Source organism: Bacillus sp. ISL-75 (assembly GCF_018613095.1).
Map to the genome: position 1 here is coordinate 1 of NZ_JAGGQX010000018.1, position 57671 is coordinate 57671.

Here is a 57671-nt window from a genome sequence, read left to right on the forward strand (position 1 = left end):
ATAGATTTCACCACTTAATTTTTTATTGTTTGGTTGTGTTAAGAGCAGTGCATCATTGATTTTATAGCTCTGTTGATTTCCGCGGAAGGCACGCAGACTCCTGCGGGAGTACGGGGCAGGGGAGACCCCGCAGGAGCATAGCGACGAGGAGGCTCCCCGGCACGCCCGCGGAAAGCGAAGTGCCTAGAGCGGAAATCAACAGGCCCATTAGCAGGTACAATGAATAATTAAATGCTGAGAATAAAAAATTGTTGAGAAAAATACTCTTTCTCGACAATCTGGGTGATCATTTGATCACTCTTTTTTATTATTTAGTCTATTTGTCAAATAAAAGACAAAATACTAAGGAGATTTCGTGACGTAGTCTGCTATTTTAATAGTAAGAACTTTGAGAGTAATTCTAAAAATAATTATTATCATTATTACCACTGTACTTAGAAATTGAATGAATCTACAATTACTGAAAAGTGAAGAATGAAACAGTCGATTAAATAGTCTCGATCATCCTCTATCATAAAATTGGAAAGGAAATTAGTTGATGTGGTGATTATTTATTCTTTACGAACAATGGATTTAATGGGTAAAATGGATTTCGGGATGCTTTGTAAAAAGGGAGCAATCATAATGAAATTAATTATTGCCGAAAAGCCGGATCAAGGGTCAACCTTAGCATCAATCTTTAAACATAAAAAACAAAATGGTTTTATCGAAATTTATCCAAATGATATTTTTCCTAAGGGAGCCTATGTGACTTGGGCAATTGGTCATGTATGCCAATTAGTCTCGCCCGAAAAATATCAGCAAGGCTGGAAAAAATGGTCGTTAGATAATTTACCAATTATCCCTGAACAGTTTGAATACGAAGTAACGAAAGATAAGGCAAAACAATTTGCAGTCATAAAAAAGTTAGTGTCTGATTCTAATGTAACTGAAATTATTCATGCGGGTGATGCGGGGCGCGAAGGTGAACTGATTATCCGCAATATCCTGAGGTTAACAAAATGTCACAAACCCATGAAAAGGCTGTGGATCTCGTCGTTAACAGCTAATAGCATTAGAGAGGGTTTTAAAAAGCTGTTGGACGAGCAAGAAACACGGAGCTTATTTTTTGAAGCCTACACAAGGGCTTGTGCTGACTGGGTGGTTGGTATGAATGCTTCACGTTTGTATAGCTTACTTTTACAAAAACAAGGATTTTCCGATGTCTTTTCAGTTGGTAGAGTACAAACACCAACCTTAGCACTAATTGTTAAAAGAGAAATAGAAATAGAGAACTTTAAGTCTGAACCATTTTGGGAGGTTCTCGCACATTTCTTAATGAATGGAAAAAAATATACTGGAAAATGGCAGAACGATGGGGAAACCCGAGTGAATACAAAAGAGTTAGCCGAAAAAGTTGCGGCTTTTTGCAAGGATAAACCTGCCGAAGTCAGCGAGGTTCTATCAGAAAGGAAAGAGTTCTTTCCTCCACTCTTATATAATCTTTCCGCCCTCCAAGCCGAGGCAAATAAACGCTTTAAATTCTCACCGAAGAAAACTCTCGATGTTATGCAAAAGCTCTATCAAAAGGGAAATGTCTCGTACCCTCGTTCAGATTCACGGTACGTTACAAATGAAGAAGCGAATACTTTCCCGGAAGTCTTAAACAAATTAAGTCATATTAAAGATTACGAAAGCTTCTTCCCGTTACCATTAGCTTCGATTTCAGAAAACAAACGTTATGTGAATGAAAAGAAGGTCACAGACCACTATGCGATTATTCCGACGGAACAAATCCCTAATGTTGAGCGGCTCACTCCAGATGAGAAAAAAATCTACGATTTAGTTGTTACAAGTTTGATCGCCGCACACTACAATAAGGCCATTGCTGAATATACTACTGTGACAACATTGGTGGATGGAAGGGCAGCGTTTATCTCGAAAGGGAAGGTTCAAATTGAAGAAGGCTGGCGTAAAGTACTGAATCCAAAAGATACCGAAGATGAACCCGCACTACCAAAGTTAGCAGAAGGTGAGCAAGGTCGGACGGATAAAGTGGAAGTCAAAGAAAGCAAAACTCAGCCGCCAAAACGCTATACTGAAGGTCAATTGATTACGTTAATGAAAACGGCCGGTAAGCATATAGATGATAAAGAACTCGAAAAAATTCTGACAAAGACCGAGGGCCTTGGAACGGAAGCAACCAGAGCAGGTATCATTACTATGTTAAAAGACCGCCTATATATTGAGGTTACTAAGAATTTAGTTTATGCTACAGCAAAAGCCAAAATCCTGATTGAGGCTATTGGCAAAGAAATTTTAGCTTCACCAGAAATGACCGCAAAGTGGGAGCAAAAACTAAAGGAAATATCAGAGGGGTCTGCTGCACCAAAGCAATTTATGGAGCAAACAAAAAAGATGGTCATTCACTTAATTTCGTCAAGTATTGGTCAAGCTACTAACTGGTCTTTCTCGGAGGAGATTCGCGAAAATTTTGCACCTGGGAAGCAAAAGGGAAGGAAGCAGTCTTATGCCAAGCTGGGTCCTTGTAAAAAATGTGATGGTTCAGTCGTAGATAAGGGCAGCTTTTACGGTTGTTCAAATTACCAAAAAAATCATTGTGATTTCACCATTTCAAAGAAGATATTAGGTAAAAATATTACCCAGAAGAACATTAAACTGCTTTTATCAGAAGGGAAAACCGAGCTGATTGAAGGTTTCACAAATAAAGAAAAAACCTTTAATGCTCGGCTGTTTTTAGACCCAACTGAAAAAAAAGTAAAATTTTTATTCGAAGAAACGGCAGCAAAATAAAGTAATGATATTTTGGATAAGTGATAAAGTGCCTTGTCACTATTTTTTTTCTATAGTAAACTTTTAGTTGAGTAATTTTTTTGGAGGGTATGGGATGCCAACACCAAGTATGGAAGATTATATTGAACAAATATATATATTGATTGAAGAAAAAGGATACGCTCGTGTCTCAGATATTGCCGAAGCTCTGTCAGTACATCCCTCCTCAGTAACAAAAATGGTGCAAAAACTTGATAAAGATGAATATTTAGTCTACGAAAAATATAGAGGACTTGTGTTAACAGCCAAGGGGAAAAAGATTGGCAAACGCCTGGTCTTCAGACATGATTTACTTGAACAGTTCCTCAAAATCATCGGTGTAAAAAATGAAAATATATATAACGATGTCGAAGGGATTGAACACCATTTAAGCTGGGATTCAATTGATCGAATTGGTGACCTGGTTCAGTTTTTTGAAGAAGACCAAAAGCGTATAGAGGCATTAAATGAAATACAAAAACAGAATGAAAGTGATTAATAAAGAAGCACCTAGCAGTAATTGCTAGGTGCTTTTAATACAAATCTGGGTATTGATCAAAAGATTGGTCGCTCTCTGGGATTAATGACATTCTACCATGCTCTTCCTCAATAGCCTGAACCCCTTGAATTAGGCCATTTTCTGCCTCTAATATTGCCTTTCGATAAGAAATGATTCGTCCCTCAGAAGTGACAAAATTGATAATTTCCCCAAAGAAATTACGGTGAAGTGCCACAATTGATTCCATGAAAATTCTCCTCTAAAATTATTATTAAAAGCAATACCTTGCTTTTTTCTATATTCTTTCTATTTTTACAAATAATAAACAAACAATCATATAAAAAAAGCATCGGAATTTACCCGATGCTTTGTGTTAACCCCAAAAAAAAGGGGTTTCCTGGTATACATAATAATTAAGCCAGTTTGAAAAGAATAAATGACCATGAGAACGCCAGCGATTTATTGGCGGCTGGGTTGGATCATTGTTTGGAAAATAGTTCTCTGGTATATGGATTTCAAGGCCTTTATTCAAGTCTCTTTCATACTCTTGGGCCAGTGAATCTGATTCATATTCCAAATGTCCGGTAATCATGACATGCTTTCTATCCCGAGAGGCAATTAATAAGGCACCTGCATCTTCAGAGGCGGCTAATAATTTTAATTCTGGATTCTTTTTAATTGCTTCAATCGATACATCAGTATAGCGAGAATGGGGAGCATAAAACTGGTCGTCAAACCCACGCAGCAAAGTGTCATTTGGTTCGAAAATCCGGTGAGGATAAATACCTGAGCATTTTCGCTGTAACTCAAATTTATCAATCCGATAATGATAGTTAAGAGCAGCCTGCGCACCCCAGCAAATATGTAACGTCGAAGTGACATTTTGATTGGCCCAGTCCATAATCTCAGTTAATTCCGACCAATATTTAACTTGATCAAATTCTAATAGCTCTACAGGAGCACCAGTAATAATCATCCCATCAAATTTTAAGTTTTTCACTTGGGAAAAGGTGGTGTAAAACTGTTCGAGATGCTGTTTACTCGTATGGGTGGATTCATAGGAGTTGGTTTTTAGAAAATTGACATTTACTTGTAAAGGCGAGTTTCCTAATAGTCTTAAAAGCTGTGTTTCTGCTTTTTCTTTTTCAGGCATTAAATTCAGAATGAGGATATTTAATGGTCTGATGTCCTGTGCAATAGCTCGTTCATTATCCATAATGAAAATATTTTCGTGTTCGAGAATTTCCCTCGCTGGAAGGAGTTTTGGAATGTTAATTGGCAAGTGATCAGCCCCTTTTTCAGGTTAATTAGGAGTATTTCTAAATACTACATCCATTTATTTAACTACCTACGATAAGGAGTCAATGAATAATTGAAATATTTGATATTTATATTATAAACATTATTGTAAATTCAGAAAAGTATTAATTAATTTGTCATAATTAATTATCGGATTGAAAGCGCTTATTTGATACAATGAAACCGTAAGTCCAATTCTAAATGCTGAATGCGGGGGATAAAGGTGGTATTGAAAACAGAAGTGAAATCAGACATTGATATTGCACAAGAATCAAAGATGAAGCCAATTGTTGAAATCGCCGAAAAAATTGGTTTGGAAGAGGATGATCTAGAACTTTTTGGTAAATACAAAGCTAAAATCTCAAATGAAGCTCTTGCTAAACTCAAAACGAAGGATAGCGGAAAAATTATCCTTGTCACTTCCATTAATCCAACACCAGCTGGCGAAGGTAAATCGACTGTGACAGTTGGACTGGCAGATGCTTTTAATCGAATAGGTAAAAAAACAATGATCGCAATCAGAGAGCCTTCACTAGGCCCAACTATGGGTATTAAGGGTGGGGCGACTGGCGGTGGATACTCGCAAGTCCTGCCAATGGAAGACATCAACTTACATTTTACTGGAGATTTACATGCGATTACGACTGCAAATAATGCCCTCGCAGCATTAATCGATAATCATCTTCAACAAGGAAATGAACTTAACATAGATCAACGGAGAATAGTCTGGAAACGGTCCCTGGATTTAAATGATCGTGCATTAAGAAAAGTTATTATCGGTCTTGGTGGACCCCTTCAAGGTGTTCCTAGGGAAGATGGCTTTGACATTACGGTCGCATCGGAAATTATGGCGGTTTTATGTTTAGCAACAGATCTAAAGGATTTAAAATTACGATTATCACGGATGGTTGTTGCCTATAATTATCATAAGGAGCCGGTTACGGTCAGTGACTTAGGTGTGGGTGGCGCATTAACGTTATTATTGAAAGATGCGGTCAAACCAAATCTTGTCCAGACGATTGAACATACGCCAGCTCTTATTCACGGCGGTCCGTTTGCAAATATTGCCCATGGGTGTAATAGCGTCATAGCAACTAAAGCTGCGGCTCAGTTAGCGGATTATGTTATCACTGAAGCTGGTTTTGGAGTAGATTTGGGTGCAGAAAAGTTTTTACATATTAAATCAAGAAGTGCGGGGATTCAACCAGAAGCAGTTGTTATTGTTGCGACTATTCGTGCCTTAAAAATGCATGGGGGAGTAGCAAAAAGTGAGTTAGCTAAAGAGAATATTCCATCACTAACACTTGGTTTTGCAAATCTAAAAAAACACATCGAGACAATCAATAGCTTTGGATTACCAGTAGTTGTTGCAGTTAACAAATTCATCACTGATACAGAACTTGAAGTAAAAACATTACTTGGATGGTGTGAAAGAGAGAATGTTCCTGTTGCCTTAACCGAAGTGTGGGAAAAAGGCGGAGCAGGAGGCATCGAGCTAGCTGAAACAGTTTTGGCTGTCATTGACAAGAATGAAAACAATTTTAAGCATTTATACGACCTATCTGATCCGATTGAACAGAAAGTTAGAACAATTGTCCAAAAGGTTTACGGTGGAAAAGATGTAGAATTTTCTTCAAAGGCTAAAAAACAATTGATTGATTTTGAAAAATTCGGCTGGTCTAATTTAGCTGTTTGTATGGCGAAATCTCAATATTCCTTGTCTGATGATCCTGTAAAGTTAGGTAGACCAATGGATTTCAGCGTGACGGTCAGGGAGTTTAAACCTTCGATTGGGGCTGGATTTATCGTTGCGTTAACTGGAGATGTTATGACCATGCCAGGGCTGCCGAAAAAACCTGCTGCCTTAAATATGGATGTGGATGAAAACGGGAATGCAGTTGGGCTTTTCTAAATCAAAAAAGAAAGTAATAAAATTTGAACTTAGATAACTGTCTAGCGCAAGCGGCCGAGCGGGCGCTTGCGCTTTTCTTAAGAGGAGAGTAGATGGGATATGTTTGATCCGACAGCCTTTGATAACATGAAAGTGGTGATTGAAGGTGCACTTTATGATTTAGATATTATCGGCGAGATTGTTATTACGGACCGAAACGATCTAATCAACATGGCTAAGATGTCTCGGAAATTTAATGTATCTTTCCGTTTACCTAAAAGCAGTGTAATAGCGAAAATTGAAATGTCATCAAACCTGGTTAACCTAGCAGCAGAGCTTTTACCGGCCTTACAATCAGAACAGAAGGCAGGGTGTCATTTAAGGCTCCAATTTTTAATTGAACATAAAGACATGGAAATAGACTTTCAAGCGGTTGAAAACATCCTACTAAACGTATGGGGGACCACGAGAAAGATAACTCAAATTGTTCAGTATCAACCACTTGAAATCGTACGAAAGAAGACTCATGTGATTAATGTTGATTTTGAACGATTGATTCGGGAAGATCAAGTAGATGATTTGGTTGAAATGACTGAGTTTATCATGACAACTCTTAAGCAACTGAACAGGAAATTTTAGCAATATGAAGCGAAACCAGCTTATCATTCAAAGCTGGTTTTAATTAGGCTTTTAAAATATTTACAATATTCAAATTTTTATGTACGATTAATTTACATATCTGTTCATTTTTTTATAAAAAAGGGGAGATGACGTTGGTCAAAACGGCTTGGGTCACAGATAGTACAGCCTATTTGGACGAAGAATTAAAAAATCATCCGGATTTATATACCATTCCACTAACGATTTTACTTGATGGTGAGGAATTTTCTGATGGGATTGACTTAACCCCTGCTCAATTATTCGAGAGATTAAAGCATCTTAAAAATCCACCTAAAACATCACAACCTTCCATTGGAGCTTTTCAAGCATTATATGAACAACTGTCTAAGGATTACGACCAAGTCGTCGCCGTTCTTTTATCAGGAAAATTAAGTGGTACGGTATCCTCGAGTGAGCAAGCTGCAATGCTTGTTGAGATTCCGGTAACCACCTTTGATTCCAATATCCTAACCTATCCAATGACGGCTTTACTTAAAGAAGGAATAAGGCTGCTCGAAGCAGGCGCTAGTCTTGAATCAGTAATCAGTCAACTCGAAAGAATTAAGAAAACCAACGAGACCTATGTTCTTGTTGGCAGTTTAGAACAGCTCCACCGAAGCGGCAGAATGTCAGGCTTGAAATTTTTTCTCGGCAGCATGCTTAACGTTAAACCAATTATTTCGATTGAAGATGGTGCGCTGAGTGTGAAAGAAAAAGCAAGAAGTGAGAAAAAGGCAAAGGAAAAAATATTGGATTACTTAAGGTCATCCTACGAGCAGCATCATTTTAAAGAGGTATATATTTTATATGGTTTGCACGAGGGTCACGCAGCTAATTGGAAGGATGAATTAAGAAAGGAATTTCCTCAACTAGAAATCAACTGTTGTCCATTAGGCGCGGTAATCGGCGTGCATGCAGGTGAAAATACCCTTGGCATTAGCTGGCATAATGAGTTGAAATAACTTACTCCCAAACTGAGCATACTAAAATTGCATTAAATCTTAAATGAGAGGGAGATGTGCCATTAGTAAGCAAGGGAGACAAAATCCGAACCAAACAAGAGAACAAATTGAAAAGCAAGACAAACGAAATGATATTGAACTTGGAAGCGAGTTTCAAATTGGTAATAGCAAGTCGCAAAGTCAGAAAAAAAGCGGACGCCAAGCAAACAAAAAATAATCCCGAACATTCGGGGTTATTTTTTGTTTGTTTTTCATGTTAAAATAGCAAGGATAAAGGTAGGTGCTTTCAAGCAATGAAGAATCCAATAATTGTGCTAACAGAAGAATTTGTCCGTAATGAATTAGCTGAAGATGCGACAGGCCATGATTGGTTCCATGTCGACCGCGTTCGACGGAATGCCTTACATATTTGCAGGGAAGAAAAGATAGGAGAGGCGTTCATTATTGAAATGGCTGCATTACTCCATGACATCCCTGATGAAAAGTTGAATGAAAGTATCGAAAAAGGTGAAGAAAAACTGGAAACCTTTTTGCAAACAATTCCGCTAACAGATAATGAAAAAAAACATATAAAACAAATTATCGCAACGATTTCCTATAAAGGCGGTATAAACAGTGAGCTCTCAACGATTGAAGCCAAAATCGTCCAGGATGCAGACCGATTAGATGCGATTGGAGCGATCGGGATTGCGAGGGCGTTTGCATATGGCGGTAAAAAAGGACAACCAATTTATAACCCTGGCATTAAGGTTCGAAACGAAATGAGCTTAGAAGAGTATCGAAAAGGTAAATCAACAAGTATTCACCATTTTTATGAAAAGTTGCTTAAATTAAAAGACTTACTAAATACAGAGTCTGCCCGAGAAATGGCAGAAAGCCGTCAACAAATGATGGAAACCTTTTTAGAACAATTTTACCAGGAATGGGATGGACAAGAATGAAAATGCTCACAGGAGAAAATATTTCAAAAACGTATGGGGAAAAACAGCTCTTTAACAATATCTCGTTCACGATTAAAGAAAAAGAGCATGTGGGATTAATCGGGATCAACGGGACCGGTAAATCATCATTATTAAAAATTATTGCAGGACTGGATACTCCTGACGAAGGAAAAATCATCACAAGTAAAGACTATTCCATTACATTTTTAGACCAACAGCCGGAGTTAGATGGTGACAAAACGGTCCTTGAACAAGTCTTCCATGGCGATGCTCCCATCCTAAAACTAATGCGTGCTTATGAAAAAACTTTATTAGAACTGAATCTTTCTCCAAATGACACGAAGGTCCAAGAAGACCTTTTTGAATTACAAAAGCAAATGGATGCTCTAAATGCTTGGGATGCCAGTACCAATGCAAAGTCGATTTTAATGAAATTAGGGATTGAGGAATTTACAAAAAGAATTAGTGAACTTTCGGGCGGACAGAAAAAGCGCGTCGCATTAGCTCAAGTATTAATTGCCGAGCCGGATTTACTTATTTTAGACGAACCTACGAACCATCTCGATTTTGATTCGGTAAAATGGTTAGAGGATTATTTAAGTAGATACAATGGCTCGATCTTGCTTGTCACACATGATCGCTACTTTTTAGATCGGGTTGCGAATCGGATGTTTGAGCTCGATAGTGGTCAATTATACAGTTATAAAGGGAACTATGCCGCCTTTTTAGAAGCAAAAGCGATTCGTGAAGAAAATGAGGCGGCTACCTTTGAAAAAAGTAAGAATCTGTTCCGCAGGGAGCTCGAATGGATTAGGCGTGGTGCAAAAGCCAGGTCTACAAAACAAAAGGCGAGGATTCAACGTTTTGATGAGCTCGATGAAAAGGTTTCGAGTGGGAAGTCATCTTCTGAAAAGATGGATATCTCGTTAAATGGCAGTCGGCTTGGCAAGCAGGTATTTGAACTGAAGGATGCTTCCAAGCGATACGGAGCAAAAACGATTTTATATCATTTTGATTTACTTGTGAAGCCGGGGGATCGGATTGGCATTATCGGGAAAAACGGAACCGGGAAATCAACCTTATTAAATATCCTCGCAAAACATATCCCCCTTGATGAGGGTGAGTTCATTATGGGGCAAACGGTGAAAATCGCTTATTACACACAGGAAAGCGAAGATATGGATGAAAATAAGCGGATGATTGAATACATTAAAGAGACGGCCGAGATTGTCGAAACATCGGACGGGAAAACGATCTCTGCTGCTCAAATGCTTGAACGCTTTCTATTTCCTCCATTTTCGCACGGTACCCCGATTCGAAAGCTATCGGGCGGAGAAAAGCGACGTTTATATTTGTTGAAAATATTGATGACTGCACCAAATGTGTTATTGTTGGACGAACCAACCAATGACCTCGATACCCAGACACTGACGGTTCTTGAAGATTATTTGGAAGATTTCCCGGGAGTGGTTATCACTGTTTCTCATGACCGCTATTTCTTAGATAAGGTGGCTGAACAGCTTCTCGTCCTGCAAGGGGAAGGTACAATAGATTCATTCTTTGGGAATTATACAGAGTATCTTGAGAAGGAATCAGCGCTTGAAGCACAAAAAACAGTTGCGGTTTCGGCCAAGCCATCTAAACCGGTTGAGAAAGAAAAAAAGAAAAAAATGACCTATTTAGAGAAAAAAGAATGGGAATCAATTGATGAGGACATTGCGAAAACAGAGACCCGCATTGAAGAAATAGGTGTTGAAATGGCGAAAACAGGCAGTGATTTTACGAAAGCACAGGATTTGATGAAGCAGGAAACCGAATTAAACGAAAAGCTTGAGTACTTAATCGAACGCTGGTCATATCTGGCAGAGCTGGCTGAAAAGGAATAAGAGTGCGTCCATGGACGTACTCTATTTTTCTTCAAGCATATCCAGTGATTGAAACTTATCCAATATGATAAACTAGAAAATGAAATCATAAGAATTAGGTGATCTTGTTGAAAATTAAGGCGATTGAACCAACGCCAAGTCCGAATACAATGAAAATTAATTTAGATGAAGAACTTCCTATGGGGAAAAGCCATAATTATAAAAAAGAAACAGCAACAGATGCGCCAGCCGTTATTCAATCCATTCTTCAAATCGAAGGCATCAAAGGCGTGTACCATGTCGCAGACTTTCTTGCTGTCGAGCGCAATGCAAGATATGATTGGAAGGAATTATTACCTCAAGTTCGCCAGGCATTTGGAGAAAAAGCGAATGAAACTGCAAACACCGCAAAAATAGATGAACATTTTGGGGAAATTAAGGTTGAAATCCAAATGTTTAAGGATATTCCACTCCAAGTAAAGCTTACCGATGGCGCTACTGAAAGACGGTTTGGATTGGCGGAACACTTTTTAAAAGCAAGAGAAAGGGCACAGCTTCCTGAAGATAACTATATCTTCTTGCGAAAGTGGCAAAATCAGGGCGTCCGTTATGGAGATTTTGACCAAATTGGCAAGGAGGTAGTCGATGAACTCATTGCCGCGTATCCACTGGAACGATTAGAAGAATTAGTTACAAATGCTCAATCAGCAGAATCTACTTCAGAACCAAAAATTAATCTGTCTCGCAAAAAGGTAACATTGGAGGATTTACAGAATCCCGATTGGCAGATTCGCTATCAACTCCTCGAGCAAATGGATGATCCGGAACTAGAGGATTTACCCGTGCTTGAAAAAGCATTATCTGATGAAAAGGCTTCGATTCGAAGGCTTGCAACAGTGTACCTAGGCATGATCAAAGAGAAAGAGGTACTTCCGCTTTTATACCAGGCACTGAAAGATAAAACTGTGACCGTTCGAAGAACCGCGGGAGATTGTCTATCAGATTTAGGGTTTCCAGAAGCAGCCGACGAGATGATGGAAGCATTGCAGGATAAGAGCAAGTTAGTTCGCTGGCGGGCAGCAATGTTTTTATATGAAGCAGGCGATGAAAAGGCCCTTCCAGCGTTAAAAGCTGCCGAAAATGATTCAGAATTTGAAGTCAGTTTGCAAATAAAAATGGCAATTGAAAGAATTGAAGGCGGTGAAGCAGCTAAAGGTTCTGTTTGGAAGCAAATGACCGAAGCAAGGAAAGCGACCGAATAAAATTGCAAAGAGCTAATAGATTAGGTATTCTAAAGTGGATGAATCGAAACGGAGTGATATAAAATGTCAAATGCTTATGATGAATATATGAAACAAATGGTTTTACCGATGCGCGAAGAATTAACTAGAGCTGGCTTCGAAGAGCTACCTACTCCACAAGATGTAGAACAATTTTTGGAAAATGTCAGCGGAACCACGCTGGTTGTCGTAAATTCTGTTTGCGGATGTGCTGCTGGATTGGCTCGTCCTGCTGCAACGCAAGCGGTGCTAAATAGCGAGAAAAAGCCAAACCACCTAGTAACAGTTTTTGCTGGACAGGATAAAGAAGCCACAGCGAAAATGCGTGAGTATTTCGAAGGAATTGAACCATCATCACCATCAATGGCATTATTAAAAGATAAAAAAGTCGTTCATTTCATTCCTAGACATGATATTGAAGGAATGCCGATGGAAACAGTTATGCATAATTTACTTGGGGCATTTGAAGCCCACTGCTAATTAGGATGTCAGCCGACATCCTTTTTCTATGATTAAATTGTGATATTTAAACTGTTTTTTTCCATTTACAAGAAAAAAGAAGTATAATATTTTGTATAATAACTAATTTTTTAAAAAAATAGATTATACATAATCTTGCTAAGAATAAGGTGAAATGAAAAATGAACAATTGGCTTCGTAAAACGTTATTTGTATTAGTATCTGTTTTAACTTTTGGACTTGTTACCCCCACACAATTAATCAATACGGTAAATGCAGAGAATCTAGCCGATCGTGATGCCTTCGAAGCGCCATCGACCGAAAGTCACTTTGGACAAACAAACACGTTTATTGAAGAATCAGATTTTGATAAAGAAAAGTTTATTGAAGAATTAATAAAACAAGCAGAATTCCAGTCATATCAAAAATTTGGTCCAAGGATTAAACCAGTCATCGAAAATGAATTTCGGGAAATTATTTTACCAAATATCGAAACAGCACTTGAAGAAATTGCTGTCCAATTTCCTGAAGAAGATTTGAAAAATCTCACCATAACCGAACAACCTGGTGCCGGCCTTTCTGAAAAAATCTTTAATATTAACAATAGCGCTATCGGTAAAGATATACTTCGTTTTCATGTAAGACGAGATAATCCACCGCAAGCAGGCTACTGGTTCAATTTTCATTACCACACCTACCATGATAATTTCCAGAGCCATCATGAGTTAGGGTCTATTTTTTGGGCTAAAAATACACCACCTAAATGGATGAGTTAATGTGAATTTGCTTATTGGCAGGAAAAAATTTTATTATAATAAATGAAACCTTTTTATGACAAACTCGTAAATAGACTATTACCTAAATTGGAGGAATGAAAAATGGCAGTAAGTTTATCAAAAGGTCAAAAAGTTGATTTAACAAAAACCAATCCTGGTTTAACAAACGTTGTGGTTGGATTAGGATGGGACACAAACAAATATGATGGTGGAAATGACTTTGATTTAGATTCATCAGTTTTCCTATTAGGAGAAAATGGAAAAGTTACGAATGAAAGTGACTTTATTTTCTATAATAATCCACAAGGAGCAAATGGAGCTGTGGTACATACTGGAGATAATCGCACAGGTGCTGGTGATGGTGATGATGAAGGCATTAAAGTAAGCCTTACAACTATTCCAGCCAATATTCAGCGGATTGCGTTTACAATTACAATTCATGATGCAGAAAGCAGAAATCAAAACTTTGGACAGGTTTCAAATGCCTATGCCCGCATTTACAATGAGGCAAACGGTGAAGAATTGATTCGCTATGATTTAGGTGAGGACTTCTCGATTGAAACAGCAATTGTTGTTGGTGAATTGTATCGCCACAATGGTGAATGGAAATTTAGTGCCATCGGCAGTGGTTATCAAGGCGGATTAGCTGCACTTGCAACTGACTTTGGACTATCTATAGGTTAATATTTCAAAATGAAGAGACCCAATCAATAATGGGTCTTTTTACAAAAGCTTTGTTAACAATATGTCTAGCTGCTGCGCCTAGTGGCTCTATGCTCTACAGCCAATCCGTCATGAAGGTTAAAGAACAACCTTCACGTCGGCTCGACTTATGCTTGTCGCCCCTTGGAAAAAATGAACTACTTTTTTCCCTGAAAAAGGCGCATCCGCTTTTCTATTCTAGGAGGAATTACTTTAATGTCAGTTTTGAATCATATCTTGGACACCTATGCGCAATTTTTTGATTTGAATATGTGGGGTAAAATATTAGCCGATCCAGTCAGCTGGGGACTTATTGGGACACTTATTATTTTAGAAGGATTACTATCTGCTGATAATGCGCTTGTTTTAGCCGTTATGGTTAAACATTTGGAACCTAAAAAGCGTAAGAGAGCCTTGTTCTATGGTTTATTAGGAGCATATATATTCCGATTTATTGCGATTGGAATCGGAGTATACTTAATCAAGTTTTGGGTCATTAAAGCCCTTGGTGCCGCGTATCTTGCTTGGTTAGCGATTAAGTATTTCATCGATAAACGTAAAGGTGATGCTGGTCACGATGAAGAGGAAGCAGAAGGAATTAACCAAGGAGGCTTGCTAATACGCTTATTTGGTACCTTTTGGGGAACGGTAGCTGCCGTTGAATTAATGGATATTGCATTCTCAGTTGACAGCGTTCTTGCTGCATTTGGGGTCAGCAATCAGGTATGGATTTTATTTGTAGGCGGGATCCTTGGCGTGTTAATGATGCGTGGCGTTGCTGGAGTTTTTCTTACACTAATTGACAGGATTCCTGAACTAGAAACCACCGCTTATATCTTAATCCTAATCATTTCTATTAAGATGGCACTAACCTTACCGTTATTCAACATCCATATTGAATCATTACATTTCTTTATTATTCTAGCCGTAACATTTGGAGCTACCTTTATTGTTCACTTTATGAATAAGAAAAAGGAAACTAGCAAAGAAAACTAAAAATTGTTGACTAAAAAGGGGAGCTGACGAGAGTCCGTCTCCTCTATTTTTTACCTTTAAAGAGGAGAAAGTGTTATGGAATTTTTTACATACTTTTACGAAAATGAAATTAAACGATTCTTCTTTCAAAAACCGCAGGCTTATACTAAATATTCTCACCGTGAACTACTGTCCTATGGTTTAGGCGCCACGCTTTATATGCCTGCCACACGCCCTAATATTCATCAAGAAATCCTCTCTAAGAAGCATGAAGGATTAACCTCCCTTGTCATCGACTTAGAAGATGCTGTTGGTGATAACGAGGTAACTGATGCTGAGGCAATGCTTATCAGTGAATTATTAAAGTTATTTTTTGAATTAAATAAAGGCTTTTTGAGCTATACAGATCTACCGCTTATGTTTATCCGAATCCGAAACCTAGAGCAGTTAAAACGGATTACCGAACAATTAGGGGATGCAATAAGTCTGCTTACTGGGGTCGTGCTTCCAAAATTCAGCGCTGAAATTGGAGAAGAATTATTAATGGAAGTACACCGATTACATACAAAGGAGCACCCATTTTATGCTATGCCGATCTTGGAGACAGCAAAGGTCATTCAAAAAGAAACGAGAATGGAAGAATTAATGAGTATAAAGAATCTTCTTGATCGCTACAAGGACATTATTCTTAATGTTCGGATTGGGGCTACTGATTTTTGTGGATTATATGGAATTCGCCGTAGTGCGGATACTACCGTTTATGATATCGCTGTCTTAAGAGATTGCATTTCAGATATTATCAATGTCTTTCAACGCTTTGATAGTTCCTACGTTGTATCTGGTCCAGTTTGGGAGTATTTTTCTGCGAAAAAGAGAATGTTAAAGCCGCAGCTTAGGCAAACACCGTTCCGCGAACGGTACGGGGATGAAGGGTTGAAATGGAGAGCAAAATTAATCAATGAACATATGGATGGTTTAATCCAGGAAATCTTAATGGATATTGCAAACGGAATAACAGGAAAAACGATTATTCATCCTTCACATATCAAAGTAGTGCAAGCCCTAAATGTCGTTTCCTACGAGGAATTCATTGATGCTAGCAATATCATAAATTCGGCAAATGGGGATATTGGCGTTTTGAAAAGTAATTTTGCTAATAAAATGAATGAGATAAAACCTCATTATTATTGGGCAAAGAAAACCATCTTAAAATCACAGCTGTACGGGGTGTTACATGAAGAATTCACAACCATTGACCTTATCAAAAAAGAAGTATATGTATAATATCCTAGACTCCATTGAAACAGAGATAGAAGTTTCTGAAAATCCGTATGATTTACCACTAGAAGAATTATTTACAATGGCAGCCAGAATAAATAAGAAACGGTCGTTTTTGTTTGTAAGTAAAGTGCTCGGTAAACACTTACCAATTGATCCCAATAAGGGATTGCAAACTGGAGCACTTCTTGGTGCGAGATTCCTTGAAACGGTAAAGGAGATAAAATGTTTAGAAACTGAGAGTCTATTAATCTCATTTAAAAATGGAGAATCATATCAGAGTAAGGCCTTTATCCCTGACAATATCCGTCCTGTAGTGATAGGATTTGCTGAAACCGCCACCTCACTTGGGCATGCTTTCTTTGATTGCTTTAAATCGGCTGAATACTTTCATACCACTAGAGAAGAACTCGAACAGGAAAAACCAAAAATTACCTTTGAAGAAGAGCATTCCCATGCGACATCACATCGTTGTTTTATTCCGTTAGAAATGATACAAAATGAACGAGAAATCATCCTCGTTGATGATGAACTGACAACGGGTAAAACCGCTTTAAATATTATCCAATCGATCCATGCTAAATTCCCAAGACATGTTTATACCGTTGTTTCCATTTTGGATTGGCGTTCAGAAGAAAATCGATATGGTTTTATCCGTCTTGAACAGGACCTGGGGATAAAAATCAATGTGGTAAGCCTTTTGGCTGGTACAGTACAGGTTAAACAGCATAATGAAATGAATAATTGGTCAATAAAAGAGGAATCGAACAAGCGCTTGGAGTCCTCTGTCGAACAAATAGACCTATCCCCTTTTTTTACCATGACCCTCTATTCAGCCAATAACCCGATGAATAAGGCAGCATTTATTAAAGAGACAGGTCGATTCGGCCTAAGCAGTACGGAAAATAGGAGTCTACAACAGAAAACCTCTGCAGCTGCGGCCGTTTTAAACAAAAAAAGGATTGGAAAAAGGACGCTTTGCCTAGGCACTGGAGAGTTTATGTATCTTCCGATGAAATTAGCTGCCGAAATGGGTAAAGGTGTTTATTATCAATCAACAACCCGAAGCCCGATTTTTATCGAAGACAAAGTAGGATACGGAGCGAGGTATGGTGCGTCTTTTCCTAATCCTGAAGACCAAGATATTACTCACTTTTTTTACAATATTCCACCAGGATTCTACGATGAAATATTTATCTTTTTTGAAAGAACAGTAAAGTTAGAGAATCTTCAACCATTACTGAAAGAACTAAATAAATTACAAATAAAGATGATAAGACTTGTCTTTTTTTCTGAATATCGAGGTGAACAAGTTGAAAACCACAATCAATAAACCGGCAAAGATAGGAAGCTATAATGCGGAGGATGTTCAATTTCTATTAAAGGATTTAAGTGATATAAAGCTAGAGGATTCGACTGAAAATCGGGAATTGATGGTTCAGTCAGGTGTTCACTACAGCGAATCACTGCCAATTGAGTACCAGCCGCCAAAGGCGTATGTGAATTTATTTTGGGAAACCTTACACGAATACAAACAAAAAGTTGCCCTATGTATTGGTGTTGTGGCTGAACAAATCTATCAATCTAAGGGTGATAGGGCCGTACTTGTTTCTCTGGCTCGAGCAGGAACGCCTGTGGGGATATTAATAAAAAGGTATATTCACATGCATTACCATGTATTATTGCCGCATTACAGTGTTTCAATTATCCGCGACAGAGGGATTGACGAAAATGCACTTCAATATATACTTGGCCAACATCCAGAGGCTGATATTCAATTTGTTGATGGGTGGACAGGTAAAGGGGCAATTTCGCTTGAATTGACCAAAGCCTGTCATGATTATCAACAAAAATATGGGATAAACCTCGACGACACATTAGCAGTCATCGCAGATCCAGGTTATTGTACCACTTTGTTCGGAACTCGCGAGGATTTTTTAATTCCTAGTGCATGTCTAAACTCAACTGTATCTGGGTTGGTGAGCAGGACAGTTTTAAATGATCAATATATCGGGAAGGATGAATTCCATGGAGCTAAGTATTATCAGGAATTGATTCCTGCTGATGTTTCCAATGAATATATTGATTTGATTAGCAATGAATTTTTAAACATTGCAAGCGAAGCGGCTGAGATGGCTACACATAAGGAAAATGAGAAAATAGAAACTGGATTCTTAGGGATGGAGGACGTCAAGCGAATTCAATCTGAGTTTGAAATTGAAAGTACCCATTATATTAAACCAGGAGTTGGAGAAACAACGAGAGTTCTGCTTCGCAGGGTTCCTTGGAAGATACTAATGCGCGATCCGTCAAGTCCCTTTGTCAAACATATTCTCATGCTTGCAGAAGAAAAGGGTGTAGAGGTCGTACCTTATCCAAATTTAAAGTATTTATGCTGCGGCTTAATCAAGTCGGTTAAGGGGATTAAAAAATGATCTTTGCATCTGACCTTGATCGTACATTGGTTTATTCGAAACGGGCCATCGAAGAACTTGGAGAAATAGATAAAACAGTCATAAAACCCGTTGAAAAAAAAGATAATAATTGGGTTGCCTATATGACAGAACGATCCTTTTTTGCTTTAAAAGAGCTCTCTCTAACTAGTCTTTTTATTCCGGTTACAACGAGGACAACAGAGCAATTTAACCGTTTCTACATTTTTAAGGAGGACATTCCACTAAAATATGCCATTACTTCAAATGGGGCCAATATTATTAATAAAGGTGAAATAATGAAAGATTGGTCAGCGCATATTTTTCAGCGTATGAACGCGGAATCGGTTCCCCAAGACGAGTTGCTTGCGTTTTTAAAGAGAGATGGCTTTCAATTTGATGGGCAAATAAAGCAGGCGGAGAATTTATTTTTCTATTTCATCTTAAATAGTCTTCCACCTGCTTCAGATCGAAAAGCGATTAATGACTTGGCTGTATCCTATGGTTGGAGGATCTCCATTCAGGGGAGAAAGCTCTACTTTATCCCTCTTGCGATCAGTAAAGGGGATGCACTTGAATTTATCTCTATGCGAGAAGGTATGGAAGTCATTGCGGGTGCGGGGGACTCCGTACTAGATTGGGACTTTCTGAAAAACTGCCAATATCGATTTGTCCCAGCCCACGGTGAGCTTGCAAGGGTGTCAGGCACTAGTAATTTTACACTTACAAAAAATTATGGTATTAGTGCAGGGGAGGAGATTACCCAACAATTTTTACAGCTGCAACAACTTATAGTTTAATCTATTTCACTTTTCGGTTAAAAACAAATAAGTATACGCAAGAAAATAAACTATAGCATCCAAAAAAGAATAAAATGGACATGGCTAGTGAATGCAATGTTGAAGAAAGCAGCATCGTAAAGATTAAGCTAAACACAAATAAATCTAGGTAAATAAAAACATCGGAAACCATCACTTCCATCACGGTATTTAATTCTTCCTGAATGTGTTCTATCCTAGGCCGCTTATATAAAAATCTCATTCGAGTCACCTACTTTAACGTCAGTACTCAAATAGTATGTAAGGACAAGGAAAAAGGTGAAAAATGAGGAAATGGTGAAAAAGACGAAACATTTTTTTATGACATTCGTATAAACAAATGAACCAATTAAATAACTATGATATGATGTTATGGAAACCTTACATAATTTTCTAGCGCTAGAAAAATAGCTTTCTTTTTTGAGGAAGGGATTATGAATGCATCCATCATTAAATCAGCTAATCGCCCATCCAGTATCCCTTTCATATGAAAATTGGCACGCCTTGCTGAAAAAACCGCTACCTGAACGGCCAAATTATTCATTAGAAAATGGAAAAATTCACATTGGGCAAGTACTTGGAAAGTTCCTTGGGATACCAATCGATACGGATACCTATTATAACCAGCTTTTTGATTATGTTAATAATGAGGAATGGAGACTTCATTTGCTAAGTGAGGAATCACTAGATAAAACAATTAACAACACTCACTTTCAATCCATTCAAAAAGTCATAAATATTAATCGTGAACAAAAGCTGTCCATCAACCGATTTACGGCTTTTCTAGATGGGGAACAGTTATTGTTGAAATCAAAGGTACCTGTAATCCATAGGAAGATAAGAGAAGCGATGATCGCAACACTGGAGTTGTACGCAAAACTTGAAGGGGACGGGCTAAAGAACCACGAGCTTAGGCGGGTGCTTGTTGACATTGTTAAATGGTCCATCAATCATTTACAGCCCGTTTTGGAGATGGCTGATCCACAAATCGAAATGCCTAGATTTTTGTGGTACGGTGATTTTAAGAAAAGCCACCAATATTTTTTATATTATTTAAGCAGGCTTGCCTGTGATATTGTTATTTTCCATCCAGAAGGTAAGGATATTTTAGAAGGTATGATGGAGGACCCAATCTTCTCGCATCAATTTCAAAATAAGCTGCCTGCGGAACCGTTCCCGAAGGAAGAGCGCAGTCGTAAGGCAACGGTTGCATATAGAGCTTCAAAAGAAATTGAAACGATTTTAAACCAAGAGGGTTCAGGTCTTTATAAACCATGGCAATTAAGAGATTATACTCCGTCCTCGATTACATTAAAAACGACCTATGATGAACTATTTATTCTTGGGAAAGAAATGGCGATGGTCAGACCAGATTTTGAGGTGGGGAACGGACAAGTCAAAATACCTTCTATCTTTGCTAAAGTACAGGGTGTTAGTAAAAATCGCAAAGAGTACTGGGACCGTCTGCAATCACTCAGTGAATTAGAGCATAGTTTACTGATTCGCCGTTTGCCAATCACGATGACAAGCACAAGTGATTTTCGCTTTCATTATCGAAATGCCCTTGATAAGGATGGCTTAATTAATCCGGCTACTATGATGCAAGCACATTACTGGCCATATTCCTTTTTATCTTCAGGATTACAAAAAGGAATCGCTAATGCCGTTAGGAGAATCTGTGAAAAACCAGGTTTAAAGCCCTTCCCTAAGGAAAGTATAGAAGACGTAAAGATGTATTTATTTACACAGGCCTTGTTTATGCCAAAACCCATCATTCAGTTAATCGAAAGATTTGACTACTCGCAACATATACCTAAATTAATCATTTACAATAATGAATTAGCAGGTATACTCTCAAGGTCAGATGCAGCACTTATCTTGCTATTAAATCAATTTGGTATTGATATCATCCTATATAATCCTCCTGGTCATAATGATATTGAAAATTTCTTGGACGAACGTTTATTTGATAAGCATTGGCTTGAAGACGTTGTTTTTGATTTAGAATTTAAAGAACCGTCTATTTTTAAAAAAGGGCTTTTTCAAGGAATCTTAAAAAATTTAAGGGGAGATTAATAAGTGACTCTTACGCCGAATCCATCAAGCGGTTTAACGCCAGCAGGTACGGATGACATCCTAACAGAAACAAAAGTCTCTGACATTAAACTTGCACTTCGGAAAGAACCAGAAATTCAAAATTTAGCCCGCACGATTGATGAGCGTGACCAAATCCAAGTTTTAGAGTTTGGGAAGGAACCAGCCGTCCAAATTTCCCGTTTTTCGGATCAGATATTAAACAATATGAAGACTTCAAAAGTGGAGGATTCTGGTGAACTGCTTAAACAACTGGGCCGGATTATGGATAAGTTTGATGCTAAGGACTTTCAAAAAACTTCAGGTGGATTTTTTGGTAAGCTCTTTAAAAAGGGTGAAAAGGTGGTCGAAAAGCTGTTCGGCAAATACCAAACCATGGGCTCCGAGATTGACAAGGTATACATAGAAATATCGAAATATCAGCATGAAATGGTTGATGCAACAAATATGCTCGAGCAAATGTATGAGCAAAACTATCAATACTATTTAACGCTTGAAAAGTATATTGTTGCGGGTGAGATAAAAGTTGAGGAACTAAAAAATAATCAACTTCCCCAGCTTGAATCCCGAGCTGGAGCAGGTGATCAACTTGCCTCCATGCAATTGGACTCGCTGAAAAATGTCATTGAGTTATTAGAACAACGCATCTATGATCTAGAAATGGCCAAAATGGTCTCACTGCAGACTGCTCCGCAAATTCGTCTTTTGCAAAGAGGAAATACGAAACTGATTGGAAAAATCAATTCGGCATTTGTGACGACCATCCCGATTTTTAAAAATGGTCTGATTCAAGCGATGGCGGCGAAAAGACAAAAGCTGGTTGCTGATTCAATGAGTGAACTTGACCGCAGGACAAATGAAATGCTTCTGAAAAATGCGCAAAACATTTCCCAGCAAAGCACAGATATTGCTAGGCTTGCCGGAGGTCCAAGTATAAAAATCGAGACGATTGAAGAATCTTGGAATATTATCATCAAAGGCATGCAGGAAACAAGGGCTATTGAAGATGAAAATAAACGGATGCGGATTGAAGGCACCAAACGTTTAGAACAACTGCAAAATAACTTTAAACAGTTGAAACAATCTTAGTTAATAAATAGATTTTGATTTACTAAATTTCATATTGGGGTGATTGAATTGGCTATTAATTTACAAAAAGGGCAACGAGTTGATTTAACGAAGAGTAATCCAGGATTATCTAAAATCATGGTAGGTTTGGGCTGGGATCCAGTACAAAGCAGCGGTGGCGGCGGCTTATTCGGCGGTTTATTCAGTGGCGGTGGTTCTGCTAATATTGACTGTGATGCTTCCGTTATTATGCTAGGTGCAAACGACAAGCTGCAAAACAATAAGGACGTTGTTTATTTTGGAAACTTAAAGAGTAATGACGGCAGTGTACAACACTCAGGAGATAATTTAACAGGCGACGGAGACGGTGATGACGAGCAGGTAATGATCGATTTAAGCAGAGTACCGTCCAATATTCAGAAACTTGTTTTCGTTGTTAATATCTATGACTGTGTGAAGAGAAAGCAGCACTTTGGGATGATGAAAAATGCTTTTATCCGAGTTGTGAATCCTGGAAACAATCAAGAGCTCATCCATTATAATTTATCAGACAATTACAGCGGGCTAACATGCCTAGTGACAGGAGAAATTTACCGTCACGGCAATGACTGGAAGTTTGCGGCAATCGGCAGCGGTACAAATGCAGCTAGCCTTAGTGAAGTTGTTCGTTCCTTTAGTTAGGTAAAATAATAAAGTTCAAATAGAGGTGATACGTTTGGGTATTAACTTAGCAAAGGGACAAAGAATTGATTTAACAAAAACGAACCCTGGGCTAACCAAGGTAATTGTTGGCCTCGGCTGGGATACGAATCGTTATCATGGCGGAAATGACTTTGACTTAGATGCATCTGCCTTTCTAACAGATGCGAATGGCAGAGTAATCCAGGATTCCGACTTTATTTTTTACAATAATTTGATTCACTCTTCAGGCTCTGTTGAACATACGGGTGATAATCGAACCGGAGAAGGCGACGGCGACGACGAGCAAATCAAGATTGACTTTAGTAAAGTTCCCAAGCATGTGCATCGAATTGCGATTACTGTGACCATTCATGATGCGGACGCAAGATTCCAGAATTTCGGCCAAGTTTCTAATGCCTTTGTTCGCTTGGTTGACGAAGATACTAATAATGAGGTCTTAAGATTTGACCTTGGCGAGGATTTTTCGGTCGAAACAGCGGTTGTTATTTGTGAACTTTACCGCCATAACGGTGATTGGAAATTTAACGCGATCGGCAGTGGTTTTGCAGGTGGATTAGCCTCCCTTTGCCGAAATTATGGATTAGAAGTTTAAATTTATTAAAATTGTGAAGCTGCCGTATTCGGCAGCTTTTTGCCTTTATTCCCCACTTTTGGCTTGTAAATTCAAATTAACTAACTAAGTCCTATGTTATAATTCAATTAATATATTGAATTATTAGGGGATGATAATTTGCGTAAATCGGTAATTACTCTACTAATCGCTGGTTTGTTTCTATCATCCATAACTACATCACAAGCTTCTTATGATGGTATTTTGCTTGGAGATAATCCTAGAAATTCGCTAATCTACCAATCTCTTAAAGATGATCGGTCAGTAGCACTTTTAGATCAAATAATTGTATTACCAAAGGAGCACTTTGATCAACAAGAAGCGGCTGCTATGATTTCCAGAATCAATTCTTTACCTTTTTCCCTTTTGAAAAAAATAAACAATCAGGGAATTAACCTGAAACTTTTTAATGGAAAGCTGACGGATAATCCCACTGCAAGGCAATTAGCTGGGCAGGTTCCGCGGGGTTATACATCTAACGTAACCTGGGATGATGTCCCAGGGATTGGAGGATCGAAGGTGGTCCTTGTTAAGATTGGTTCCAGTGAATCAGGAAAGGGTCATAGTTCTGTAAATCTAGAATTACATGAGTTGGCCCATTCGATCGATCGCTATGTGTATGGGGAGATTAGTGGTTCCAAGGACTTTATGAGCGTATGGGAAAAGGAACATGAACAATTATTTCCGGGAAACAGCTATTTTTTATATCCGGAAGAATATTTTGCAGAGACCTTCGCAATGTACTATTTAAATGATGATACAAAAGAACTATTACGGAAGAAAGCACCAAAAACATTTGAATTTTTGAAACAGCTATCGCTTCACTAATTTGCCCTTGATTGTTAAAATAGATAAATATGTGCAGATAAGGGAGTGTCCACGGTGAAGCAATATTTAGAATTATGTAAGCATGTACTTGAAAATGGAAACATAAAGGGCGACCGAACTGGTACGGGTACAATTAGCACCTTCGGTTATCAAATGAGATTTAATTTGGCAGAAGGATTTCCACTCGTGACGACCAAAAAATTACATTTAAAATCGATTATCTATGAACTGCTTTGGTTTTTAAATGGGGATACGAATGTTCGGTATCTACAGGAAAACGGGGTCCGCATTTGGAATGAATGGGCAGACGAAAATGGGGAATTAGGTCCTGTATATGGTCACCAATGGCGTTCTTGGACAGGTGCGGATGGAAAAACCGTTGACCAAATTACGGAGCTTATCAACCAGATTAAAACGAATCCCAACTCAAGAAGACTACTTGTCAATGCCTGGAATGTTGCTGAAGTAGATAATATGGCGTTACCGCCGTGTCACTGTATGTTCCAATTTTATGTGGCAGATGGGAAGCTGTCCTGCCAGCTTTACCAACGCTCAGCGGATGTATTTCTTGGCGTCCCATTTAATATCGCATCCTATGCACTGCTAACAATGATGATTGCCCAAGTGTGCGACTTGGAGCCAGGTGAATTTATCCATACCTTTGGTGATGTTCATATCTATCAAAACCATCTCGAACAAGTAAAGTTGCAAATGGCGAGAGAGCTGAGAGCATTGCCGACTCTTAAAATTAATCCACAAGTCAAGGATATCTACTCTTTTGAGTATGAAGACTTTACACTAGAGGGATATGATCCACACCCTCACATTAAAGGAGTAGTGAGTGTATGATTTCTTTTATTGTCGCGATGGACGAAAATCGAGTAATAGGGAAAGATAATCAACTACCATGGCATTTGCCGGAGGATTTAAAATTCTTTAAGAGGGTGACGATGGGCCACCCAATTGCGATGGGAAGAAAAACGCATGAATCCATTGGTCGTGTCCTTCCTGGAAGAGAAAATATTGTGATCACCCGCCAGCTTAATTATCAGAGTGAAGATTGTACGGTTTTTTATTCCATTGAGGATTTTGTAAAGAACAGCAAAAAGCAAAGCGAAGAAATTTTCGTTATTGGTGGAGCAGAAATATTTAATGAGACATTTGAGTTTGCGGATCGTCTATACATCACGCTTATTCATGAAAAATTTGCAGGGGATACGTTTTTTCCTGAATTTGATCGTAACAAATGGGACCTAGTGTCTAGTGAAAAGGGCTTAATGGATGAGAAGAATCCGTACGATTATGAATTCAAAATATATGAAAGAAAATCGTAGCGCGGATTAATCAGGTTTGGACTCATAAAAACAAGCATCAGCGCATCGCTGGTGCTTTCTTTTGTTTGATATTAGAAATAGGATCCATTTAATTCGTAATCTGCTAATTTAGCAAGCATACCCCTAAATTCATGTGGATGGCAAAATTCTCTTTCATTGAAATGTGTTTTAACCCAGCTTATTAATTCCAGTGGGCTATTAAAATATTCCCCACTACGGTCGCTTTTACGAATGGTGTATCTTCCATTATCATCATCAAGTGTTATCTCAACAGGAAGAGCCCCATCATAACTGCAAAGTGAAAATTCCATCCTCATCACATCCTATCCTTATTATTTATCATTTTGAAAAATATATATTACAAATGATCCAATTATATTCAAATAAAAGAAAATTATCAAAATATTTTAATAATTCCTTAAACGCATTTAATCATTGACTTCGTTAGTTGTAATTGTTAAATTGTCATTAGTAATTAATAATGTGATACGAAAATGCTATATATCACTATTGTTTTACTTTTTCTAGATATTGTGAATTTACTATGAATTATTGCATATAACTAACTCAAAATGAATTTTCGGTACTATAATCATAGTAGATATAATACAACAATTAAAGGGGATGTAAATCCATGTTTTCTAATATCGGTATACCAGGATTGATTTTGATTTTAACACTTGCATTGATTATTTTTGGACCTAAGAAACTTCCGGAAATTGGCCGCGCCTTCGGACAAACATTAAAAGAATTTAAAAAATCAACCCGTGAACTAACAGACGATGTTATGAAAGATATTGATGAAGAAAAGAAAAATTTGATTAAATAAGGTGTGAGATTTTAAGTCTTACACCTTTTTCTTCTCTAGGTTTAACCTATAAAAACGCATGAAAACTTGTTCATCTTATTAAAACAATGGCACTATTTCGTTTAGATTCAACTCTATGAGCGATAGATACGTGCACATCTTTAACCTTTTGAAATTGGCAGGGGAAGTACATGGATGATAAAGAATTAAATTTAGTTGATCATTTAGAAGAACTACGCAAAAGAATTATTGTATCTGCACTTGCATTTGTAGTCTTTTTTATCGCCGGTTTTATTTATGTAGACGATATCTATAAATGGTTTGTTGGAAATACAAAACTGATGGTTCTCGGACCAAGTGATATAATGTGGATTTATTTCATGCTGGCAACTGTTGTAGCTGTGGCGGGTACTATTCCAGTTCTCGCTTTGCAAATTTGGCTATTTGTTAGACCAGCCTTAAGACCGATAGAAAGAAGAATAACGATTTCTTATGTTCCGGCTTTATTTTTCTTGTTTATCATTGGTCTTGCCTTCGGTTATTTTATTATCTTTCCGATGGTTCTAGACTTTTTGGTGAATATGGGAAAAGATATGTTTGTCACAAACTTCACTGCCGAAAGATATTTTAGCTTTATCATGAATATGACCTTGCCATTCGGGGTACTGTTTGAGCTTCCAGTCGTCGTTATGTTTTTGACTTCACTTGGCATCATTAATCCGTTTGTTTTAGCAAAAATTCGTAAATATGCGTATTTCGTTCTGATTATTATTGCAATCGTTATTACACCACCAGACTTTATGTCTGATTTTGTGGTAACCTTGCCACTCTTGCTCCTTTATGAAATCAGTATTAATTTATCGAAGTTTGTCTACCGCAAACGCTTGAAAAAGCTGCAGGAAGAAGACAAAGAAGATGAGGTAGTCGAAGCATAAATGGAATGCAAAAAGACCTTAAGAGATAAAACACCTTAGGGTCTTTTTTTGTTGTTGTACGAATATTTTTAACTAACTAGATGAAAGACCTGTTTTTTATGTATTTTAAGTATCAACATTTAAAATTCATAAATATTTTTTTAATCCAAGCATATTTAGACACATTTCGAGGACCAAAGAGTGTATAATATACTCAAACGGGTGAAAAAGAGGATTGATATTTTGTTATTCAAAAGCCTAGAGTTCAAAAATGTTGTTGGACAGAAGGTTAAAGTCATGGACATTCCTGTATTGGAGGAAGATAGCACTTTTAAATTTATGATCCAAGTCCGTTTACAGACGTTTGTTACGTCGCTCTACATGGAAAAAAGCTTGAAAAAATGCTACTCCTTTAAAGATTATTTAAAAAAGGTCATGAAGTGGCCAGATTATGAACAATTGTTTAAAGTTGGAGAATTAAAGAATAACGCATAATGCCATTCGAGCATCGTTGGGGTAATCCCCACGGTGCTCTTTTATTGTAAAGAAATTTAAAAAGTAATCGATATTATTTATTTCAAATGAGGATATCTGTATAATACAAAGCAGTACTGGTAGGGAAGTGATTGTTATGAGCAAAATTAAAATTGTAACCGATTCAACAATGGACATGCCGCTAGAAATGGCCGAAAAACTGGGTATTGTGGTTGTGCCCTTGTCCGTAACGATAAATGGTGAATCTTACTTAGACAGAGTAGAAATTGATGCAGCTGAATACATAACAGTAATGAAAAAATCTGAGGAATTACCGAAAAGTTCCCAACCTTCTGTAGGTACTTTTCTTGAAGTTTACGATCGGCTTGGAGAAGAAGGCTATGAGGTATTATCAATCCATATGACAGGCAAAATGAGCGGGACAGTTCGATCTGCTGAGAGTGCAGCCCAAATGACGAAAACGAAAGTTACAGTCATTGACTCGATGTTTATCTCGATAGCCCTCCAGTTCCAGGTAAAGGAAGCAGCGGAAATGGCCTTGCAGGGTAAGAGCATGGACGAAATCCTTAACCGGCTTGAAAGGGTGCGCGAACATACAAAATTGTATATTATGATAGATACCCTTGAGAACATGGTGAAGGGTGGACGGATTGGTAAGGGAAAAGCCTTTATAGGTTCATTATTAAATATCAAGCCGATTGCCTCGCTTGAAGACGCGGAATATAATCCCGTTGCCAAGGTTCGCAGCCATACACAGGTGGTTAAATATATGGCCAAGCAATTTGCAGAGGATGCCCAAGGAAAAACGATATGTGGTGCTGGCATTGTTCATGCGGAAGCATATGAATTATCCTCTAAACTAAAAAAGGCAATTACTGAGTTAACCGGGTATAAAGAAATTTCGATTGATTACACGGGCCCTACGATAAGCACACACACTGGACCGGGGACAATTGCCCTCATGTATTATTTTGAATAAAATTATCAGACGAAGGGTGTCAGGCACCATGTGAAGTTTTCACATGGTGCCTGACACCCTTTATTTTCTTTTGGTTAATATTAGCGTTTTTGGTAAAGATAAAAAAAATTGAATGGTTAAGGTGTTGCCAATGTTTAAGCGAAGATCAGAAAATAAACAGTCTGAAGATAAAAAACCTCATAGTTTAAATGTGGACGATCTAAAATCAGAATTGCAAGCAGAGATAGGCGATTGTTCAGATCTGAATTTTCGGACCTTAAAAAAGAATGGTAAAAAGATTATCTTTTGCTTTTTAAGCAGCCTTATTGATAAAACAAGCTTTGATGAATTTGCATTATTACCCGTTCAACAAAATACACAAGTTGAATGGACCACCGAGAGTCTTGCTCAAATATTGCCGATTGCAGAAATCTCTGCAGCCAATCAATTAAAAGAAATCGTTTCATCCTTAATAGAAGGAAAAACGTACATTTATGTGGATGGTGAACCTTACGGGATCCTTGCAAATGTCGGGACAACTGTTGAAAGATCCCTTGAAAAGGCAGAAACCGAGTCCCTTGTTTATGGTCCAAAGATTTCTTTTACTGAATCACTTATTGGTAATTTAAATATTATTAGAAGTAATTTGAAAGATCCACAATTGTGCATGGAAGATATCACCATCGGTAAACGGGTAAAAACACCTGGAAAGCTTGTATACATTAAAGATATCGCTGATGAAAATAATGTAAATACGTTTAGGCAAAGAATATCGGAGTTAGAGTACGACTATATTCCGGATACAACGGTACTTGGCCAGTTAATAGAGGATAATAGTTGGACGATATTCCCGCAAATCATGTCAACTGAACTACCAGATCGAGTCACCCTTTCCTTAATGAGGGGGAGGGTTGCCGTAATGATGGATCGTTCTCCGTCTGCTATTTATGGACCGACACCCTTCCTTAGTTTCTTTGAATCAACCGAAGATGTTTACATGCGTTGGAATATGGGGTTTTTCTTAAGAATGCTTCGAATTATTTCTATTTTTTTATCGATATTATTGACCCCGGCCTATGTCGCTGTATTGACTTATCATTATGAGGTCATTCCATCTGCGCTGCTAATTTCTCTTGGTCAATCGAGGGCAAATGTTCCGTTCCCACCAGTACTAGAAGCCCTTCTTTTAGAATTTGTTATCGAACTTTTAAGAGAAGCCGGGGCAAGGCTGCCAACCAAAGTAGGTCAAACAATGGGTATTGTTGGTGGTATTGTAATTGGTCAGGCAGCGGTACAAGCAGGGTTTACAAGTAATATTTTAATAATCATCATCGCACTTAGTGCGCTAGGTTCCTTTACTTCACCAAGCTATATAATGGGTACCGCCGTTCGGATGATTCGTTTTCCAATTATCGTTTTAGCAGGTATATGGGGGGGAATTGGAATTATGCTATCATTTTGTTTTGTTCTCATTCACCTTTTAAGATTAACTACAATTGGGAGACCCTATCTCATGCCACTCTATCCCTTTAGGTGGAGGGACTTAGGATACAGTATTATTAAATTTCCTGCTCAATTCTTATCTCACAGGCCAGTAACGAACCGTCCCGTTGACAATGACCTTTTTCCAAAACAAAAAGGTGTTGAAAAAAAGGATGTAGATGAATAGGAGCGGTCAGGATGAAAGTGAATTTGCAGCCAAAGGAAGGATTATTAGTTAATGCATTCCTTGTCATGTTTTTTATACATGCTTCGCAAACTGGCGTAGGAATTGTTGGATTACCGAGGATTGTGTACTTAGCGGCCAAACATGATGCATGGATATCTGTATTTCTCGGTGGAATCTTATCTGCCGTTGTCTTAGCAATGATGGTTTTAATGCTAAAAAAATATGATAGCGCTGATTTATATGGAATCCAAGTAGATATTTTTGGCAAGTGGCTTGGGAATGCGATGAACATTTTTTATATGATCTACATGAGCTTAAGTTTTTTTGTCATCCACATGAATTATATTGAAATTGTTCAAGTATGGATTTTTCCTGACTTACCTACATGGCAACTCTCTCTTGCGCTAATCCTTTTAACAATTTATGCCGTGAATGGCGGCATTCGTATCATTGTCGGAGTGGCTTTTATTTCAGTAATAGGGACTGTTTGGATGATCTTTATCTTTATCGTGCCGATGCAGTATGCAGACCCTAAGAATCTGCTTCCACTATTAAATACTGATTTGAAGCACATTTTAAATGGTGTACATAAAACATCCTTTTCACTAATGGGCTTTGAATTGCTTATGTTTTTATATCCATATGTTAAGGATAAAAAAAAGGTTTTTCTGTATTCACAAATAGGAAATTTATACACGAATATTCTGTTTACTTCAATTACTATGGTGTGTATTACATTCTTTGCGGAAAATGGGTTGGCTCGAACCATTTGGCCTGTTTTATCGATGTTTAAAATCGTTCGGTTACCAAACTTAGAACGGTTTGAATTTATCGCCGTTTCATTTTGGATGTTAGTTATTTTGCCAAACATGTGCAGTTATTTATGGGCCGCATCAAAGGGATTTAGTCGGATCATAAATTGGAAGCAAAAGAAGGGAATTTGGATTATTGGTATCCTTGTTTGGGGGGGATCATTTTTTATTAAAGCAAGGTATCAAATGAATGAACTGACTAATTTTGTAGCTCATCTTGGCTTTTTATCTGCCTTCTGCTATCCTATACTCCTTTCATTGTTGGTTTTGGTGAAAAAATGGTTCTTAAGGAGGAAGAAAACAAGTGCGGAAGCATCATAAAAGCAGAACAATCCTTCTTTTGGTTTGTTCCATGACGATGGTCATCAGCGCGGGTTGTGTTCAGCAAAAGCCTCTTGAAAAATTAGGTCTTATTACAACATCGGGATTCGATATGGAAGGGGAAAATCAAATAAGAGGAACCGTAGTCGTACAAAAATTTGATCCAATGACCACCCAATCTGCTACAAAAGTAATTACTTCTGTGGCAAAAACAAGCAAAGGATTAAGACAACAACAAAATCTTCAATCCAATCAGAAACTCGTTTCTGGTCAGCTTCGTTCGGTTGTCTACAGTAGAGATCTTGCTAAAAAAGGGATTATTCAGCTCGTAGATTCATTAAATCGAGATGCTGCAATCGGTAATATGGTTTATTTGACCATTGCAGACAAATCAGCAGCTGAAATATTGCAAATTGAAAATAGTAAAGAAAATCTAAATCTTGGGACATATATGTACAATTTAATTAAACAAAATGTGGAGGGTGAACAAATTATCTCCCCGACCCTGCATGAGTTTAACCATAATTATTATGATATTGGGAAGGACCCTGTTCTCCCAATCCTTAAAGTAAAGGATAAAGATGTTATTATTTCTGGGGTGGGTCTTTTTAAAGGTGACCGTTTAGTTGATGAATTAAGACAAGGGGATCTTTTTTATTTGAAAGTATTAATTGATAAATATAAAGCTGGTACAAAAGAAATGGGGTATAAGACAGATCAATTAAAAAAAATCATTATAAAAAACAAAAATTACACTAAAAAACCAATATTCAGTAAAATATATGTCAGCATTGATAACATTCGAAGTAATACTAAAATTGAAATAGTCGATAAAAAAAACCTCCGTTTTAGAGTGGATGTAGACTTAGATTCAAGGGTATTAGAAATGACCGAAGCCTTAGATTTAGGTAAACCGACTTCGGTAAAGTTTCTTGAAAAAAAGTTAGATGAGTCGATGAAAAAAAAAATAGAAAGTTTACTTCTTCGTTTTAAGAAATTAGAAATTGACCCGATCGGTCTTGGAAATGAATATGAAGCCCACTTAAGGGGCAAACCGATCACGCAGGAGGAGTGGGACCGCAAGTATAAGGATGTTACCTTTGATGTCCATGTAAAGAATACGATTGAACGAACAGGTGTGATCGATTAACAAGCCATTTCCTTTCATCTTCATCAAATCTTTGTTAAACTATTCACGAAATGGAATAGAAAAAAAGGTTGCAGGTGATGGTATGAAAGATCGGTTTTTAGTAGTGGTCTTAGTTCTTACAACACTCATTATGTCGGCATGTGGACAAAAAGAAATAGAAAATGCCGTCGACTGGCCAATTAAGGACTTTACAGCTACAAATCAAGACAATAAATCCTTTGGATTAAAGGATTTAAAGGGTAAGGTATGGATTTCAGACTTTATTTTTACAAGCTGTGCAGATGTTTGTCCGCCGATGACTTCTAACTTGACAAAATTACAAAAAATGGTCAGGGATGAAGGCTTGAAGAATGTTGAATTGGTCTCCTTCAGTGTCGATCCAGTTGTCGATACCCCTGAAGTATTAACCCGTTATGGGGAACAATTCCAAGTGGATTTTAAAAATTGGACCTTTGTGACTGGATACTCGCAGGAGTTTATTGAAAACTTCGCCCTGAAAAATTATAAAGCACTTGTCAAAAAACCTGTCGAGGGTAATCAAGTGATTCATGGGACCTCTCTATATTTAGTAGACCAAGAAGGACATATTAAAAAATCCTATGATGGTTACAAGGATGTTCCCTTTGATGAAATAATTCATGATATGAAAGCATTGCAATAGACCTTCGGACAGGTCTATTTTTTTTGGCAGGAATAGGATATAGTACATATTGTTTTGAATGATTCAAGCCGTGTTATAATAATTATAATTTAGAAGGCAGGTGAATTTAAGATGAAAAAGCTCTTCCCCCTTCTAATTCTCACGGTATTATTCCTATGTTCATGTAATCAAGTTAACCAATGGGCGTTACATTCTGAAAAGAAAACAGCAGCACAGGCATTTGCACAAGTTCCCACTGACTTCGTCCCCCGCAAATTAACAGTTTTATCAGCAGGCGATTCACTTACCCAAGGGGTAGGTGATAGTACAAACAAAGGCGGTTACTTGCCATATTTAGAAACAATGCTTGAAAAAGAAAAAGGTATAAAAGAAGTTGATTTCTATAATTTTGGCGTAAAAGGTAATCGGACAACTCAACTTTTAAAACGATTGAAAACGCCAGAAATGAAAGCTGTGATACAAAAGGCAAATCTTGTTATTCTAACGATAGGTGGAAACGACATAATGAAAGTCGTCAAGGACAATATTGAAAACCTTCAACTTTCCACGTTTACCACCGAAAAAGAATCCTATCGAACTCATTTAACGCAAATTATCGAGGTTATCATTGAGGAAAATCCCCATACTCAGGTTGTATTAGTGGGGTTATATAATCCATTTTCTAAATGGTTTTCAGAAATTAAAGAGTTGGATGAGATTGTTGCTGATTGGAATAAGGCTGGTCAAAAGGTGGTTGCTAATTACCCCAATGCCTATTTTGTCTCGATAGAAGACATGTTTTTAAATTCAAACGAAAATTTATTATTTACAGATAATTTTCATCCAAATGACAAAGGTTATGAGTTGATTGCGCAAAGGTTGAACAAGACATTAGAAGAACAAGTATTACCTGAATTGGACAAAACCCCATATATGGTCAATACAGAGGAGAATTAGATGAAAAACAAATGGAAAATCGGATTCCTGTTGTTGATAGGAATCAACCTTTTGTTCGCTATTGTTATGTTGTCGCTGGTCATGTTCCCGTCGGATGGCCGGCAAACGAGCAAATTGAATATGCCAATGGGTGAACAGGTTTCCTTCCATGTTAATTCAAATAGGAATGATTTAAATAAACTCATCAATCATTATTTAAAGGAAGAGGCCGCTGATTCACCGATTGATTATCGAATCATTTTGGGAGATGAGGTTGAATTATATGGTACCTTGCCCTTCTTTAGTGAGGAATTGAATATGAGGTTAACCTTCGAGCCTAAGGCACTTGAAAATGGTGATTTGGTTTTAAGTCAGAAATCAATGACAATCGGCAGTTTACATCTCCCCATTTCGTACGTCCTAAATTTTATTAGCAAAAATTATAAGATTCCAAAGGGAGTCGACATAAGACCTAAAGATAAACTTATTTATGTTAATATGCAACAGTTAAAACAAAAAAGTGATATAAGAATAAAGGCAGATAAATTTGATTTAAAGAAGGATGATATTGCCTTTACGATTTTAGTACCAGTGAAATAGGCGCCTCATTACTAGGAGGCACCTGTTTTTTATTCCTTGATAGTGATGAATTGGAATTCTGGTTGACCATTGGCTAAGCCAATAAAAACAATTGTGTAGCTTTCATTTGCCATAAATTGAACCCTCGGCAGGGGTAGAAGTATGGTCTTACTGCCAGTTGCCCTTGCTTCCAAATCGACTGTCATCGGTGTTAACCCTAAATATTGGGTTTCCTGCTTATAAGAAACATTTGGGAAAATCACATCTCGATCTTTGACTGCAATATCTAGTGGAGAAGTATCTGGTGATAAGTGGATAAAGCGAACCTTCGATTCATTTCTTGGTACTGATGGTTGATTCTGAAACACGAGCAGGCGCAATTTCTTAACAGAGTCAATTGCAGCAAGTGAATAGGATTTTCCAGGTTCAACAGTAATCGTTTTATTTAAAACGCTGTCCACCATGTTTCCCGTTGGGTAAATGTCAATATGATGTTTTCCAGCAGGTAATGACAGAATCATACTTACCTTTTTAAATGGTAAGTCCCTTATCACTCGTTTCCCGTCTATATAAATATCAATGTTCGGGGAATCTGGGGAGGTGTGAAGGAAACGCACCTTCGCTTCTAATTGTATTGGTTGGGAATTGGTACGCATGAAGTTCATCGCTTTATTCATGTATTTTATGTGTTTTAAATAATACTGCATGTGTAAGTTTGGAAATGAGTATTTATAAAATTGAGCTAACAATTCATACATCGCCGCTTTTTGAAGATAATCGGAATGGGTTCTTTTCTCGGACATTTTATCAACTCCTATCTAATGGATTACACCATAATTTATTCAAGCTTAAATAGGTAGGTGTCTAACATATATCGCAGTAATTTGGAAATTTTTCATTTTTTATTTACAAATGGGAATATTACACATATACTGATAACAAATATGTTTGAAAGTGGGTGAAGTGCAATGGCAATTGAATCGATGAGTCCAAACCGTAATTTGAATATTGTTGTTTGCACAGCCCAAAGATTTTCCTGTTAGGGACCCTTTGTACCCTTTATTCCATAATGCGAATAAAACCATGGGCTGTGTGTGCCTATGGTTTTTTATTATGAAAAAATAATGATTCGCTGGGGGAATAAAGATGAATTTAGTAGCAATGGGTTTAACTGAAACTGTAAAAAATGATTTTCATAAATTAAATACAAATGATGAGATGATTCTTGGCCGTGTGGCACTCGAGCACAAACGAATGTATAGGGTGTGGACAGAACAGGGTGAATTATTATGTGAGGTATCGGGCAGGTTCAACTTCAATGCCCTTAACAGAGAGGACTTCCCAGCTGTAGGTGATTGGGTTGCTCTAATACCGAGGAGTAACGAAGGAAAAGGCACCATTTTGGCCATCATGCCGCGAAAAAGTAAGTTCTCGAGAAAATCAGCTGGTCTTACCGCACAAGAGCAAATCATTGCGACCAATATCGACACTGTCTTTCTCGTAAATTCACTGAATGAAGATTTGAATCTAAGAAGAATCGAACGCTACCTTTTGCTTGCTTGGGAAAGTGGGGCAAACCCAGTTATTGTTTTAAGTAAGGCAGACCTTTGTCAGGATCTCGATAATATGCTGGCTGAGGTTGAAGCGATTATCCTTGGTGGAGTTCCAGTTATTGCAGTTAGTGCCGAAACGATGACTGGCTTTGAGGAACTAGAACCTTTCTTGAAGCCAGGAAAAACAATTGCCTTGCTTGGTTCTTCAGGGGTTGGGAAATCGACAATAACGAATCGTCTCTTAGGAGAGGAGAAACAGCTAGTTCAGGATATTCGAATGGCAGATGATAAAGGGCGTCATACAACTACCCACCGTGAACTAATCCTTCTCCCGAATGGCAGTGTTTTGATTGATACCCCAGGAATGAGGGAACTGCAACTTTGGGAAAGCTCAGACGGTTTAACAGAGACCTTTTCAGAAATTGAAGAGTTAGCTACCCAGTGTCGCTACCGAGATTGTCAGCATAAGAATGAGCCCGGCTGTGCTGTGATGAAGGCAATTGAAGAAGGATTGATTGCGGCTGAGCGGCTGACAAGCTACAACAAGTTGCAAAAGGAGTTGGCGTTTATCGAAAGGAAAGCTGATAAACGTGCACAAGCAGAAGTTAAAAAACAATGGAAAAATATAAACAAACAGATGAAGCAACGAAAGAGCTATTAAAATAGGAAAGGCTAAACAAGTTAGGTCGATGTCGACCGTGACTTGTTTAGCCTTTTTTTATGCGTGCCCAGCAAGCCGTTAATTGCTAATTGGTGAAAGTCCAATCTGAGTAAGTACCAAGACGCTTAGTAGCTGACAGGCAACTGGTGAAGAAATTCTAAGGTTGAAGCCCTGTGACAAAGTAACTCTCTAGAAGAGTGCGAGCAAACTAACAGGTTGTAACATAAAGTGAATCCTGCCGTCTCGTCAAAAGAACCCACCGTAGGTGGCTAAGGAGAAGTCGAGCCTTGAGAATATGGGCGAAGACCATGGAAGGTGTGTAGAACTTGGAATAGCAGCACCGATGAATCTCCCGGGGTATGGGGAACGACATGTTAGGAAAGTAATTAACGGAACTGGGGATACCCTCCTCGTCACTTTCTCACGAAAGTAAAGCAGAAACCTATAAGTTTAAACGAAGTGGTGGATGGATGAGAGGGAGTCGGAGGGGGTCATAGTACCAATGATGGCAATGACAACACAACATTGTCTAGGGAAGGACGGCAAAAGCCAATACCCTACTTCGTTCATATGTCAGAAGGAGGTAAGAGTCAGTGAATGTCAAGAAAATGACTAACTACACCAATAATGCAAAAGCTCAAGAACTCTGGAAGACGTTATATCTTTGTGCCAAGGAAAGTCCAACTCGTAGATTTCATTCTTTATATGACAAAATCTATCGTCCTGATATTCTATGGGAGGCGTGGCAACGTGTTAAACGTAAGAAAGGAAGTGGAGGTGTTGACGGACAGACGATTGAACAAATCGTTACCGAGTACGGTGAAAACAAATTCATGAATGAACTCTATCTAGAATTGAAAGAGAATAAATATCATCCACATCCAGTCCTAAGAACCTACATACCAAAAGATGATGGTAAGAAACGTCCACTAGGAATTCCCACAATTAAAGACAGAATCGCACAAATGGCAACGAAAATGGTCATTGAACCTATTTTTGAAGCTGATTTTCATGATTGTTCGTTTGGCTTTCGCCCAAAACGTAATGCTCATCAAGCCATGGCAAAGATAAGAAAAGCAAGTAAGAAATGTTTTTGGGTAGTCGACGTCGATATCCAAGGATATTTTGATAACATAAATCAAACCAAACTAATGAAATTATTGGAGCAACGAATAAGTGACCGTAGAGTCCTAAAATTACTTCGTAAATGGTTGAAGGTTGGGATTATGGAAGAGGGTAAGATAAGAAATCCAATCACAGGAACACCGCAAGGTGGTGTAATATCTCCACTCATGGCGAACATCTATTTGAATACAATGGATAAGCTTTGGGAGAAAAGGTTTAGCCACTTAGGTGAATTAGTGAGGTACGCAGATGACTTCGTCATTATGTGCAGTACCAAACAGAAAGCATTAGACAGCATTCGCGTGATTCAAGCTATTATGGAAAAACTTGACCTCTCAATTAATCGGGATAAATCAAGGTTGGTGCACCTATGGGATGATATAGAAGGTTTCGACTTTCTGGGTTTTCATAATCGAAAATTTCCACTCCGAATAAAGGGTGGTAAAACAATACACGTCATGTCACACATACCGAAAAAGAACGCAATGAAGAAAATGCGTGCAAAGATTAAAGCATATACAGAGCCAAGGGCAAAATTGTATATGGATATTGATGACTTGGTGATGGGATTAAACAAGAAACTGCAAGGTTTTAAGAACTACTATCTCATATCATCTCACGCAAAGAAATGGCTTAATCGGATTGATTGGTATGTGTTAGAACGGCTTACTTTATTCTATAACAAGAAAAGAAATAGGCAGAAGAAACATGGGAATTCAACAGACGTAAGAAAAGAGATTGATCATATATTGGTTAAATTAGCTAGTTAGGCTCTGTAATGCCAAAGAAAGAAGAACGTCGGAAAGCCGTATGAGGGAAAACCTCACGTACGGTTTGATGAGGAGGAACTGAAATTAAATGAGATAGCCGAAGGCTATCCCTTTGAAATCAGTTTCTTACTCTACTGTCTAGCTCCAGGCCCACCGTTTAGAGGACTCCGCCCTTCTTTCAGTCAGGAGATTTTATTTTTCCTAAAACATTCTGTATACTCATACTCAAAGTGAAATAAGTTAAAGGGGTGTGGGAACTTGGAAAAAACAAATCAAGTTGCAACGTTTGCCGGCGGCTGTTTTTGGTGTATGGTGAAACCATTTGATGAACAGCCCGGAATTAAAAGTGTTACTTCAGGCTATACCGGAGGAACCGTAGAAAACCCGACATATCAACAAGTTTGTTCGGATACTACCGGCCATTTTGAAGCCGTCCAAATCACATATGATCCAGAGATTTTTCCTTATGAAAAACTCTTGGGGTTATTTTGGCAGCAAATTGACCCTACCGACCCGGGCGGCCAATTCCATGATCGAGGGCAATCGTATCAAACGGCAATTTTCTACCATGATGACACACAAAAAAGGCTTGCCGAACAATCCAAGCATGAACTACAAGAAAGCGGCCGTTTTCACAAACCGATTGTTACACCAATTTTGCCAGCACAGTCCTTTTATCCAGCCGAAGATTATCATCAGCAGTACTATAAAAAAAATCGGGCCCATTATGAATCCTATCATGTAGGCTCGGGTCGAGCCGGCTTTATTCAAAGTCATTGGGGGGAGAAAAATGAAAAATAAGGATGTAGAACAGCTAAAAAAGGAATTAACACCGATCCAGTATGAAGTCACACAAAATAATGGCACAGAACCTCCGTTTCGAAATGAATATTGGAATGAAACCAGAGAGGGGATTTATGTAGATCTTGTTTCTGGAAAGCCGCTGTTTAGTTCGTTGGATAAATTTGATGCCGGCTGCGGCTGGCCGAGCTTTACCAAACCGATTCAAGATGAAGAAGTGATTGAAAAAGCTGATTTCAGTCATTTTATGAATCGGACAGAAGTAAGAAGTAAATCAGCCGATTCCCATTTAGGTCACGTCTTTAATGATGGACCAGACCCAACTGGCTTACGTTATTGTATCAACTCTGCCGCATTGCGGTTTATTCCAAAAGACGAGCTCGAAAAGCAAGGATACGGAGAATTCACGAAACTTTTCGGAGCAAAATAAAAAGCCGCGATTGAATTGCGGCTTTTTTATTTTACCTTTTGTTTTGAGCTTGAAGTCATTCCGCCCGATAAGACAAATTTCATTGCTTCCTCGGGTTTAACGTCGATAATTTCTACTTGTTCCTTTGGTATAAGAAAGGTAAACCCGGCCACCTGGAATGTTTGCGGGATATAGACAGCCACATGCTCCTTTAGAGGAGAATAAAATTCCTCTAATTGTTCAGAAGTAATAAACCCCAGGCTGCGCATTTCTGTTCCTGGGATAACAACAAGGGCGACCTTAGAGAAAGATTTTTTCTCGCCAAGAAAGGATTGGACGGTGTCTTTAATAACAGAATAGATGGTTTTAACAACTGGAATCTTGTCTAGAAGAATATCGATCAAGCGGATGATTTTCCCCGATATATATTTCGTAGATAGCCAGCCTAAAACAGTAATTAAGATGATGGTTGTTAGTAAGCCAATCCCAGGGATGTAATCTTCCTTTAAATAAGGCTTCAGTGTGTTACCGAGTAAACCGTCTAAGAATAGAAACGTTTTGTAAATGACATAGATCACAAGGATGATAGGAACAATTGTTAAAATACCGTTAATAAAGTTTTTCAAAATGGATTTCATCGTTTCACCTACAATTTTTATCATTGTAATTCATAATATAGGCGAATGCACATACGGGTCAAGTACCTACTACATAAAGTAACAGTGTTAAGAGACAATTTCGTGAGGAGTGAAGTGTATGTATTACGGACATGGTGGTTGTGGTTACCCTGCATACCCTGTAGGAGGTTGCGGTTACCCTGTAGGAGGTTGCGGAATCGGCAGTGGATTTGCGTTAATTGTCGTCCTGTTTATCTTATTAATCATTATCGGGGCAAGCTGGGGCTATTAAAATTATGAAATAAAGGCTGACTCAAAACGAGTCAGCCGTTTCTTTTTCATATAATTTTCTGACAAATACTCAAAATCCGAACGATAGAATATTTTTTTAAAAAATAGTTCGTATTTATTGTTGACGGAACAAAATTAGTCTGATATATTTACAAATGTTGAGTAAAATGACTTTGGAGGTAATTGGACAATGGATACGAGATATGATGTGATAGTAGTGGGTGCTGGCCCTGCAGGGATATTTGCCTGCTATGAACTGACACTAAAAATGCCGAACGCAAAGGTTCTATTAGTGGATAAAGGACATGATATTTACCTACGAAATTGCCCGATTTTACAAAAGAAAATTGAGAAATGTCCACCGGCAGCTGGGAGAAAAGAATTTGCTGGGTGTCTTCCGGCATGTTCGATTACTAATGGTTTTGGTGGAGCAGGTGCTTATTCGGACGGAAAGTTTAATATCACAAGTGAATTTGGCGGCTGGATGACAGATTATCTTCCGGATTCTCAGGTAGTTGAGTTAATTCGTTATGTTGATGAAATCAACCTACAGCATGGTGCAACCACGAGCATTACTGACCCATTAACAGATGAAGTAAAAAACATCGAACGCCGCGGTTATGCTGCTGGATTAAAGTTGTTACGTGCACAGGTACGCCATCTTGGGACTGAACAAAATCTTGAAATCATGAAAAGTATCTACGAATTCTTAAAGACAAAGATTGAAATGTCTTATAAAACAGAAGTTGTGGATTTAATAACTGAAAAAACAACAGATGGGCTTGTGGTGAAAGGAATTAATCTAAAAGGGGACCAAAATATTTATGCGGATAAGGTGGTCATTACACCAGGCCGAGATGGCTCTAAATGGCTTTCTGGTATCTTAAAATCCCGCAGATTACACATGATAAGTAACCAAGTAGATATTGGTGTTCGTGTTGAAACATCCAATATTGTCATGCAGGAAATCAATGAGCATTTGTATGAAGGGAAATTTATTTTTAATACATCGGTTGGGACAACTGTACGAACATTTTGCAGTAACCCATCTGGGCATGTAGTGGTTGAAAATCATTCCGGGATTATGCTTGCCAATGGACATGCCTACAAAGATCCGAAACTTGGCAGTCCGAACACAAACTTTGCCTTACTTGTTTCCCATACGTTTTCAGATCCATTTGATAAGCCGAATGAGTATGCACATGAAATTTCCCGCTTAGCAAACAGCCTTTCAAATGGCGGACTAATCGTCCAAAAATACGGAGATATTTTAAAGGGCAGAAGATCTACTGCAAAAAGGATTAAGGAAGGTTTCCTTGAGCCGACATTAAAAGAGGCTGTCCCCGGTGATCTTGGGTTAGTTCTTCCGTATAATACGTTAAAAAGCTTAATAGAAATGACCGAGGCGTTGAATCAGGTGACACCAGGACTTGCTTCAGAGCATACCTTGTTCTACGGTGTTGAGGCTAAGTTCTATTCGGCGCGACCACGCTTAAACGACCGTTTTGAATCGGAAATCAGCGGACTTTATGTCGGTGGTGATGGGGCTGGGATTACCCGTGGTCTTGCACAAGCAAGTGCATGCGGCGTCTGGATTGCTCGGGACATTATAAAAAAAGCAAAAACCGAACGAACACAAGAAACCATTCTTGTCTAACCCGCAAATTTTTGCGGGTTATTTTTTTTGGAGTGGGCGAAATTTGCAAATACTTTTTAAATTTGTCCGCATGAAGGCCCCATGAGGACAAGAAAGGCCCAATTCTTCAGAAAGCTGTCCGCATGAACTGCATCATGAGGGGGATCTTTACTCCTCCACTTAATGCCTTAACCAATGGTAACCTTTTCTTTCGGGTAGTTGAACTTTTCCTTGCTGCCTTTGCCTCTTAAGATAAGTAAACAGGTAACAATGCCTACTCTTCCAATAAACATCAGGATAATGATGAGTATTTGTCCAAAGGTAGTAAGTCTTGGTGTTAAACCCAACGATAATCCATTGGTGCCAAAAGCAGAAGATACTTCGAAAATAACCTCTATCACAGTGCCATGTTCTGTTATCGATAGGATTAAAATGGAGAACAAACATAAAAATACTCCGGTCGCGATCACGATAAATGATTTAAGGACATCCTCACTTAGCAGTTCACGTCTAAAGATTTTGATCGAGCTTTTTCCTTGTGCGTAAAATATGATCGCTAATATAACAATGGCAAACGTGGTGGTTCGAATGCCCCCGCTCGCACTGCTCGGTGAACCGCCAATAAACATTAATATCGACAGGAAAAGTTGGTTACTTGGAGTAAAATCATTGATATCCATTGTTGCTAATCCAGCACTTTTAGTTGTTACGGAATTAAATAAAGAGTAGAAAAAGGATTCATGCCAATTTTTATCAGAAAAAAAGTGTTGACTATCAAAACAGTAAATCAAAAATGCACCTACTATAGTAAGGAGGACAAACGTTATCGTGGTTAACTTAGTATATAAAGTGAAATGAAATTTCTTCCTTCTATTTAGGTTTAAAAAGAATTCAAAAACCTCAACCATCACAGGAAAGCCAATTGCCCCAACAATCATCAACAAAATTATTATCGTCTGAACAAAATAATCCTCACTATATGGACTGAGTGACGCATCCGTCAGATCGAATCCTGCATTGGTCGTGGCGCTGATGGATGAAAAAAATCCATGTTTAAAAGCAGACAATGGGCTTTCGAAATAGTTTAAAAAGCGAATCCCTAAGATAATTCCCCCCACAAATTCAAACGAAATAAAGATAATCAGGATCCGTTTTGCCAGCTGGACCAAACCTGCCAGGTTGGATTGATTTTGATCAATCATAATCAGTTGTCTTTCTTTTAATCCCACTTTTTTACCCAGCATAATCCATAGGAATGTACTTAAGGACATAACCCCTAAGCCTCCCAATTGCAGAATTAAGCATAAGAGAAAGATTCCAAAGTTACTAAAGGTATCCTTAATTGAAATGACGCTTAAACCGGTTACACTGATCGCACTAGCGGAGGTAAACATCGCATCAATAAAACTTAGCGAAACATTTGGACGGTGAGCCATTGGGATTTTTAATAAAAGAGTAGAAACGATTAATGCGGATAAATAAAAAATAACGATTAATTGAAAGGTTGAAATATCTTTCGTTTTTAACTTTATTTTTTTTATTGTGCTCATATGATCCTTTCCTTCTGTAATTCTAAAAGTAATTTTATATTAATCATCTTGAAAAGTAAAAGTTCATACAATTTCTATAAGGCCTGCCTAATTTAATAAGGAAGTGTTTCCCTATGGATCATTCGTTTCTAATAAAACCAATACTCGATGACATTTACCCTGTGATTGACTACGGCAAAGGAATTTATTTATTTGATATGGATGGAAAAAGGTATTTAGATGCTGCTTCCGGCGCTGTAACTGCCAATATTGGTCATGGTGTAACAAAGATTATTGAAGCAATGAATGAACAAGCAAAAAAAGTTTCGTTTGTGTATCGATCACAATTTACGAGTGAAGCTGCTGAAAATTTAGCGAAAAAAATTGCAAACATGCTTTCAGGAGATCTCAATTGGTGTTTTTTCGTTAACAGCGGTTCTGAAGCAACTGAAACGGCCATGAAAATGGCGATTCAATATTGGCAGGAAAAGGGTGTTCAAACGAAAACCAAGGTTTTATCAAGATGGGTAAGCTACCACGGGATTACCCTAGGTGCGCTTTCGATGTCAGGTCATACAGGGAGGAGAGCAAGATTTGTTCCACTTTTAGAGGATTTCCCTGTCATTAATCCCCCGTATTGCTACCGTTGCCCTTATAACCTCGAGGCACCTAACTGTGGCTATTTATGTGCCCATGAGTTAGAAACAGCTATTAAGCGGATTGGCGCCGAACAAATCGCCGCTTTTATCGCAGAACCCGTCATCGGAGCTGCAGGCGGAGCAATTGCCCCGCCAAAAGATTACTTCAAGGTCATAAAGAAAATCTGTGAGGATTATGACATTCTTTTTATCGCTGATGAAGTCATGACTGGCTGTGGCAGGACTGGCACAATGCTTGCGAGTGAACAGTGGGGAATCAATCCTGATATTGTCGCATTAGGAAAAGGGATGGGTGCAGGCTACGCACCGATTGCAGCTGCTATTGCAACTGAAAAAGTCATCGAGCCGATAATGGCAGGAACAAAGGTGGTCATGAGCGGCCATACCTTAAGTGCCAATCCACAGGCTTGTGCAACTGCCTTAGCTGTTCTCGAATATTTAGAACAAAACAATATTATTCAAGAGGTTGAAAGTAAAGGTGCCTATTTAAGAGCACAACTTGAAGGATTAAAACCACTTTTCACGTTTATTGGTGATATCCGCGGCAAAGGGCTGTTACTGGGAATAGAGTTTGTCCAACAAGTAGAATCCAAAACACCCTACCCTAGAAACGCCCAGATCACACAAAGGATTGTAGCTCTTGCAAAGGAAAAAGGACTGCTTGTTTATCCAGCTGGTGCTGGCATTGATGGGATAAACGGAGACTCTATTATTATTTCTCCTCCTCTTACTATCACTCAAAAAGAAATGGAGGAATTGGTCCACTTATTAAAAGAAACATTTGAAGATTTTTCTAACCAACTGAATGAAGGGAAGGGGTGATGTAAATGGAAAATCCATTCAGAAAAATTACAACCTTAGCAGCTGTTATGGAATATTTTCATGACGGAATGACATTGATGTTTGGCGGGTTTGGCGGGGTCGGCTCTCCGCCGGCATTAATCGATGGTATTCTTGAAAAAGGAGTTCGTAATATTACTTTGATTGGGAACGACACGGGATTCCCGCAAATTGGCATAGGGAAATTAGTCAGTCAACAAAGGGCAGCGAAAGTAATTGCTTCTCATATTGGCTCCAATCCCTTTGCTGGCCAGTTCATGCATGAGGGAAAGCTGGAGGTAGAGTTTTCACCGCAGGGAATATTAGCAGAAAGAATACGTGCGGGCGGTGTTGGCCTGCCAGCGATCTTGTCTGATATCGGTACAGACAATGAAATGGTTACGAAAAACAAACCATTTTTTACTCTAGGAGATAAGAAGTTTCTAGTTGAAACAGCTTTAACGGCAGAGGTGTCGATTGTTTATGCGAAAAAGGCAGATGAGTATGGGAATTTAATTTATGACAAAAGTGCCCGCAATACAAATCCGCTCGTTGCTATGGCAGGGGATATCACGATAGCAGAAGTAGAGGAAATTGTCCCGCTTGGTAGTCTTGACCCCGATGCGATCATTACGCCAGGAGTGTTTGTAGATTATGTCATTCCATCTAAGGGGGTGAATTGGAAATGGGCATGGCAGTAGATATGAGAAATCAAATGGCTAAAAGGGCTGCAGAGGAAATTCAAACGGGAATGGTTGTCAACCTTGGAATTGGGATTCCATCGCTCGTTCCGAACCATCTATCAACCGAGACAAAGGTGATGTTTCACGCTGAAAACGGCATTACCGGAATGGGACCTACCCCAGTAAAGGGAGAAGAAGATGAAAACTTATGTAATGCAGGAGGTTTTCCAGTCACGCTAAACAAGGGCGGATCTTATTGTGATAGTGGAATCTCTTTTGGAATGATTCGCCGGGGCAGAGTGGATATAACGATTTTAGGATCGCTAGAGGTCAGTAAAAAGGGCGACCTTGCTAACTGGATTGTCCCAGGAAAGAAGGTTCCAGGGATGGGCGGAGCGATGGAACTTGCTCAAAAAGCTAAGAAAGTCATTGTTGTCATGAATCATTGTGATAAACAAGGTAGACCCAAAATTGTCACATCATGCACGTTACCATTAACATCCGCAGCCTGTGTCGATTTAATTATCACTGATCTAGCTGTTTTCACTGTATCTGAAGAAGGTTTACTATTAACAGAATTGTTTGCGCCCTACAGTTTAGAAACTGTTGTCAACAAAACCGGGTGCGAATTTAAGATTCGGGAAACTGTTCGTATGATTCCGTATTAAGCTGAATCATTTCTAAAAGGAGTGAATCGTTTGGACAATAATGAAATGCGCATAAAACAATGGATAAAAGAGAATCGAGCGCGAGGGGCAAGACTTTTACAAATCCTCGTCCGAGAAAACAGCACTCGGGGGAACGAAAGTAGTACCCAGGCGATTATAATTGAAAAGTGCCGACAATTAGGATTAACACTCGATATTTGGGAAATCGGTGGTGATGAATTGAAATCCCACCCTGCTTATTGTTGTGACCGTCAGAACTTCGGCGGGAATCCTAACCTAGTAGCTGTGTTAAAAGGTACAGGCGGCGGCAAATCGATGATTTTAAATGGTCATATTGACGTGGTCCCAGTTGGGGATGAATTAAGCTGGAAACATGACCCATTTAGCGGGACTATTGAGTGTGGCAAGCTTTATGGACGAGGCGCGACGGATATGAAGGGTGGGAATGCTGCCCTGATAATGGCGATTGAGTCCTTAATTGCAAATGGTATTAAACTAAAAGGGGATGTTATTTTTCAAAGTGTCATTGAAGAAGAAAGCGGCGGAGCTGGTACCCTAGCAGCCGTTCTTAGAGGTTACCATGCGGATGGGGCCATTATTCCAGAACCGACCAATTTGAAGATATTCCCGAAGCAGCAGGGCTCAATGTGGTTCAGAATTACCGTAAAAGGCAGAGCAGCCCATGGAGGAACCAGGTATAAAGGTGTAAGCGCAATTGAAAAAGCACTAGTAGTTATTCAAAGATTACAACAATTAGAGAACGATAGAAATGCTAGGATTACTGACCCTCTCTTTGAAAAAGTCCCCATTCCTATTCCAATTAATATCGGAAAGCTTTCAAGCGGCGAATGGCCTTCTTCGGTGCCTGACACCGCAATTATTGAGGGGAGAATGGGAGTTTCTCCGGAAGAAACGATTCAATCAGCACAACTTGAAATGGAAGCTTGCTTGAGAGAAATAAGTGAAAATGATGAGTGGCTCAGGGAAAATCCTCTTAAGATAGAATGGTTTGGCGGCAGGTGGCTGCCAGGAAGTCTTGAAAATGACCATCCATTAATGAATGAATTGACAAAGAGTTTTATAGAAGTAAAGGGTAGTAATCCTATCATCGAGGCAAGCCCTTGGGGAACAGACGGCGGTATCCTTTCTAATATTGGTAATACTCCCGTGGTCATTTTCGGACCTGGGATAACAGAAACTGCACATGATGCAAATGAGCATATTGTACTTGAAGATATGTTTATCGCCAGTGAGATTATAGCCCTTACTTTATTAAAATGGTGTGAGGCGGCAGAGTAAACATCAGATTTTTCCATTTATATATCAAAAGGTTGCAATAATTGATTTATACCGACCTAGTGGAAATGTCTGGCTAATCTAGGCCAGACATTTTTTCGAGAATGCTAGAGAAATTATCATTTACCGATGGGGTGATCTCGATGAATCAAACGGCATCCACTATTTTTCTAGAGGAAAACGGCTATTTCCTTGAGATATATCTTGATCCATTTAATAAACGTATTCGTGTGGATGATTATCGTGGAAATATAAAATTGCTAATTGAGCGAGCGGAAGAGCTCGCAGCAAAGCACAAGGCTGAAAAGTTAATTGTCAAAGTCAGAAGTGAAGACTTTCTTAGTTTCTTGGAAAAGGGTCTTCAGCTGGAAGCTGTTGTTGATCGCTATTTTCTTGGCTCAGATGCCCATTTTTTTTCAAAGTATTACACGCCAAACCGGAAGAAAAATGATCATTGGGTGACCGAAGACGGGATGGTCAACAGTATATATCAATTAGACACGTCCATTCAGAAAGGAAATCCACCAAAGGAATATGAATTACGAAAGGTCGACGAGAGCAGTGCTGTGGAACTTGCGGTGCTGTACGGGCAAGTGTTTCAAATTTACCCAACCCCTTTGCATAAACCGGAATATATAAAAAAGACCATCAAGGATGGGACCATCTATTACGCTTTTTTCCTTCAAGGAAAAATAGTCAGTGCAGCTTCAGCCGAAGTGAATTCTTTTTATAAAAATGCAGAATTAACGGATTGTGCAACATTATCTGAACATCGGAAATATGGGCTTATGAAAATTATTCTTCAGGAACTTGAAGGTGAGTTGAAAAGGAAGGGAATCTTTTGTGCCTATTCGATTGCTAGATCGTTATCCTTTGGGATGAATGCAGTTTTATTTCAGCTGGGATATTCGTATCGGGGCAGGCTGATGAATAATTGCTTTATCTATGACAAGCTTGAAAATATGAATATGTGGGTAAAGAATCTGGCAAACTGCTAAAATTTCGGCTTACCGTGCCAATTTTTCGGCACCTTGTTAATTTGGAAGGATGGGCAGGTGAATCAAATGGTTCAGTTAACCGCTTTAACGCAAGAAGTTCTGACAGCCATTCTAAAAGGAATTGATGAAGGAATTCATGTGGTCAATACTGAGGGAAAGACAATTTTTTATAATGAAGTGGCAGCAAAGCACGATGGGATGGAAGTAAAGGAAGTGCAGGGAAAGCATTTAATTGACTCATTTCCCTCCCTAACGGAAGAGTCCAGTACCTTGCTAAAAGTAATTAAAACGGGAAAGCCGATCTACAACCAAACACAGGTTTATATGAATTTGCATGGGACAAGAATTGATACCATCAATACAACCCTGCCAATCTTTCTCGGGGAAGAAATAATTGGCGCGGTTGAAATAGCGAAAGATTATTCCCGAATGAAACTACTTGCGGAACGACTATTAGATTTACAAAAGGGTTTAAAGAAAAGCAGTAAAAAGAAGGTAAACAGGCAAGTAAACTATACATTAAACGATCTATTGACGGTTAATCCACCCTTTCAGAGCATCAAAAATGAGGCTAAGAAACTGGCGAAATCGGATTCCCCTATTCTCGTCTACGGCGAGTCTGGAACAGGGAAAGAATTATTTGTTCAAGGAGTGCATCATGAATCCCTTCGCTCATCTGAACCGTTTATTGCTCAAAATTGTGCCGCCATTCCTGAAACACTGTTAGAAAGTATCCTATTTGGTACGGCTAAAGGAAGCTATACGGGGGCAGTAGACCGCAAAGGGTTATTTGAATTTGCAGATGGCGGAACGCTATTCCTTGATGAATTACATACGATGCCGATAGAACTTCAAGCGAAATTATTACGGGTTTTGGAGGATGGAATGGTAAGAAGAGTTGGAAGTTCGCATAGTGTTTCTGTGGATGTGCGCGTAATTGCAGCCATGAATGTCATTCCAAGCAAGGCCCTTCAAGAGCATACGCTTCGTGCGGACCTTTACTACCGATTAAATGTATTTACCTTTTCACTCATTCCTTTAAGAGAAAGAAAAGAAGATATTCTTTTTTTAGCAGATCATTTTATCAAGGGATTTAATCAAAAACTCTATAAAAATATTAGCGGATATGAGAAGAAGCTTGAGCTATTTTTTATGAATTATCCATGGCCTGGTAACGTAAGGGAACTGAAACATACGATTGAATACATGATGAATGTGTGTGAAGAAAAGCAGTTGAAGTATAACGATTTACCAAGCATGTTAAGACATCTTCCAAACACAACAACAACTAATAATGTCGGAATGGAAAGTCTATCATTAAGGAAAAATATTGAAACATTAGAGAAGGATCTAATTTTGAATGCCCTTGAATTATCTGAAGGGAACATTAACCAAGCAGCGAAGCTATTAGAGATTCCTAGGCAAACCTTACAATATAAACTGAAAAAAATAATAGACTAAACTGCCGAGTTTTCGGCTTTTTTTTTTGCAAAAAACTAAAAGGGTAAGTTCTAAGCCTTCTTATAACATTGGCACATATCTTGCATATTATTTTAGTGAAGCAAGATGGGAGGAACTTACAGTGAAACAATTTTTATATAAACCACTAAGGCATTGGAAAGATATAGAACTTTGGAAAGATGTTACTTCAGTGCAGTGGACCGATTGGCTTTGGCAGCTAACGAATACGATCCGTACGTTAGATGATTTAAAAAAGGTGATCCATTTAACTCCAGATGAAGAGGAGGGTGTAAGAATTTCTACAAAAACCATCCCCTTAAATATTACACCATATTATGCTTCCTTAATGAATCCTGATGATCCACGTTGTCCGATCAGAATGCAGTCTGTGCCTATTTCGAAGGAGATTTATAAAACTAAATATGATCTAGAGGACCCATTATATGAGGATGAAGATTCACCTGTCCCTGGGTTAACTCACCGCTATCCGGACCGGGTTCTTTTTCTTGTTACCAATCAGTGTTCGATGTATTGCCGCTACTGTACAAGGCGACGTTTTTCAGGGCAAATTGGCATGGGTGTTCCGAAGAAGCAGCTGGATGCAGCTATTTCATATATCAGGCAAACCCCTCAGGTAAGAGATGTATTAATTTCTGGTGGGGACGGCCTGCTGATTAATGATAATATTTTGGAATATATCCTTAAAAACCTGAGGGAAATTGATCATGTTGAAATTATCCGGATAGGGACAAGAGCACCTGTTGTGTTCCCGCAGCGAATTACCGAAAACCTTTGTAATATCTTGAAAAAATATCATCCAATTTGGCTGAACACTCATTTTAATACTTCGATCGAAATTACCGAGGACTCAAATAGGGCTTGCGAAATGCTTGCCAATGCCGGTGTTCCAGTTGGTAACCAGTCTGTGATCCTTGCAGGAATCAATGACAGTGTGCCAATTATGAAAAAACTAATGCATGATCTTGTCAAAATTCGCGTCCGGCCTTATTACATTTATCAATGTGATTTATCTGAAGGGATCGGTCATTTCAGGGCACCTGTTTCCAAAGGACTTGAAATTATCGAGGGGCTTCGCGGACATACTTCTGGCTATGCCGTACCGACCTTTGTCGTCGATGCCCCAGGCGGAGGGGGTAAAATTGCCCTTCAGCCGAATTACTTGATCTCGCAAAGTCCAGAGAAAGTGGTCCTTCGGAATTTTGAAGGCGTAATCACCTCATACCCAGAGCCAGAAAATTATGTGCCTGGAAGGGCAGAGGGTTATTTTCAAGAGGTTTACCCTGATATGGAAGCGAAAAGGTCTCTTACAGGAATCTCAGGTATTATGAATGATCAACACTTTAACCTTGTTCCAGAGGGATTAACAAGGTTAAATCGCCGTAAGGATTATTACCAAGACCCGGCACACACGACGTTAAAGGATAAGCGCAGCAAACGGGATGAATTAAAGGATAAGAAATTTAAAGCATTGTCTCAAAAAGAAGCAGGTAGTCATGAAACAAAAACGGATGGAACATCAGCCGAGACGTTGAAGGAATAGGAGGAGTGTAATTGGAAACCGTATGTGAATGGTGTTCAAGCACAAATGTAGAAAGAGTAACCACTTCAGTTTTTTGGGAGCTGCCAGATGGGACGCGAGCGATTGAAATCTCGGAAACCCCCGCCTTTTCCTGCCCTGATTGTGCAATGATTTATCAAAGTGAACCAATTGTAAAAGAAATTGAGAATCAGTTGTATTTAATTGATTGTAAACTGATTGGAAAAGTGGTCAGCTTCGAAGAGTTAATGGCGGTTCCAAGGTTATTAAAGAAAAATTACTTTGACTTTTCATCATAATGAAAGCAGCCTCATTATAGGCTGCTTTTATGCTTTATGGTATTTCTAAACGCTGGACGCTTACCATAGTATCCGTTATAGTATTTCATAAGAAATACATATAGAGTGAATCTGGATGAGGAAGGCGTTTATATATGATTAAATCATTTTATCATTTTTTAATGAAATATAGGCATCCTGCTCCAAAGGATGCTATTAGTGACTTTGCCAATCATGCTTATTTAGATCATAGTTTTCCGAAAACTTCCGAGGACTATCATGAGTTAAGTTCTTATCTAGAACTGAATGGTCAATACTTAGAATCAATGTCCGTTTTTGATGAGGCATGGCAGCAATATTTGATTACTGAAAGCAAAATATAGAACAATGTGATCGTCTCAGAAATGAGGCGATTTTTTCATTTTACAATTCACATGCGCTTTTATTTAAACGGCGCATATACTATTGTAATCAAAATTCACGACTTATTATTGAGAGGATGGGAGGAAATGGGAAATAGAAAAAAACCGAAGTATAAGATCGGTGATACGGTCGTGATTACAATCTATGGAACAGTTGGCAAGGTAACAGATGTAAAGTGGCTAGACGGGAAGTATGTATATGAAGTAAACAAAAGTGACGGATTATTCATTGAATCCGCCTTACAATTACTATCAGAATTCGATGGCGTTGTAATGGAACAAGAACAAATTGACATCGAATATAATTTTTTCTTCGGCGATTTAGTTCAAGTAAGCGGTTATGGTGCAGACTTGTTTAAAGTTGTAGGCTTCCGTACAGAAATTTGGCGCTATAAAGAAGATGCCTGGGAAGATGTCATTTATGAGCTATCAAGGGTAAGTGATGGTGAATGGCTTGAAGCTGGTGAAGAAGAATTGACACTTGTTGCAGATGCTGAAAATGCTGACACATTTATTCAAAAACTGGGTCTCCTATACTTAGTGAATAAGCAGGAAAAGGCAGTCGAAAATCCAAAAGTCCAGAACATTATTAGAAAAGCAGAATTCGAAGAAATTGAACGCAAAAAGGAAAAAAAGGAATTAATTGACAACTTATTGGACATATTTAATGATTACCGGATTTTATATGAAATGTTTCAGGATCAGGAATATTATCAAGTAATGCGTGTGATTCTTAGGAAATTAGAAAGTCTTGTCAGTAACGATGGCAAGAGTCACGTCTAAGAAAGAAGCTACCACCTCGAAATTTCAAATAGTAAATAAACAACAAACGGGATACCAGCCCATTTAATAAGAAAAAACATCACATCTAGAATCTTCTCAAATGTTTGGAGGGTGAGACCATCCTCCCGATTAACATCATTTATCCATGCCTCTAATTTTAATTGTAAATTTAACATCATATCACCTCAGGGAAAGTTCTTTTCATTCATCCTATGCTTGTCCAATCCAAAAAAGACTTCATCTCTTATTGAAATTTAAGGGGTTAATAAATCCTCGTTCACTTTGGAAATGGATATTCAGTTAGGTCCTTAAAGTAAATAGCATGAAAAAGCCATGTACATCATACATTCTCTAAAAAGGGGGCGATGCTATGAGAGAAATTGAAGTATTTATTGATACAGAAGAGATTGCCGAATTTTTCTTTCATGAGCTTGTAAAAAGGGGATACGTTCCTAGTGAAGAAGAATTAGAGGAAATTGCAGACATAACTTTCGAATATTTAATTGAGAAGAGTATTATCGACGAAGAAGAAGAGGATGAATAAAAAATTAATTAATCAAATAGAAGGAAATAGTCTTTTCCTTTTAATATAGATTAATACAGAAGACGAGCATTCGGTGCTCGCTTTTTGTTGTTCTCGTTAAAAAAACCTTTAGCCAAAGTACATTGGATCATCATATTTAATAAATTTCGCTAATCATGAAACCTTTATTTTTTCTAAACGTATGAATGTTTACGAAGCTAAGGAGGGGAAAGAATTGTTAAAAAAAATCCTTAAATTAATTTTCAAAAGTAAGCTTCACAATCACCATCATTATAGCTCTACAAGTGATGCCTGGAAGAGAAGAAATCATTATAAGCACAACAACCTAGGACATCATCATTATAAAAAGAAATATAAAAGTAGAAGTTTTTTTAGCAGCTAGCAAGGTACCCTTCTCATGATAAAAAGAATTGCATTCCTATTTTCCAATTTATTTGAACAACTGTTTCCAAATGATAAGCTCTTCGCTGATCGATACAAGGTCATTAGACATCTCGGGGCAGGTGGTTACGGTCATAGTTACTTGGTATATGATCTAGAATCAAAGCAAAAAAAGGTTCTAAAAGCCTTGCGACTCCATAAAAGATTAACGCAATCGGGTCGAATTGACTTTGAATATGAGAAAGAACTGTTAAGTTCGATTAAACATCCTGGTTTTCCAAGATATTTTGAGGGTGGTACCTTTAACAACATTCCTTTTTACACAATGGAATTTATTGAGGGGATGAACTTTGAACAGCTTATTTTTGCTGAAGGAAAGAAAGTCTCTGAAAAAGAAGCTTTTCAAATCGTCTATGAATTACTAAATCCGATTGAATATCTGCACAATCATAAAATAATCCACAGAGATATCCGAATCCCAAATGTCATTTTGGATGGTGCTAAGATTAGGCTGATTGATTTAGGGTTAGGAAGACATCTTAATCTTGAAACAGCAGTTCAGACAACAAAGGAAAACAATATCCGTAAAGAGGTTAACTGCCAAGCGGATTTTTATGGATTGGGACATTTCCTATTGTTTTTACTGTATTCAAATTTTACTTTTCCACAACACAAACAGGAAAAAAGCTGGGAAGAGGAATTGGAAATTTCGAATCAGGCCAAACACATAATTAAAAAGCTCTTACAGATTGAACCAGCATATGAAAACTGTGCCCAAATAAGAGCTGAAATAATAAATTTATACTTAATCTAGGGGGAGGAAAATGTCATTTTTTAACAAAGTATTTGCCAGCGTAGGAATTGGGTCAGCAGCAGTGGACACAAAGCTTGAAAAAGATACTTATATGCCGGGGGAGACTGTTAACGGAGTAGTTGAAATTAAAGGAGGCAAGATCGATCAGCAGGTTGATGAGATTTATCTCACCTTAAATACCACCTATTTAAGAGAGTCAGATGACAAAAAGTATACCGTCACTGCTGCGATCGAAAAGTTTCGATTAACTACTCCTTTTGTCATTCGTGCAAATGAGAAAAAAGACATTCCATTTTCCTTTCAACTTCCTTTGGATACGCCGCTTTCCATTGGCAGGTCAAAGATTTGGGTAACTACCGGTCTAGATATTAAAGGCGGTGTGGACCCAAGCGATAAAGATTATCTAAAAGTTGTCCCTAACTCACTTATGTCTGCTGTGTTTAATGCTATTGATAATTTAGGATTTAGGATTCGAGAAGCCGATTGTGAAGAAGCACCGCGGCGATTACGGGGACGTTTACCGTTTGTTCAAGAATTTGAGTTTGTACCTACTGCAGGATTATTTCGTGGCAGATTGGATGAACTAGAAGTAGTTTTCTTCCCGTCTGGAAATGGCATGCTTGATATCATGTTCCAAGTGGACCGTCGGGCAAGAGGGCTATCAGGATTGTTTTCAGAGGCAATGGGTGCAGATGAGACCAATGTACGCTTGTCAGTTTCAAATGCAGATATCCCGAATTTACAACAAAGAATTCAAAGTGCAATTCAACGATATTCATAAAATCCTGACAATAGGGCCATTTTGGTCCTATTGTTTTTATGTATATTGAAACGATTGATTCCATAAAAATCATCTTTGCTGGATAAAAAAAGTGCAATTCGACAAAAATAATGGGATTTTCAAGAAGGAATCGACAATGTTCATCGCTAATTATTAGAATAGGCAATTAATTCTAATAATTGGAGGTATATGATGATCAAAGTATTAACAAAAAGAGCATGTATACAATATGATGTGACGATCTTTCAAACTCCAAAATATCGTGAAAATAAAGGGCATAAAGAGGTTTTTCGAACCACTATTCCAGCAAATAGCCGAGTGCAATGCTTAGAGGAAACTTTCAGCCGCTTTAATGTTACTGACAGAATCCCTGCAGATTATCAAGGCAGATTTCTCTCAACAGGGGATATTGTGTTAATAGACGAAGGCAGGGGAGGACAGCATTATTATCAATTAAAACCTGGTGGTTGGTTTCCTATTAACAGAATAGTTCTTCTGTAAGTTAAAAACCTAAGGACAATATTCCTTAGGTTTTTTTAGCTTAGTGTTTTCTTCCACCAGTTGCATT

General features: G+C 38.3%; 61 protein-coding genes (1 of these 61 running past the window's edge). 53 read left to right on the forward strand and 8 right to left on the reverse strand.

What is annotated here, in order from left to right:
- Nucleotides 1-624 precede the first annotated feature (624 nt).
- Nucleotides 625-2793: a DNA topoisomerase III gene (locus J7E63_RS07740; RefSeq protein WP_215010932.1), complete on the forward strand. Its 2169-nt coding sequence runs from the start codon at nucleotides 625-627 to the stop codon at nucleotides 2791-2793.
- 94 nt (nucleotides 2794-2887) lie between these two features.
- Entirely contained in the window at nucleotides 2888-3310 is a 423-nt protein-coding gene (gene mntR / locus J7E63_RS07745; RefSeq protein WP_215003144.1) for a transcriptional regulator MntR, read from the forward strand.
- A gap of 34 nt (nucleotides 3311-3344) precedes the next feature.
- Here mntR and J7E63_RS07750 read toward each other — a convergent pair whose 3' ends face one another.
- Nucleotides 3345-3557, reverse strand: a complete 213-nt coding sequence (locus J7E63_RS07750; RefSeq protein ID WP_215010933.1) for a DUF3892 domain-containing protein — start codon at nucleotides 3555-3557, stop codon at nucleotides 3345-3347.
- A 126-nt stretch (nucleotides 3558-3683) separates the two neighbouring features.
- Nucleotides 3684-4592, reverse strand: a complete 909-nt coding sequence (gene metA / locus J7E63_RS07755) for a homoserine O-acetyltransferase MetA (protein ID WP_215003148.1) — start codon at nucleotides 4590-4592, stop codon at nucleotides 3684-3686.
- A 225-nt stretch (nucleotides 4593-4817) separates the two neighbouring features.
- Here metA and J7E63_RS07760 point away from each other — a divergent pair, with 225 nt between their 5' ends.
- The 21 genes from J7E63_RS07760 (at nucleotide 4818) to J7E63_RS07860 (ending at nucleotide 26284) form a co-directional block, all read left to right on the forward strand.
- Nucleotides 4818-6521: a formate--tetrahydrofolate ligase gene (locus J7E63_RS07760; protein ID WP_251033426.1), complete on the forward strand. Its 1704-nt coding sequence runs from the start codon at nucleotides 4818-4820 to the stop codon at nucleotides 6519-6521.
- A gap of 99 nt (nucleotides 6522-6620) precedes the next feature.
- Nucleotides 6621-7139: a hypothetical protein gene (locus tag J7E63_RS07765; RefSeq protein ID WP_215010935.1), complete on the forward strand. Its 519-nt coding sequence runs from the start codon at nucleotides 6621-6623 to the stop codon at nucleotides 7137-7139.
- A gap of 134 nt (nucleotides 7140-7273) precedes the next feature.
- Nucleotides 7274-8122: a DegV family protein gene (locus tag J7E63_RS07770; protein ID WP_215010936.1), complete on the forward strand. Its 849-nt coding sequence runs from the start codon at nucleotides 7274-7276 to the stop codon at nucleotides 8120-8122.
- Nucleotides 8123-8415: 293 nt separating this feature from the next.
- Nucleotides 8416-9063, forward strand: coding sequence for an HD domain-containing protein (locus J7E63_RS07775; RefSeq protein ID WP_215010937.1), 648 nt, complete (start codon nucleotides 8416-8418; stop codon nucleotides 9061-9063).
- A complete protein-coding gene (locus tag J7E63_RS07780) occupies nucleotides 9060-10949 on the forward strand; it encodes an ABC-F family ATP-binding cassette domain-containing protein (RefSeq protein ID WP_215010938.1) in 1890 nt (629 codons plus the stop codon). Before J7E63_RS07775 ends, J7E63_RS07780 begins: the two co-directional genes overlap by 4 nt.
- 107 nt (nucleotides 10950-11056) lie before the next feature.
- Entirely contained in the window at nucleotides 11057-12190 is a 1134-nt protein-coding gene (locus J7E63_RS07785) for a conserved virulence factor C family protein (RefSeq protein WP_215011003.1), read from the forward strand.
- A gap of 63 nt (nucleotides 12191-12253) precedes the next feature.
- Nucleotides 12254-12688, forward strand: coding sequence for a BrxA/BrxB family bacilliredoxin (locus J7E63_RS07790; protein ID WP_215010939.1), 435 nt, complete (start codon nucleotides 12254-12256; stop codon nucleotides 12686-12688).
- A 161-nt stretch (nucleotides 12689-12849) separates the two neighbouring features.
- Nucleotides 12850-13443 (forward strand): YpjP family protein, encoded by a 594-nt coding sequence (locus J7E63_RS07795; protein ID WP_215010940.1) that lies wholly within the window; start codon nucleotides 12850-12852, stop codon nucleotides 13441-13443.
- Between the two features lie 102 nt (nucleotides 13444-13545).
- Nucleotides 13546-14127, forward strand: coding sequence for a TerD family protein (locus J7E63_RS07800; protein WP_088088708.1), 582 nt, complete (start codon nucleotides 13546-13548; stop codon nucleotides 14125-14127).
- A gap of 234 nt (nucleotides 14128-14361) precedes the next feature.
- Complete coding sequence (locus J7E63_RS07805; protein ID WP_215010941.1) at nucleotides 14362-15141, forward strand: TerC family protein; 780 nt, start codon at nucleotides 14362-14364, stop codon at nucleotides 15139-15141.
- Nucleotides 15142-15216: 75 nt separating this feature from the next.
- Entirely contained in the window at nucleotides 15217-16404 is a 1188-nt protein-coding gene (locus tag J7E63_RS07810; protein WP_215010942.1) for an HpcH/HpaI aldolase/citrate lyase family protein, read from the forward strand.
- The gene (locus J7E63_RS07815; protein WP_215010943.1) at nucleotides 16355-17731 is read left to right on the forward strand and encodes a phosphoribosyltransferase family protein; all 1377 of its coding nucleotides are present in this window, start codon (nucleotides 16355-16357) and stop codon (nucleotides 17729-17731) included. Before J7E63_RS07810 ends, J7E63_RS07815 begins: the two co-directional genes overlap by 50 nt.
- Complete coding sequence (locus tag J7E63_RS07820) at nucleotides 17712-18833, forward strand: cysteine protease StiP family protein (RefSeq protein ID WP_251033427.1); 1122 nt, start codon at nucleotides 17712-17714, stop codon at nucleotides 18831-18833. The genes J7E63_RS07815 and J7E63_RS07820 overlap by 20 nt, the downstream gene beginning before the upstream one ends.
- On the forward strand, nucleotides 18830-19630 hold the full coding sequence (locus J7E63_RS07825) for an HAD family hydrolase (RefSeq protein ID WP_215010944.1): 801 nt from the start codon (nucleotides 18830-18832) through the stop codon (nucleotides 19628-19630). The genes J7E63_RS07820 and J7E63_RS07825 overlap by 4 nt, the downstream gene beginning before the upstream one ends.
- Before the next feature lie 456 nt (nucleotides 19631-20086).
- Nucleotides 20087-21724 (forward strand): YceG family protein, encoded by a 1638-nt coding sequence (locus J7E63_RS07830; protein ID WP_215010945.1) that lies wholly within the window; start codon nucleotides 20087-20089, stop codon nucleotides 21722-21724.
- Nucleotides 21725-21727: 3 nt separating this feature from the next.
- The gene (locus J7E63_RS07835; RefSeq protein WP_215010946.1) at nucleotides 21728-22831 is read left to right on the forward strand and encodes a toxic anion resistance protein; all 1104 of its coding nucleotides are present in this window, start codon (nucleotides 21728-21730) and stop codon (nucleotides 22829-22831) included.
- A gap of 48 nt (nucleotides 22832-22879) precedes the next feature.
- Entirely contained in the window at nucleotides 22880-23491 is a 612-nt protein-coding gene (locus tag J7E63_RS07840) for a TerD family protein (RefSeq protein WP_215010947.1), read from the forward strand.
- A gap of 34 nt (nucleotides 23492-23525) precedes the next feature.
- A complete protein-coding gene (locus J7E63_RS07845; protein WP_215010948.1) occupies nucleotides 23526-24104 on the forward strand; it encodes a TerD family protein in 579 nt (192 codons plus the stop codon).
- Between the two features lie 138 nt (nucleotides 24105-24242).
- Complete coding sequence (locus J7E63_RS07850) at nucleotides 24243-24950, forward strand: anthrax toxin lethal factor-related metalloendopeptidase (protein ID WP_215010949.1); 708 nt, start codon at nucleotides 24243-24245, stop codon at nucleotides 24948-24950.
- A gap of 54 nt (nucleotides 24951-25004) precedes the next feature.
- Nucleotides 25005-25799, forward strand: a complete 795-nt coding sequence (locus J7E63_RS07855; RefSeq protein ID WP_215010950.1) for a thymidylate synthase — start codon at nucleotides 25005-25007, stop codon at nucleotides 25797-25799.
- The gene (locus J7E63_RS07860; protein ID WP_215010951.1) at nucleotides 25796-26284 is read left to right on the forward strand and encodes a dihydrofolate reductase; all 489 of its coding nucleotides are present in this window, start codon (nucleotides 25796-25798) and stop codon (nucleotides 26282-26284) included. The genes J7E63_RS07855 and J7E63_RS07860 overlap by 4 nt, the downstream gene beginning before the upstream one ends.
- Nucleotides 26285-26355: 71 nt before the next feature.
- On the opposite strand, the gene J7E63_RS07865 is transcribed toward J7E63_RS07860, so the two are convergent.
- Nucleotides 26356-26601: a hypothetical protein gene (locus J7E63_RS07865; RefSeq protein ID WP_308161925.1), complete on the reverse strand. Its 246-nt coding sequence runs from the start codon at nucleotides 26599-26601 to the stop codon at nucleotides 26356-26358.
- 317 nt (nucleotides 26602-26918) lie between these two features.
- Between J7E63_RS07865 and J7E63_RS07870 the strand changes: the two genes are divergently transcribed.
- The 10 genes from J7E63_RS07870 to J7E63_RS07915 all read left to right on the forward strand — a co-directional run bounded on the left by J7E63_RS07870 (nucleotide 26919) and on the right by J7E63_RS07915 (nucleotide 35587).
- Entirely contained in the window at nucleotides 26919-27113 is a 195-nt protein-coding gene (locus J7E63_RS07870) for a twin-arginine translocase TatA/TatE family subunit (protein WP_098931751.1), read from the forward strand.
- Nucleotides 27114-27283: 170 nt separating this feature from the next.
- A complete protein-coding gene (gene tatC / locus J7E63_RS07875; RefSeq protein ID WP_168244829.1) occupies nucleotides 27284-28027 on the forward strand; it encodes a twin-arginine translocase subunit TatC in 744 nt (247 codons plus the stop codon).
- A gap of 222 nt (nucleotides 28028-28249) precedes the next feature.
- Nucleotides 28250-28501, forward strand: coding sequence for a DUF2535 family protein (locus J7E63_RS07880; RefSeq protein WP_215010952.1), 252 nt, complete (start codon nucleotides 28250-28252; stop codon nucleotides 28499-28501).
- 136 nt (nucleotides 28502-28637) lie between these two features.
- Entirely contained in the window at nucleotides 28638-29480 is an 843-nt protein-coding gene (locus tag J7E63_RS07885; RefSeq protein WP_215010953.1) for a DegV family protein, read from the forward strand.
- A gap of 130 nt (nucleotides 29481-29610) precedes the next feature.
- On the forward strand, nucleotides 29611-31128 hold the full coding sequence (locus J7E63_RS07890; protein ID WP_215010954.1) for a spore germination protein: 1518 nt from the start codon (nucleotides 29611-29613) through the stop codon (nucleotides 31126-31128).
- Nucleotides 31129-31139: 11 nt separating this feature from the next.
- Nucleotides 31140-32261 carry a GerAB/ArcD/ProY family transporter gene (locus tag J7E63_RS07895; RefSeq protein WP_215010955.1) on the forward strand — a complete coding sequence of 374 codons (1122 nt, stop codon included), beginning with the start codon at nucleotides 31140-31142 and terminating at the stop codon, nucleotides 32259-32261.
- On the forward strand, nucleotides 32245-33411 hold the full coding sequence (locus tag J7E63_RS30320) for a Ger(x)C family spore germination protein (RefSeq protein ID WP_215010956.1): 1167 nt from the start codon (nucleotides 32245-32247) through the stop codon (nucleotides 33409-33411). The genes J7E63_RS07895 and J7E63_RS30320 overlap by 17 nt, the downstream gene beginning before the upstream one ends.
- A gap of 82 nt (nucleotides 33412-33493) precedes the next feature.
- The gene (locus J7E63_RS07905; protein WP_215010957.1) at nucleotides 33494-34072 is read left to right on the forward strand and encodes an SCO family protein; all 579 of its coding nucleotides are present in this window, start codon (nucleotides 33494-33496) and stop codon (nucleotides 34070-34072) included.
- Between the two features lie 111 nt (nucleotides 34073-34183).
- Complete coding sequence (locus J7E63_RS07910; protein WP_215010959.1) at nucleotides 34184-35008, forward strand: SGNH/GDSL hydrolase family protein; 825 nt, start codon at nucleotides 34184-34186, stop codon at nucleotides 35006-35008.
- Nucleotides 35009-35587 carry a YpmS family protein gene (locus J7E63_RS07915; RefSeq protein ID WP_215010960.1) on the forward strand — a complete coding sequence of 193 codons (579 nt, stop codon included), beginning with the start codon at nucleotides 35009-35011 and terminating at the stop codon, nucleotides 35585-35587.
- Nucleotides 35588-35616: 29 nt separating this feature from the next.
- Here the strand turns inward: J7E63_RS07915 and J7E63_RS07920 are convergent, their stop codons facing one another.
- The gene (locus tag J7E63_RS07920) at nucleotides 35617-36369 is read right to left on the reverse strand and encodes a DUF4397 domain-containing protein (protein ID WP_215010961.1); all 753 of its coding nucleotides are present in this window, start codon (nucleotides 36367-36369) and stop codon (nucleotides 35617-35619) included.
- A gap of 343 nt (nucleotides 36370-36712) precedes the next feature.
- Between J7E63_RS07920 and rsgA the strand changes: the two genes are divergently transcribed.
- The 4 genes from rsgA (at nucleotide 36713) to msrB (ending at nucleotide 40906) form a co-directional block, all read left to right on the forward strand.
- Complete coding sequence (rsgA, locus tag J7E63_RS07925) at nucleotides 36713-37780, forward strand: ribosome small subunit-dependent GTPase A (RefSeq protein ID WP_215010962.1); 1068 nt, start codon at nucleotides 36713-36715, stop codon at nucleotides 37778-37780.
- Nucleotides 37781-38373: 593 nt separating this feature from the next.
- Complete coding sequence (gene ltrA / locus J7E63_RS07930; protein ID WP_215010963.1) at nucleotides 38374-39675, forward strand: group II intron reverse transcriptase/maturase; 1302 nt, start codon at nucleotides 38374-38376, stop codon at nucleotides 39673-39675.
- A 309-nt stretch (nucleotides 39676-39984) separates the two neighbouring features.
- Complete coding sequence (gene msrA, locus J7E63_RS07935) at nucleotides 39985-40476, forward strand: peptide-methionine (S)-S-oxide reductase MsrA (RefSeq protein ID WP_374193711.1); 492 nt, start codon at nucleotides 39985-39987, stop codon at nucleotides 40474-40476.
- The gene (msrB, locus tag J7E63_RS07940) at nucleotides 40466-40906 is read left to right on the forward strand and encodes a peptide-methionine (R)-S-oxide reductase MsrB (protein ID WP_215010965.1); all 441 of its coding nucleotides are present in this window, start codon (nucleotides 40466-40468) and stop codon (nucleotides 40904-40906) included. The genes msrA and msrB overlap by 11 nt, the downstream gene beginning before the upstream one ends.
- Before the next feature lie 26 nt (nucleotides 40907-40932).
- Here msrB and J7E63_RS07945 read toward each other — a convergent pair whose 3' ends face one another.
- Nucleotides 40933-41523, reverse strand: a complete 591-nt coding sequence (locus J7E63_RS07945) for a DUF502 domain-containing protein (protein WP_215010966.1) — start codon at nucleotides 41521-41523, stop codon at nucleotides 40933-40935.
- A gap of 118 nt (nucleotides 41524-41641) precedes the next feature.
- Here J7E63_RS07945 and J7E63_RS07950 point away from each other — a divergent pair, with 118 nt between their 5' ends.
- Both J7E63_RS07950 and J7E63_RS07955 read left to right on the forward strand, forming a co-directional pair.
- The gene (locus tag J7E63_RS07950; protein WP_088088682.1) at nucleotides 41642-41794 is read left to right on the forward strand and encodes a YjcZ family sporulation protein; all 153 of its coding nucleotides are present in this window, start codon (nucleotides 41642-41644) and stop codon (nucleotides 41792-41794) included.
- A gap of 189 nt (nucleotides 41795-41983) precedes the next feature.
- Nucleotides 41984-43450 carry an NAD(P)/FAD-dependent oxidoreductase gene (locus J7E63_RS07955; RefSeq protein ID WP_215010967.1) on the forward strand — a complete coding sequence of 489 codons (1467 nt, stop codon included), beginning with the start codon at nucleotides 41984-41986 and terminating at the stop codon, nucleotides 43448-43450.
- Nucleotides 43451-43617: 167 nt separating this feature from the next.
- On the opposite strand, the gene J7E63_RS07960 is transcribed toward J7E63_RS07955, so the two are convergent.
- Nucleotides 43618-44979 (reverse strand): TrkH family potassium uptake protein, encoded by a 1362-nt coding sequence (locus J7E63_RS07960; protein ID WP_215010968.1) that lies wholly within the window; start codon nucleotides 44977-44979, stop codon nucleotides 43618-43620.
- A gap of 113 nt (nucleotides 44980-45092) precedes the next feature.
- Here J7E63_RS07960 and J7E63_RS07965 point away from each other — a divergent pair, with 113 nt between their 5' ends.
- The 10 genes from J7E63_RS07965 (at nucleotide 45093) to J7E63_RS08010 (ending at nucleotide 54583) form a co-directional block, all read left to right on the forward strand.
- Nucleotides 45093-46439 (forward strand): aspartate aminotransferase family protein, encoded by a 1347-nt coding sequence (locus J7E63_RS07965; RefSeq protein WP_215010969.1) that lies wholly within the window; start codon nucleotides 45093-45095, stop codon nucleotides 46437-46439.
- A gap of 5 nt (nucleotides 46440-46444) precedes the next feature.
- Nucleotides 46445-47137, forward strand: a complete 693-nt coding sequence (locus J7E63_RS07970; protein ID WP_088088678.1) for a CoA transferase subunit A — start codon at nucleotides 46445-46447, stop codon at nucleotides 47135-47137.
- Nucleotides 47122-47787: a 3-oxoacid CoA-transferase subunit B gene (locus J7E63_RS07975; protein ID WP_215010970.1), complete on the forward strand. Its 666-nt coding sequence runs from the start codon at nucleotides 47122-47124 to the stop codon at nucleotides 47785-47787. Before J7E63_RS07970 ends, J7E63_RS07975 begins: the two co-directional genes overlap by 16 nt.
- A gap of 45 nt (nucleotides 47788-47832) precedes the next feature.
- Nucleotides 47833-49086 (forward strand): peptidase, encoded by a 1254-nt coding sequence (locus J7E63_RS07980; protein ID WP_215011007.1) that lies wholly within the window; start codon nucleotides 47833-47835, stop codon nucleotides 49084-49086.
- Nucleotides 49087-49226: 140 nt separating this feature from the next.
- Nucleotides 49227-50081: a putative beta-lysine N-acetyltransferase gene (ablB, locus tag J7E63_RS07985; RefSeq protein WP_215010971.1), complete on the forward strand. Its 855-nt coding sequence runs from the start codon at nucleotides 49227-49229 to the stop codon at nucleotides 50079-50081.
- A 66-nt stretch (nucleotides 50082-50147) separates the two neighbouring features.
- Nucleotides 50148-51542 (forward strand): sigma-54 interaction domain-containing protein, encoded by a 1395-nt coding sequence (locus J7E63_RS07990; protein WP_215011008.1) that lies wholly within the window; start codon nucleotides 50148-50150, stop codon nucleotides 51540-51542.
- Nucleotides 51543-51663: 121 nt separating this feature from the next.
- Nucleotides 51664-53103, forward strand: a complete 1440-nt coding sequence (gene kamA / locus J7E63_RS07995; protein WP_215010972.1) for a lysine 2,3-aminomutase — start codon at nucleotides 51664-51666, stop codon at nucleotides 53101-53103.
- Nucleotides 53104-53114: 11 nt separating this feature from the next.
- Nucleotides 53115-53399, forward strand: a complete 285-nt coding sequence (locus tag J7E63_RS08000; RefSeq protein WP_215010973.1) for a YokU family protein — start codon at nucleotides 53115-53117, stop codon at nucleotides 53397-53399.
- Between the two features lie 137 nt (nucleotides 53400-53536).
- The gene (locus J7E63_RS08005) at nucleotides 53537-53761 is read left to right on the forward strand and encodes a YozE family protein (protein WP_210427180.1); all 225 of its coding nucleotides are present in this window, start codon (nucleotides 53537-53539) and stop codon (nucleotides 53759-53761) included.
- Nucleotides 53762-53887: 126 nt separating this feature from the next.
- Nucleotides 53888-54583, forward strand: coding sequence for a hypothetical protein (locus J7E63_RS08010; protein ID WP_215010974.1), 696 nt, complete (start codon nucleotides 53888-53890; stop codon nucleotides 54581-54583).
- Nucleotides 54584-54591: 8 nt separating this feature from the next.
- Here the strand turns inward: J7E63_RS08010 and J7E63_RS08015 are convergent, their stop codons facing one another.
- Entirely contained in the window at nucleotides 54592-54762 is a 171-nt protein-coding gene (locus J7E63_RS08015) for a hypothetical protein (RefSeq protein ID WP_215010975.1), read from the reverse strand.
- Nucleotides 54763-54953: 191 nt separating this feature from the next.
- Here J7E63_RS08015 and J7E63_RS08020 point away from each other — a divergent pair, with 191 nt between their 5' ends.
- From J7E63_RS08020 to J7E63_RS08035, 4 genes are all read left to right on the forward strand, one after another.
- Nucleotides 54954-55127 carry a YozD family protein gene (locus J7E63_RS08020; protein WP_066256754.1) on the forward strand — a complete coding sequence of 58 codons (174 nt, stop codon included), beginning with the start codon at nucleotides 54954-54956 and terminating at the stop codon, nucleotides 55125-55127.
- A 397-nt stretch (nucleotides 55128-55524) separates the two neighbouring features.
- Nucleotides 55525-56322, forward strand: a complete 798-nt coding sequence (locus tag J7E63_RS08025) for a serine/threonine protein kinase (RefSeq protein ID WP_215010976.1) — start codon at nucleotides 55525-55527, stop codon at nucleotides 56320-56322.
- A gap of 10 nt (nucleotides 56323-56332) precedes the next feature.
- Entirely contained in the window at nucleotides 56333-57103 is a 771-nt protein-coding gene (locus J7E63_RS08030; RefSeq protein WP_215010977.1) for a sporulation protein, read from the forward strand.
- A 189-nt stretch (nucleotides 57104-57292) separates the two neighbouring features.
- Nucleotides 57293-57604, forward strand: coding sequence for a YodL domain-containing protein (locus J7E63_RS08035; protein WP_214712540.1), 312 nt, complete (start codon nucleotides 57293-57295; stop codon nucleotides 57602-57604).
- Nucleotides 57605-57644: 40 nt separating this feature from the next.
- On the opposite strand, the gene J7E63_RS30070 is transcribed toward J7E63_RS08035, so the two are convergent.
- Nucleotides 57645-57671, reverse strand: partial view of a hypothetical protein gene (locus tag J7E63_RS30070; RefSeq protein WP_088088665.1) — the final stretch only. It continues 102 nt past the right edge of the window; 27 of the gene's 129 nt are visible here — the last part of the coding sequence; its start codon lies beyond the right edge, outside the window; the stop codon is at nucleotides 57645-57647.

Coding starts and splice junctions, on each gene's coding strand:
- J7E63_RS07740 (WP_215010932.1), top strand. CDS start 625: ATGAAATTAATTATTGCCGAAAAGCCGGATCAAGGGTCAACCTTAGCA.
- mntR (WP_215003144.1), top strand. CDS start 2,888: ATGCCAACACCAAGTATGGAAGATTATATTGAACAAATATATATATTG.
- J7E63_RS07750 (WP_215010933.1), bottom strand. CDS start 3,557: ATGGAATCAATTGTGGCACTTCACCGTAATTTCTTTGGGGAAATTATC.
- J7E63_RS07760 (WP_251033426.1), top strand. CDS start 4,818: ATGCGGGGGATAAAGGTGGTATTGAAAACAGAAGTGAAATCAGACATT.
- J7E63_RS07765 (WP_215010935.1), top strand. CDS start 6,621: ATGTTTGATCCGACAGCCTTTGATAACATGAAAGTGGTGATTGAAGGT.
- J7E63_RS07775 (WP_215010937.1), top strand. CDS start 8,416: ATGAAGAATCCAATAATTGTGCTAACAGAAGAATTTGTCCGTAATGAA.
- J7E63_RS07780 (WP_215010938.1), top strand. CDS start 9,060: ATGAAAATGCTCACAGGAGAAAATATTTCAAAAACGTATGGGGAAAAA.
- J7E63_RS07790 (WP_215010939.1), top strand. CDS start 12,254: ATGTCAAATGCTTATGATGAATATATGAAACAAATGGTTTTACCGATG.
- J7E63_RS07795 (WP_215010940.1), top strand. CDS start 12,850: ATGAACAATTGGCTTCGTAAAACGTTATTTGTATTAGTATCTGTTTTA.
- J7E63_RS07800 (WP_088088708.1), top strand. CDS start 13,546: ATGGCAGTAAGTTTATCAAAAGGTCAAAAAGTTGATTTAACAAAAACC.
- J7E63_RS07805 (WP_215010941.1), top strand. CDS start 14,362: ATGTCAGTTTTGAATCATATCTTGGACACCTATGCGCAATTTTTTGAT.
- J7E63_RS07810 (WP_215010942.1), top strand. CDS start 15,217: ATGGAATTTTTTACATACTTTTACGAAAATGAAATTAAACGATTCTTC.
- J7E63_RS07815 (WP_215010943.1), top strand. CDS start 16,355: ATGAAGAATTCACAACCATTGACCTTATCAAAAAAGAAGTATATGTAT.
- J7E63_RS07825 (WP_215010944.1), top strand. CDS start 18,830: ATGATCTTTGCATCTGACCTTGATCGTACATTGGTTTATTCGAAACGG.
- J7E63_RS07830 (WP_215010945.1), top strand. CDS start 20,087: ATGCATCCATCATTAAATCAGCTAATCGCCCATCCAGTATCCCTTTCA.
- J7E63_RS07860 (WP_215010951.1), top strand. CDS start 25,796: ATGATTTCTTTTATTGTCGCGATGGACGAAAATCGAGTAATAGGGAAA.
- J7E63_RS07865 (WP_308161925.1), bottom strand. CDS start 26,601: ATGAGGATGGAATTTTCACTTTGCAGTTATGATGGGGCTCTTCCTGTT.
- J7E63_RS07870 (WP_098931751.1), top strand. CDS start 26,919: ATGTTTTCTAATATCGGTATACCAGGATTGATTTTGATTTTAACACTT.
- tatC (WP_168244829.1), top strand. CDS start 27,284: ATGGATGATAAAGAATTAAATTTAGTTGATCATTTAGAAGAACTACGC.
- J7E63_RS07885 (WP_215010953.1), top strand. CDS start 28,638: ATGAGCAAAATTAAAATTGTAACCGATTCAACAATGGACATGCCGCTA.
- J7E63_RS07890 (WP_215010954.1), top strand. CDS start 29,611: ATGTTTAAGCGAAGATCAGAAAATAAACAGTCTGAAGATAAAAAACCT.
- J7E63_RS07895 (WP_215010955.1), top strand. CDS start 31,140: ATGAAAGTGAATTTGCAGCCAAAGGAAGGATTATTAGTTAATGCATTC.
- J7E63_RS07905 (WP_215010957.1), top strand. CDS start 33,494: ATGAAAGATCGGTTTTTAGTAGTGGTCTTAGTTCTTACAACACTCATT.
- J7E63_RS07910 (WP_215010959.1), top strand. CDS start 34,184: ATGAAAAAGCTCTTCCCCCTTCTAATTCTCACGGTATTATTCCTATGT.
- J7E63_RS07915 (WP_215010960.1), top strand. CDS start 35,009: ATGAAAAACAAATGGAAAATCGGATTCCTGTTGTTGATAGGAATCAAC.
- J7E63_RS07920 (WP_215010961.1), bottom strand. CDS start 36,369: ATGTCCGAGAAAAGAACCCATTCCGATTATCTTCAAAAAGCGGCGATG.
- rsgA (WP_215010962.1), top strand. CDS start 36,713: ATGAATTTAGTAGCAATGGGTTTAACTGAAACTGTAAAAAATGATTTT.
- msrA (WP_374193711.1), top strand. CDS start 39,985: ATGGTGAAACCATTTGATGAACAGCCCGGAATTAAAAGTGTTACTTCA.
- msrB (WP_215010965.1), top strand. CDS start 40,466: ATGAAAAATAAGGATGTAGAACAGCTAAAAAAGGAATTAACACCGATC.
- J7E63_RS07945 (WP_215010966.1), bottom strand. CDS start 41,523: ATGAAATCCATTTTGAAAAACTTTATTAACGGTATTTTAACAATTGTT.
- J7E63_RS07950 (WP_088088682.1), top strand. CDS start 41,642: ATGTATTACGGACATGGTGGTTGTGGTTACCCTGCATACCCTGTAGGA.
- J7E63_RS07955 (WP_215010967.1), top strand. CDS start 41,984: ATGGATACGAGATATGATGTGATAGTAGTGGGTGCTGGCCCTGCAGGG.
- J7E63_RS07960 (WP_215010968.1), bottom strand. CDS start 44,979: ATGAGCACAATAAAAAAAATAAAGTTAAAAACGAAAGATATTTCAACC.
- J7E63_RS07965 (WP_215010969.1), top strand. CDS start 45,093: ATGGATCATTCGTTTCTAATAAAACCAATACTCGATGACATTTACCCT.
- J7E63_RS07970 (WP_088088678.1), top strand. CDS start 46,445: ATGGAAAATCCATTCAGAAAAATTACAACCTTAGCAGCTGTTATGGAA.
- J7E63_RS07975 (WP_215010970.1), top strand. CDS start 47,122: ATGGGCATGGCAGTAGATATGAGAAATCAAATGGCTAAAAGGGCTGCA.
- J7E63_RS07980 (WP_215011007.1), top strand. CDS start 47,833: ATGCGCATAAAACAATGGATAAAAGAGAATCGAGCGCGAGGGGCAAGA.
- ablB (WP_215010971.1), top strand. CDS start 49,227: ATGAATCAAACGGCATCCACTATTTTTCTAGAGGAAAACGGCTATTTC.
- J7E63_RS07990 (WP_215011008.1), top strand. CDS start 50,148: ATGGTTCAGTTAACCGCTTTAACGCAAGAAGTTCTGACAGCCATTCTA.
- J7E63_RS08010 (WP_215010974.1), top strand. CDS start 53,888: ATGGGAAATAGAAAAAAACCGAAGTATAAGATCGGTGATACGGTCGTG.
- J7E63_RS08015 (WP_215010975.1), bottom strand. CDS start 54,762: ATGATGTTAAATTTACAATTAAAATTAGAGGCATGGATAAATGATGTT.
- J7E63_RS08020 (WP_066256754.1), top strand. CDS start 54,954: ATGAGAGAAATTGAAGTATTTATTGATACAGAAGAGATTGCCGAATTT.
- J7E63_RS08025 (WP_215010976.1), top strand. CDS start 55,525: ATGATAAAAAGAATTGCATTCCTATTTTCCAATTTATTTGAACAACTG.
- J7E63_RS08030 (WP_215010977.1), top strand. CDS start 56,333: ATGTCATTTTTTAACAAAGTATTTGCCAGCGTAGGAATTGGGTCAGCA.
- J7E63_RS08035 (WP_214712540.1), top strand. CDS start 57,293: ATGATGATCAAAGTATTAACAAAAAGAGCATGTATACAATATGATGTG.